General features: G+C 44.0%; 54 protein-coding genes (2 of these 54 running past the window's edge). 25 read left to right on the forward strand and 29 right to left on the reverse strand.

The annotated features are described in order from the left end of the window. Window positions 1-436, forward strand: partial view of an outer membrane beta-barrel protein gene (locus tag HYN49_RS03250; RefSeq protein ID WP_108902782.1) — the 3' portion only. It extends 1,361 nt beyond the left edge of the window; 436 of the gene's 1,797 nt are visible here — the last part of the coding sequence; its start codon lies beyond the left edge, outside the window; its stop codon occupies window positions 434-436. A 91-nt stretch (window positions 437-527) separates the two neighbouring features. Here HYN49_RS03250 and HYN49_RS03255 read toward each other — a convergent pair whose 3' ends face one another. Then, window positions 528-1,268, reverse strand: a complete 741-nt coding sequence (locus tag HYN49_RS03255) for a lysophospholipid acyltransferase family protein (RefSeq protein WP_108904934.1) — start codon at window positions 1,266-1,268, stop codon at window positions 528-530. 68 nt (window positions 1,269-1,336) lie between these two features. Between HYN49_RS03255 and trpS the strand changes: the two genes are divergently transcribed. Then, the gene (gene trpS, locus HYN49_RS03260; RefSeq protein ID WP_108902783.1) at window positions 1,337-2,314 is read left to right on the forward strand and encodes a tryptophan--tRNA ligase; all 978 of its coding nucleotides are present in this window, start codon (window positions 1,337-1,339) and stop codon (window positions 2,312-2,314) included. Window positions 2,315-2,321: 7 nt separating this feature from the next. Here the strand turns inward: trpS and HYN49_RS03265 are convergent, their stop codons facing one another. Together HYN49_RS03265 and dprA are read right to left on the reverse strand one after the other, a co-directional pair. Beyond that, the gene (locus HYN49_RS03265; RefSeq protein ID WP_108902784.1) at window positions 2,322-3,770 is read right to left on the reverse strand and encodes a hypothetical protein; all 1,449 of its coding nucleotides are present in this window, start codon (window positions 3,768-3,770) and stop codon (window positions 2,322-2,324) included. Between the two features lie 67 nt (window positions 3,771-3,837). Then, window positions 3,838-4,938 (reverse strand): DNA-processing protein DprA, encoded by a 1,101-nt coding sequence (gene dprA, locus HYN49_RS03270; protein ID WP_108902785.1) that lies wholly within the window; start codon window positions 4,936-4,938, stop codon window positions 3,838-3,840. A 100-nt stretch (window positions 4,939-5,038) separates the two neighbouring features. Between dprA and HYN49_RS03275 the strand changes: the two genes are divergently transcribed. Both HYN49_RS03275 and HYN49_RS03280 read left to right on the forward strand, forming a co-directional pair. Further along, window positions 5,039-5,971, forward strand: coding sequence for an HU domain-containing protein (locus HYN49_RS03275; RefSeq protein ID WP_108902786.1), 933 nt, complete (start codon window positions 5,039-5,041; stop codon window positions 5,969-5,971). A 65-nt stretch (window positions 5,972-6,036) separates the two neighbouring features. Next, on the forward strand, window positions 6,037-6,546 hold the full coding sequence (locus tag HYN49_RS03280; RefSeq protein WP_108902787.1) for an acyl-CoA thioesterase: 510 nt from the start codon (window positions 6,037-6,039) through the stop codon (window positions 6,544-6,546). Window positions 6,547-6,555: 9 nt separating this feature from the next. On the opposite strand, the gene HYN49_RS03285 is transcribed toward HYN49_RS03280, so the two are convergent. From HYN49_RS03285 to HYN49_RS03310, 6 genes are read right to left on the reverse strand one after another with little or no spacing between them, the layout of a single operon-like run. Beyond that, complete coding sequence (locus HYN49_RS03285) at window positions 6,556-8,226, reverse strand: hypothetical protein (RefSeq protein ID WP_108902788.1); 1,671 nt, start codon at window positions 8,224-8,226, stop codon at window positions 6,556-6,558. A 13-nt stretch (window positions 8,227-8,239) separates the two neighbouring features. After that, window positions 8,240-9,019, reverse strand: coding sequence for an enoyl-CoA hydratase/isomerase family protein (locus tag HYN49_RS03290; RefSeq protein ID WP_108902789.1), 780 nt, complete (start codon window positions 9,017-9,019; stop codon window positions 8,240-8,242). A gap of 54 nt (window positions 9,020-9,073) precedes the next feature. Further along, window positions 9,074-9,619, reverse strand: coding sequence for a CopD family protein (locus HYN49_RS03295; RefSeq protein WP_108902790.1), 546 nt, complete (start codon window positions 9,617-9,619; stop codon window positions 9,074-9,076). A gap of 2 nt (window positions 9,620-9,621) precedes the next feature. Next, window positions 9,622-10,956: an MATE family efflux transporter gene (locus HYN49_RS03300; protein ID WP_108902791.1), complete on the reverse strand. Its 1,335-nt coding sequence runs from the start codon at window positions 10,954-10,956 to the stop codon at window positions 9,622-9,624. 7 nt (window positions 10,957-10,963) lie between these two features. Then, window positions 10,964-11,980, reverse strand: a complete 1,017-nt coding sequence (gene hemH / locus HYN49_RS03305) for a ferrochelatase (RefSeq protein ID WP_108902792.1) — start codon at window positions 11,978-11,980, stop codon at window positions 10,964-10,966. Window positions 11,981-12,020: 40 nt separating this feature from the next. Then, on the reverse strand, window positions 12,021-12,893 hold the full coding sequence (locus tag HYN49_RS03310; protein ID WP_108902793.1) for an AraC family transcriptional regulator: 873 nt from the start codon (window positions 12,891-12,893) through the stop codon (window positions 12,021-12,023). Between the two features lie 228 nt (window positions 12,894-13,121). Between HYN49_RS03310 and hemA the strand changes: the two genes are divergently transcribed. The 12 genes from hemA (at window position 13,122) to HYN49_RS03370 (ending at window position 22,852) form a co-directional block, all read left to right on the forward strand. After that, on the forward strand, window positions 13,122-14,378 hold the full coding sequence (gene hemA / locus HYN49_RS03315; RefSeq protein ID WP_108902794.1) for a glutamyl-tRNA reductase: 1,257 nt from the start codon (window positions 13,122-13,124) through the stop codon (window positions 14,376-14,378). Next, window positions 14,375-15,292: a hydroxymethylbilane synthase gene (hemC, locus tag HYN49_RS03320; RefSeq protein WP_108902795.1), complete on the forward strand. Its 918-nt coding sequence runs from the start codon at window positions 14,375-14,377 to the stop codon at window positions 15,290-15,292. The genes hemA and hemC overlap by 4 nt, the downstream gene beginning before the upstream one ends. Continuing rightward, the gene (locus HYN49_RS03325) at window positions 15,289-15,945 is read left to right on the forward strand and encodes a uroporphyrinogen-III synthase (RefSeq protein ID WP_108902796.1); all 657 of its coding nucleotides are present in this window, start codon (window positions 15,289-15,291) and stop codon (window positions 15,943-15,945) included. The genes hemC and HYN49_RS03325 overlap by 4 nt, the downstream gene beginning before the upstream one ends. A 6-nt stretch (window positions 15,946-15,951) precedes the next feature. Beyond that, the gene (hemE, locus tag HYN49_RS03330; protein ID WP_181368999.1) at window positions 15,952-16,983 is read left to right on the forward strand and encodes a uroporphyrinogen decarboxylase; all 1,032 of its coding nucleotides are present in this window, start codon (window positions 15,952-15,954) and stop codon (window positions 16,981-16,983) included. A 1-nt stretch (window position 16,984) separates the two neighbouring features. After that, window positions 16,985-17,521: a GNAT family N-acetyltransferase gene (locus HYN49_RS03335; RefSeq protein ID WP_108902797.1), complete on the forward strand. Its 537-nt coding sequence runs from the start codon at window positions 16,985-16,987 to the stop codon at window positions 17,519-17,521. Beyond that, window positions 17,518-17,934: a hypothetical protein gene (locus tag HYN49_RS03340; RefSeq protein ID WP_108902798.1), complete on the forward strand. Its 417-nt coding sequence runs from the start codon at window positions 17,518-17,520 to the stop codon at window positions 17,932-17,934. The genes HYN49_RS03335 and HYN49_RS03340 overlap by 4 nt, the downstream gene beginning before the upstream one ends. 2 nt (window positions 17,935-17,936) lie before the next feature. Continuing rightward, complete coding sequence (gene hemF / locus HYN49_RS03345) at window positions 17,937-18,839, forward strand: oxygen-dependent coproporphyrinogen oxidase (RefSeq protein WP_108902799.1); 903 nt, start codon at window positions 17,937-17,939, stop codon at window positions 18,837-18,839. 25 nt (window positions 18,840-18,864) lie between these two features. Then, window positions 18,865-19,857, forward strand: a complete 993-nt coding sequence (gene hemB, locus HYN49_RS03350) for a porphobilinogen synthase (protein WP_108902800.1) — start codon at window positions 18,865-18,867, stop codon at window positions 19,855-19,857. A 100-nt stretch (window positions 19,858-19,957) separates the two neighbouring features. Then, entirely contained in the window at window positions 19,958-20,332 is a 375-nt protein-coding gene (locus HYN49_RS03355) for a c-type cytochrome (RefSeq protein ID WP_108902801.1), read from the forward strand. Between the two features lie 106 nt (window positions 20,333-20,438). Continuing rightward, entirely contained in the window at window positions 20,439-20,912 is a 474-nt protein-coding gene (locus HYN49_RS03360) for a methylated-DNA--[protein]-cysteine S-methyltransferase (RefSeq protein ID WP_108902802.1), read from the forward strand. A 44-nt stretch (window positions 20,913-20,956) separates the two neighbouring features. After that, the gene (locus HYN49_RS03365; RefSeq protein WP_108902803.1) at window positions 20,957-22,111 is read left to right on the forward strand and encodes a serine hydrolase domain-containing protein; all 1,155 of its coding nucleotides are present in this window, start codon (window positions 20,957-20,959) and stop codon (window positions 22,109-22,111) included. A gap of 27 nt (window positions 22,112-22,138) precedes the next feature. Then, window positions 22,139-22,852 (forward strand): 3'-5' exonuclease, encoded by a 714-nt coding sequence (locus HYN49_RS03370; RefSeq protein WP_108902804.1) that lies wholly within the window; start codon window positions 22,139-22,141, stop codon window positions 22,850-22,852. Window positions 22,853-22,915: 63 nt separating this feature from the next. Here the strand turns inward: HYN49_RS03370 and HYN49_RS03375 are convergent, their stop codons facing one another. Next, complete coding sequence (locus HYN49_RS03375; RefSeq protein WP_146185043.1) at window positions 22,916-25,831, reverse strand: S8 family serine peptidase; 2,916 nt, start codon at window positions 25,829-25,831, stop codon at window positions 22,916-22,918. 93 nt (window positions 25,832-25,924) lie between these two features. Here HYN49_RS03375 and HYN49_RS03380 point away from each other — a divergent pair, with 93 nt between their 5' ends. Together HYN49_RS03380 and HYN49_RS03385 are read left to right on the forward strand one after the other, a co-directional pair. Continuing rightward, on the forward strand, window positions 25,925-27,661 hold the full coding sequence (locus HYN49_RS03380; RefSeq protein ID WP_394336400.1) for an ABC transporter ATP-binding protein: 1,737 nt from the start codon (window positions 25,925-25,927) through the stop codon (window positions 27,659-27,661). An 11-nt stretch (window positions 27,662-27,672) separates the two neighbouring features. After that, window positions 27,673-28,122 (forward strand): DUF1569 domain-containing protein, encoded by a 450-nt coding sequence (locus HYN49_RS03385; protein ID WP_108902806.1) that lies wholly within the window; start codon window positions 27,673-27,675, stop codon window positions 28,120-28,122. Window positions 28,123-28,137: 15 nt separating this feature from the next. Here the strand turns inward: HYN49_RS03385 and HYN49_RS03390 are convergent, their stop codons facing one another. The 8 genes from HYN49_RS03390 to HYN49_RS03425 form a co-directional block, all read right to left on the reverse strand. Continuing rightward, entirely contained in the window at window positions 28,138-28,797 is a 660-nt protein-coding gene (locus HYN49_RS03390; protein WP_108902807.1) for a 3-oxoacid CoA-transferase subunit B, read from the reverse strand. 24 nt (window positions 28,798-28,821) lie between these two features. Beyond that, a complete protein-coding gene (locus tag HYN49_RS03395) occupies window positions 28,822-29,520 on the reverse strand; it encodes a CoA transferase subunit A (RefSeq protein ID WP_108902808.1) in 699 nt (232 codons plus the stop codon). A 105-nt stretch (window positions 29,521-29,625) separates the two neighbouring features. Beyond that, window positions 29,626-31,947, reverse strand: coding sequence for a transglycosylase domain-containing protein (locus HYN49_RS03400; RefSeq protein ID WP_108902809.1), 2,322 nt, complete (start codon window positions 31,945-31,947; stop codon window positions 29,626-29,628). 3 nt (window positions 31,948-31,950) lie between these two features. Beyond that, window positions 31,951-32,436 (reverse strand): gliding motility lipoprotein GldH, encoded by a 486-nt coding sequence (locus tag HYN49_RS03405; RefSeq protein ID WP_108902810.1) that lies wholly within the window; start codon window positions 32,434-32,436, stop codon window positions 31,951-31,953. Next, window positions 32,420-33,826, reverse strand: a complete 1,407-nt coding sequence (locus HYN49_RS03410) for a PSP1 domain-containing protein (protein WP_108902811.1) — start codon at window positions 33,824-33,826, stop codon at window positions 32,420-32,422. Before HYN49_RS03410 ends, HYN49_RS03405 begins: the two co-directional genes overlap by 17 nt. A gap of 103 nt (window positions 33,827-33,929) precedes the next feature. After that, on the reverse strand, window positions 33,930-34,739 hold the full coding sequence (locus HYN49_RS03415; RefSeq protein ID WP_108902812.1) for a class I SAM-dependent methyltransferase: 810 nt from the start codon (window positions 34,737-34,739) through the stop codon (window positions 33,930-33,932). A 4-nt stretch (window positions 34,740-34,743) separates the two neighbouring features. Further along, window positions 34,744-36,120 (reverse strand): oxygen-dependent tRNA uridine(34) hydroxylase TrhO, encoded by a 1,377-nt coding sequence (trhO, locus tag HYN49_RS03420; protein WP_108902813.1) that lies wholly within the window; start codon window positions 36,118-36,120, stop codon window positions 34,744-34,746. Between the two features lie 268 nt (window positions 36,121-36,388). After that, window positions 36,389-36,799, reverse strand: coding sequence for a BrxA/BrxB family bacilliredoxin (locus HYN49_RS03425; protein ID WP_108902814.1), 411 nt, complete (start codon window positions 36,797-36,799; stop codon window positions 36,389-36,391). 115 nt (window positions 36,800-36,914) lie between these two features. Between HYN49_RS03425 and HYN49_RS03430 the strand changes: the two genes are divergently transcribed. Next, on the forward strand, window positions 36,915-37,292 hold the full coding sequence (locus HYN49_RS03430; RefSeq protein WP_146185044.1) for a hypothetical protein: 378 nt from the start codon (window positions 36,915-36,917) through the stop codon (window positions 37,290-37,292). Here the strand turns inward: HYN49_RS03430 and HYN49_RS03435 are convergent. Next, entirely contained in the window at window positions 37,272-38,411 is a 1,140-nt protein-coding gene (locus tag HYN49_RS03435) for a lycopene cyclase family protein (protein ID WP_108902816.1), read from the reverse strand. The two genes, HYN49_RS03430 and HYN49_RS03435, sit on opposite strands and share 21 nt — an antisense overlap. 36 nt (window positions 38,412-38,447) lie before the next feature. Then, the gene (locus HYN49_RS03440; protein WP_108902817.1) at window positions 38,448-39,188 is read right to left on the reverse strand and encodes a transporter; all 741 of its coding nucleotides are present in this window, start codon (window positions 39,186-39,188) and stop codon (window positions 38,448-38,450) included. Window positions 39,189-39,271: 83 nt separating this feature from the next. Between HYN49_RS03440 and HYN49_RS03445 the strand changes: the two genes are divergently transcribed. Together HYN49_RS03445 and HYN49_RS03450 are read left to right on the forward strand one after the other, a co-directional pair. Further along, window positions 39,272-41,146 (forward strand): Nramp family divalent metal transporter, encoded by a 1,875-nt coding sequence (locus HYN49_RS03445; RefSeq protein WP_108902818.1) that lies wholly within the window; start codon window positions 39,272-39,274, stop codon window positions 41,144-41,146. A 31-nt stretch (window positions 41,147-41,177) separates the two neighbouring features. Continuing rightward, complete coding sequence (locus HYN49_RS03450) at window positions 41,178-41,831, forward strand: metal-dependent transcriptional regulator (protein ID WP_108902819.1); 654 nt, start codon at window positions 41,178-41,180, stop codon at window positions 41,829-41,831. 151 nt (window positions 41,832-41,982) lie between these two features. Here the strand turns inward: HYN49_RS03450 and HYN49_RS15150 are convergent, their stop codons facing one another. The 4 genes from HYN49_RS15150 to HYN49_RS03470 form a co-directional block, all read right to left on the reverse strand. Beyond that, window positions 41,983-42,144: a hypothetical protein gene (locus HYN49_RS15150; protein WP_181369000.1), complete on the reverse strand. Its 162-nt coding sequence runs from the start codon at window positions 42,142-42,144 to the stop codon at window positions 41,983-41,985. 11 nt (window positions 42,145-42,155) lie between these two features. After that, window positions 42,156-44,264, reverse strand: a complete 2,109-nt coding sequence (feoB, locus tag HYN49_RS03460; RefSeq protein ID WP_108902821.1) for a ferrous iron transport protein B — start codon at window positions 44,262-44,264, stop codon at window positions 42,156-42,158. Then, the gene (locus HYN49_RS03465) at window positions 44,264-44,503 is read right to left on the reverse strand and encodes a FeoA family protein (protein WP_108902822.1); all 240 of its coding nucleotides are present in this window, start codon (window positions 44,501-44,503) and stop codon (window positions 44,264-44,266) included. The genes feoB and HYN49_RS03465 overlap by 1 nt, the downstream gene beginning before the upstream one ends. Before the next feature lie 146 nt (window positions 44,504-44,649). Beyond that, a complete protein-coding gene (locus HYN49_RS03470) occupies window positions 44,650-45,318 on the reverse strand; it encodes an SCO family protein (RefSeq protein ID WP_108904937.1) in 669 nt (222 codons plus the stop codon). Between the two features lie 117 nt (window positions 45,319-45,435). On the opposite strand from HYN49_RS03470, the gene HYN49_RS03475 reads away from it, so the two are divergent. After that, entirely contained in the window at window positions 45,436-47,481 is a 2,046-nt protein-coding gene (locus HYN49_RS03475) for a M13 family metallopeptidase (RefSeq protein ID WP_108902823.1), read from the forward strand. Window positions 47,482-47,510: 29 nt separating this feature from the next. Here HYN49_RS03475 and HYN49_RS03480 read toward each other — a convergent pair whose 3' ends face one another. From HYN49_RS03480 to arsC, 3 genes are all read right to left on the reverse strand, one after another. After that, on the reverse strand, window positions 47,511-48,383 hold the full coding sequence (locus tag HYN49_RS03480) for a cation diffusion facilitator family transporter (RefSeq protein ID WP_108902824.1): 873 nt from the start codon (window positions 48,381-48,383) through the stop codon (window positions 47,511-47,513). A 75-nt stretch (window positions 48,384-48,458) separates the two neighbouring features. Then, complete coding sequence (locus HYN49_RS03485) at window positions 48,459-50,990, reverse strand: TonB-dependent receptor domain-containing protein (RefSeq protein ID WP_108902825.1); 2,532 nt, start codon at window positions 50,988-50,990, stop codon at window positions 48,459-48,461. Between the two features lie 90 nt (window positions 50,991-51,080). Beyond that, window positions 51,081-51,425, reverse strand: a complete 345-nt coding sequence (gene arsC, locus HYN49_RS03490) for an arsenate reductase (glutaredoxin) (RefSeq protein WP_108902826.1) — start codon at window positions 51,423-51,425, stop codon at window positions 51,081-51,083. Between the two features lie 87 nt (window positions 51,426-51,512). Between arsC and HYN49_RS03495 the strand changes: the two genes are divergently transcribed. Together HYN49_RS03495 and HYN49_RS03500 are read left to right on the forward strand one after the other, a co-directional pair. Continuing rightward, entirely contained in the window at window positions 51,513-52,421 is a 909-nt protein-coding gene (locus tag HYN49_RS03495) for a CPBP family intramembrane glutamic endopeptidase (RefSeq protein WP_108902827.1), read from the forward strand. Between the two features lie 3 nt (window positions 52,422-52,424). Continuing rightward, window positions 52,425-53,468 carry an AMP-binding protein gene (locus HYN49_RS03500; RefSeq protein ID WP_108902828.1) on the forward strand — a complete coding sequence of 348 codons (1,044 nt, stop codon included), beginning with the start codon at window positions 52,425-52,427 and terminating at the stop codon, window positions 53,466-53,468. 109 nt (window positions 53,469-53,577) lie between these two features. On the opposite strand, the gene HYN49_RS03505 is transcribed toward HYN49_RS03500, so the two are convergent. After that, window positions 53,578-54,867, reverse strand: coding sequence for an OmpA family protein (locus HYN49_RS03505; protein ID WP_108904938.1), 1,290 nt, complete (start codon window positions 54,865-54,867; stop codon window positions 53,578-53,580). A 324-nt stretch (window positions 54,868-55,191) separates the two neighbouring features. Next, on the reverse strand, window positions 55,192-57,000 hold the full coding sequence (locus HYN49_RS03510) for a GNAT family N-acyltransferase (RefSeq protein ID WP_108902829.1): 1,809 nt from the start codon (window positions 56,998-57,000) through the stop codon (window positions 55,192-55,194). A 212-nt stretch (window positions 57,001-57,212) separates the two neighbouring features. Here HYN49_RS03510 and HYN49_RS03515 point away from each other — a divergent pair, with 212 nt between their 5' ends. Next, a protein-coding gene (locus tag HYN49_RS03515; RefSeq protein WP_108902830.1) for an exodeoxyribonuclease III crosses the window boundary here: on the forward strand, window positions 57,213-57,671 show its 5' portion. 303 nt of this gene lie beyond the right edge of the window; 459 of the gene's 762 nt are visible here — the first part of the coding sequence; the start codon lies at window positions 57,213-57,215; its stop codon lies off the right edge, out of view.

Here is a 57,671-nt window from a genome sequence, read left to right on the forward strand (position 1 = left end):
CGCTTTTATCGAGGTGATGAACCAGGAAAAATTTGACGGATTACTGCCTTTTGAGACCAGCCTCCAGGATTTGAACTACGGCTCGATCAGCCAGCGTATGGGCTATATTGAAGTGCCGGTAGAGATGTCGTATAAACTGGTTGACAATCAATTTGGCGTGACGCTGATTGGCGGGATGAGTACGCTATTCCTCGATGAGAACAAAATACGTGTGGCTTCAAAAACAATGAACGCCAATCTTGGCAAAGCCAATAACCTGAACGATGTGCACTTCAGCTCTAATATTGGGGTAGGTTTCAAATACAGTTTCCTGAAAGCTTTTGAATTTAATTTTGAGCCGATGTTCAAATACCAGCTCAATACCTTCAGTAAAGATTCCGGAAACTTCAAGCCTTACTTTATCGGATTGTATTCCGGGGTAAGCTTCAAATTTTAGATTTAGGTTTTAATTTTTTTGTTATGTTTATTTGGTTTTTATTACTTCGGGAGTAATAAATGAAAGGGAGTTCGCGGTGGCGGACTCTTTTTTATTTGCTGAAACGCAACAATTGGCTGTAAATCACTTCGCGCGTTTGATCACGAAGCGTTTTCTTATCCTCAAGCGACAAGCCTTCGGTTGGGATAAAATGATGGATTTTGGCACGCATCCTTCCGGGACTGCCGCTCATAAAAGTGTACGAAAAGCGCTTCTTATTATCAGCAAAAGTAATAGGGACAATCGGTATCTGATGCTCAATCGCCAGTCGGAAAGCACCATCCTTAAATTCATCGAGCAACACCGACTCATCATCCGGAACGCCACCTTCGGGGAAAATACAAATGCTGAGACCCTGGCTGAGCCTTTTTTGGGCACGGTTGAAAACTTCCATACGACTTTTGGAACTTTTCCGATCGACCAGAATACAGGTCCTTTTGTAGAAAAAACCAAACAACGGAATCTTCGCCAGTTCCTTTTTCCCGACAAAAACAAACGGATTGCTTACAACGGACAGCATCAGCATGATATCGGTCATCGAAGTGTGGTTTGCGACAAACATATAGCTTTTGCCGGATTCAGGATGTTGTTCGATTTCCACTTTAGGTGAAAAACCCATCCCAAGCAGGATAATCCTTGCCCAGATCCTTGCCATCACAAAAAAATACGGATACCATTGCTCACGCAATATCGAAATGAAAAGCAGTGGAAACATCACGATAATCGGAATGGCCATCAGGATATAAAACCAGATCCGCCAAAGAATCCAAAAAACTGTTTTCAGTAATTTCATGAAATCAAAAGTAAGAATTTGATTCCGTTTTTTGCCAAAACATTTACCTTTGCGGAAATACCTATGAAATGGCAAAAATACTAACCGGTATACAAAGCACCGGCACGCCGCACCTTGGAAATTTATTGGGCGCGATTATCCCGGCAATCGAATTATCTCAGAAACCTGAAAATACTTCGTTCCTTTTTATTGCAGATTTACATTCGGTGACCCAGATCAAAAACGGCGACACACTGAAGCAAAATACTTATAGCACCGCTGCGGTTTGGCTTGCCTGCGGGCTGGACATCAATCGTGTGACTTTTTACCGCCAGTCGGATGTTGTGGAAACTACAGAATTATCATGGTATTTAAGCTGTTTCTTTCCATTCCAGCGTTTGACACTCGCGCATTCTTTTAAGGATAAGTCTGACCGTCTTGAAGATGTCAATGCAGGCCTTTTCACCTACCCGATGCTTATGGCTTCTGACATTCTTTTATATGACGCGGAATTTGTGCCTGTCGGGAAAGACCAGTTGCAGCATATCGAAATCACGCGCGACGTGGCTTCGCGTTTCAACCATCAGATGGGCGAAACTTTTGTGCTTCCGGAGCCTTTTACACACGAAGAGACCAAACTCGTTCCGGGGACAAATGGCGGCAAGATGAGCAAATCTGCGAACAACATCATCAATATCTTCCTTGACGACAAAGCTTTGCGCAAACAGGTCATGTCCATCGAAACCGACAGCACCCCTCTCGAAGAGCCGAAAAATCCTGATACCTGCAAGATATTTGCGATCTATCAGCTTTTGGCGAATGAAAGCCAGGTGGCCGCTATGCGTGAAAACTATAAGAATATTAACCGCGATTTCGGTTACGGGCATGCCAAACAGGCTTTGTTTGAGTTGATTGTTGAAAAATTCCGTACAGAGCGTACCAGGTATAATTTTTATATGGCCAATCTTGCAGAAGTGGACAAGTTGCTGGAGCTTGGAGCCGAAAAAGCAAGGGTTATTGCGCGCGAAGTATTGTCGCGCGTGAGGCAGCGTTTGGGTTTTCTTTAAACTTCGATTATTTTTCGAAAACGAATTTCCCGTCGCTTACTTTCCGTATTCCGGTGACGCATTGCAATCCATCAGATTCGATGGTGATTTGTTTCCCGATTTGCTTCAGCTTCACATCTTTTTCAAAATGGAACAGATGGTCGAGCATGAACCTGCAGTTTTGCGGAAGTACTGAAAAGCGGTATTCCTGCACTTTATACGTATTTTCGGCATTTCGCCTTTGATAAGTACTGTTCATTTCCCCGAATGAGCCTAATTTATTACCGAAATAAAACCTGAAATTACGGTCTCCTACATTCACCGCAGCCTTTTTCCCAGCCTTGACATATATGGATGAATGCCCTCCATCAGTGCTCTCAACCAGCAATATCAGGTCATAGTCCGTATTATTGGACAGTTCGGCCGGGGATTTGCCGGAACTTGGAATCATGCCGTCATACATCCCATGGAAGGGAATCCCCTCATTATCAATCTCAATGGGTTTAAAATCGATCTGTACTTCCGCTTTATTGTAGTTTGTCAGGTAATTGAAGAAATACGTCGGGTCTACTTCAGCGGTTTTATAATCTTTTTGCTGGAAATGGTATGATTGTGGCGCCTCGTCTACAGTAACTGTATCTGGGGGCGAAGGTTTTATGATCCAGATCAACAACCTGATGACCGCAATGGCAATAAGCAACAACCGCCACCAGGGAAACGAAGCACCGGAAGACCTTTGGGTGTCCACCGACACTTTGGTCATGACTTCCTTATTGCGTTTAATGACATCGGCGATCTGAACATCCATCGGGATATATTCGGACATCGCCATCATAATGCCGCGGGTAAGCGCCTTGTCTTTTGCCGCGTGATGTGCCTTTGCAACATCATTGATGAGTATCTTGATTTTTGCATCCGTTTCAGCATCATGGAAGCAATTCAGCAACCCATAAAATTCGCGGTTGGTAAGGATATTTTCAAAACTCCCGGAAACCGTGCCATGCTGCATTCCGGCTGTAGCTGCTTCCAGTTTTCGAAGCAATGTCTCATGAATCAGGTGCCACACTTTTTCAGGAATATATGCTTTGCGGGAACAAACCCCCATCAGGTTAAAGAAATTATTTTCAGCCAAATCCCTTTCGGCAATCCGTAGCAGGGCTTCAGAGAGAAATCGCTCAAAAAAATCCCTGATACGTTCCGGGGCCACTTCCAACACCTGAAATTTAAAGACATTTCGCGAATGATTCGTATCTGCCAGAAAATTGTAAAAAGTCCTTTGGCCCACTATAAAAGCAAATTCAGACGGATAATTGCGCAATGCATCCAAAAGATCTCCTGCTGTTCCGGAATCGATTACTGCTCCCATCATTGTTTCGCGCACAATCCTTTCTTCAATGTGGTTTACCGCTTCCGCAGAAAGGGAGGCGACGGAAGTCTTGTCAAGCTGTAGTTTTTCAAAAAGCGCAATGATGTTCATACAATCACAATTGGGATAGCAAAAATAGGTGTTAATTCATATGATGTTTAATCCACAGTGAAAAAACCTAAATCACCTCGAAAAGTTTACCCGGCAAAGGCCTGATCACCCCTTTCAATTCCATATTCAACAATATCCCGGACAGCCTGAACACCGGCACGGAGCATTCCAGTGCAATAATATCCAGCAATTCCTTACCATGGCTGTTCAGAAAATCGTAAACCTTTTGTTCGTCAGGTTCCAATGTAATAAAAAGCTGTTTTTGTACTGGTTTTATAGGTTGCTGTAAATCCCAGTTGAGCATATAGACCAGGTCGGCGGCCGAAGTAAGCATATTCGCTTTTTGCGTTTTGATCAGGTTGTTGCAGCCCTGGCTGTATTTATCGGAAATCCGGCCGGGAACCGCAAAGACATCACGGTTGTAATCATTGGCCATGGAAGCCGTGACCAGTGAACCCCCTTTCTCCGCGGACTCGATGACAATCGTCGCTTCAGAAATTCCGGCCACAATGCGGTTTCGTTGCAGAAATTGTTCTCGGATTGGATTGCTCGAGCTCCAGAATTCCGTCATAAAACCACCGTTTTCCATCACCTGGGACATGTATTTTTTATGCATTTTGGGATAAATCTGGTTTAAACCATGTGCCAAAATTGCGACAGTCTGCAAATTATTTTCTATTGCCGCCAGATGTGCCGTAATGTCGACACCATAAGCAAATCCGCTGACGATGACAGGGTCAAGCGGTGCCAGCGTCGCAATCAGGTCTTTACAGAAATCCCTTCCATAAGCCGTAATTTCACGCGTCCCAACAATGCTGATGATGCGGCGGTTAGTTAAATCGATATTTCCATTTGAAAATAAGACGATGGGCGAATCCGGGCAATGGCGTAACTTTTCAGGGTAATCTTTATCCGTAAAAGCGATGGCCCTGATGTGGGCTTTTTCAATAAAGCGCAATTCTGCCTCCGCTTTTTCGAACACGGATTTATCTTTGAGCCTTTCTACTGTTAATGATCCGATGCGGTCAATTTTTTTAAGCTTATGGGATTTTTCAGCGAAAATCGCTTCGGCAGTCCCGAAGTGCGAAAGGAGTTTTTTGGCATTAATTTCTCCTACGCCTTCCACTTTCTGGAGGGCTAAAAGGTAAAACAGGTCTGTATGGCGCATAGTAAATATTTGAGGCTCAAGATACTATTTTTGCTTAAATTGTTAATAAAATTTGTTGATAAAATTTTGATGCCGCAAGGTTATATTTAACTTTGTTGACATGAAGATTGAATACTATTTATCGCAGCTCCTGTACCGTTATCAATGTGTAACGATTCCGGGATTTGGTGCGTTCCTGACTCAAATCCAGTCGGCTGCGGTGCATGAAACAAATGATAATTTTTACCCGCCTAAAAAAGTCATTTCCTTTAATGCTTATTTAAAAAACAACGACGGCCTTCTGGCACACCATATTTCCCAATCGGAAAGGATTTCATATGAATCTGCGGTAGATCTGATCCAAAAGGAGATCTCGCTTTGGCGCGGCGCACTTCACAATAAACAATCGGTTTCTTTAACCAATGTTGGTACGATTTCTTTAAATTATGAAGGTGGTTTGGTTTTTGAAGCCAGCAACCAGACGAATTATTTTACCGCCGCATTCGGTTTGTCGTCATTCATTTCACCAGCTATCATCCGCGAAAGCTTGGGTCAAACCGCAATTGTTGAAGAAACTCCGGTGATAGATTTCATTCCGCAAAAGCAAAAAAGCAATGGTTACCTGAAATACGCTGCAATATTCGTAGTGGGATTGGGTGCAGCGGGTTTCTTTTTCAATAGTTATTACCAGAATGATATTGCACAGCAAACACAGATCGTTCAGGCTGCCGTGCAAAAAGAAGTGCAGGGGAAAATACAGGAAGCTACTTTCCTGATTAATAATCCGTTACCTAATGTAACACTTACGGTAAAACAACCGAAAATGCCATACCACATCGTAGCCGGCGCTTTCAGGAGTGAAGAAAATGCACAGAAAAGATATGATGAATTGATTGGTCTGGGATATCATGCAAGGCGTATGGAAAAAAACCGCCACGGCTTGTTCCCGGTGCTTTTCGGAAGTTATATGACTTATACCGAAGCACAAACGGCGCTGAAGGAAATACACCACGCAGAAAATCCTGAAGCCTGGCTGATGGTCAGGAAATTCTAAAAAAATATAATCCCGTTAATCCGGGATTTTTTTATGGCTGTAATTTATCTTTGCAAAAAAAAACAATGCAACCGAAACATCCCGCCGACTCCCTTACAATATTGACCGACCTTGTTTTGCCAAGCGAGACTAATCCGCTGAACAACCTTTTCGGAGGGGAATTGCTCGCGCGCATGGACCGCGCCGCAAGCATCGCCGCACGCAGGCATTCGCGCCGCATTACGGTAACGGCTTCTGTAAACCACGTGGCCTTCAACCGCAGCATCCCGTTGGGAAGCGTTGTGACGATTGAAGCCAAGATATCACGCAGCTTTAAAAGTTCTATGGAGATTTTCCTTGATGTGTGGATTGAGGATCGCGAATCGGGCACGAAAACGAAAGCCAATGAAGCGATTTACACTTTCGTTGCCGTTGATGAAACCGGGCGCCCGGTAGAAGTACCGCCGGTGATTCCCGAAACGGAACTGGAACAGGAACGTTTTGACGCGGCATTACGCAGGAAACAACTGAGCCTCGTGCTTGCCGGAAAAATGAAACCGGCAGAGGCAACGGAATTGAGGGCGTTGTTTATATAATCAGCATTTTTACAAAGTCACCTTCAGAAGTTGTTTGTCTTTTCCGCGACGTCCCAGGAAGAAGCAGTTTCCTCCTGAAAACTTTCCTTTGGAAACCATGAACGGCACTTCATTTTGTTCATCATCGAGGATTTCCTGGAAATCGAAGTCACCATTTTTATCAATGCGTATAATATTCAGGTTGGAACGGTTTTTTCCGACCTGCCTGAACTGAATCCTGTTGTTACTTATTTTCCGGACTTTTTCAGCCGCGTTGATGAAAAAATAAACTTCATCATTATAAATCGCTGAGGAATAGGACAGGAAATAATTTACCTCTGTCGTAGACTGGCTTTTATTAATATTCCGCGCCCAAAGCAAGTCGCCCTGGGTATTTAATTTCACGCTTACGATATCATCAAAATTAAAATATGTTGTATTGCCGCCGGTCATGGCATCGTGTGTCTGAGTGATGTAAGCTTCTTCTGCATTAAGGATAATATTCTTATCCGCCGTTAACCTGAAATCCTTGAATGTGAGGTATTTTAGCTCCTTGTCTGTCGCATTACCATATTTGTCCGTGATGAATTGGTCTGTGAACGGGCTGAATTTCGACTTTACAAGCTTCATCGTGGCAGGGTCAAATTCGAAATACGCCACCCCTTTATACCGATTGTCCTTCAGGTCAGAATAAAATCCGATTGCGAACAATTTTTCATCAAACGTAATGGTCTTAAGGCAGGACACGAAATGTTCTTCCACATCTGCGGTTTCCATCGATTCTGAATCACCGCTTATTTTAGTAAGCTCAAACACATATTTTCCGCCTGATGCTTTCTGTTTCAATTCTTCCGCATAATATTTGCTCAGCACATAAACCGCTTTCCCATCATCGGACACATTTACGTTCTGGAAAAAGTATTTCCTTTTATTGTTTTCTTTGGTTAGGATTCGTGTAAATTTTTGATTCAACCCTGCATCGAAGAGAAAAATTTTTGCCGCTTCTTCCTTTTTGCCTTTCAGGTCAATAACGATAGTGAAAGCGCTTTTGGTGTTATTCACCACCACGGAGAGCCCGGAACCCGCGTTGCTTCCAAACAATTCTGTACCGACACGCCTGGTGAAATCAAAGAATCCTGCTTCAGTCTGCCCGATTTCCGCAACAAAAAAACCATCATTGTTAAGCAGGTAATCCCTGGTATTGCCCAATGAGAACAATTCATTAAGCGAAAAAGACCCGGCCTGTTTGATTTCTTCGCGTGACAATTCGAACAGCGTTTTTTTTGAAACTTTTAAATCAATATTGTCAACTGAATTTGCAACGCATTTGTACAATTTTGCATTCAGGTCGTAATACATTTCGATGATATGGAAACTATTATTCATCATGAACACCCCGAAAACAGTAGCGTCCTTTTCTGAAACCGGGTGTTTGATTTGCAGTTCACCGTCTTTGAGCAATTTCATGTCCTTGTCATAATGCTCGAAATAATATCCCTGCGCGCCGCTGAATATTCCGCCAACATAGTTTCGGACAATCCAAAAACCGCCAAGTCCATCTTCTTCCGTTAATGCAATTTGGGAAGTTTTGTATTCATCCTGAAAAATACCGCTTTTAGTAAGCTGGAACTGGATTTTCTGTGCTGGTGCTGCTAAAGTCGATAAAACCGTAGCGGTCAGGAAGAGAAGTTTCTGCATCATGGGCGGTTACTATTTATTTCCCCGTAAAAGCAGCTTTCCTTTTCTCAAGGAATGCCGTCGTGCCTTCTTTAAAATCTTCTGTGCCAAAGCATTTCCCGAACGCCTTGATTTCCGTTTTGAAACCGTCCAGGCCTTCCTTGTAGCTTGCATTTACAGCTTTAATTGCCTGGCCGATGGCGGTTGGGGAATTTTTAATGATTTTTTGCGCGATGCCATGAGTGAATTCCAGAAGCTCTCCTTGCGGAACAACATAATTTACCAAACCACAGGATTTTGCTTCTTCGGCGGTAATCATTCCCGCGGTCATGATCATTTCCATGGCCTTTCCTTTACCGATCAATTGCGGAAGGCGCTGCGTACCGCCATACCCGGGAATCACGCCAAGTGACACTTCCGGGAGCCCCATTTTGGCATTTTCCGAAGCGATCCTGAAATGACAGGCCATGGCCAGTTCCAATCCGCCGCCAAGCGCAAAACCATTTACCGCTGCAATCACCGGCGTGCGCAGGTTTTCCACAAAATCAAAAAGGATTTCCTGCCCGTGTGCGGCAAGCTGCGCGCCTTCCTCTACTGAAAAAGAAGCAAATTCTGAAATATCTGCTCCGGCAACGAAAGCTTTTTCGCCTGATCCAGTAAGGATTATCACTTTAATATCAGGATTGTTTTCTGCAGTTTCAAAAGCATCGTGCAGTTCCTGTATGGTCTGCCTGTTCAGCGCGTTGAGTTTTTCAGGCCTGTTGATGGTGATTTGCGCAATCGTTCCGTTGGCAACCAGTATGTTTTCGTATGTCATTGTGCTTCTTTTTTGTGAATCAAATGTAACCAAATTTATTGTCTCCGACAGGAATCAACTGCCGTTCCGCTGCCTGATTTTTTTATAAAACCGGAATCCGAGCATAATCAGTATTGAAAATAAAAGGATTCCGATGACACCGTAAATCCAATTGATGGCATCTTTTACGATAATTAAAAACACGACGGCAAACAAAATAATCGTAGCGCCTTCATTCCATAACCGCATAAAATTTGACGTATATCTTATCTCGTCGCGCTGCAATTCCAGGTAAATCTGATGGCATTTGGCATGATATAAAAACAGCAGGAACACAAATCCGAATTTGACCTGCATAAAATCCAATTGCATCAAACCCGGATTCAGGTACAACATCGTCAAACCAAAAATCGTCGCCAAAACTCCGGACGGCCAGGTGATGATGTACCAAAGCCGATAGGTCATAATTTTGTATTGGTTCTGCAGGATTTCTTTTTCAGGGGAAGGTTTTACGGCAGCTTCAATCTGGTATACGAATAGCCTGACGATGTAAAACAATCCCGCAAACCAGGTGATCACGAAAATGAGGTGCAGGGATTTGATATAGTTGTAATATGCCATAATTATTTAAGTCCGGTATTGATTTCTTTTTTCAGGAAAATTGCGGTCAGCGTGGTGGACAGCACATCGGCAATCGGAAATGAGAACCATACGCCAAAAATACCAAAAAATTCAGGTAAAATCAGGATGAGCGGAATCAGGAAAAATCCCTGTTTACTCAATGTCAGCAATAATGCTTTCAAGGCTTTACCGGCAGCCTGGAAATAGGCCGCTCCGATAAGTTGGACAGCGATCACCGGTGAAGCCGCAAAAATCCACCGCAGCGCATTTGGCGCATCGGCTATGACGGTGTTGTCGGTTGTAAATAATGAAACTATGGGTGATGCGAATATCAAAATCCCGGTATAAATGATCAGAGCGACCCCACAGGCATATTTTATTGAAACAGCAATGGCATCTTTAACCCGCGAAAATTTCTTGGCTCCGTAATTATACCCTGCAATGGGGAGAAACCCTTCCACGATTCCATTTACCGGAAACAGCGCAAACATCAGCATCTTGCTGACGATTCCATATACTGTCACAGCGTGGTCCCCGCCATGTTCAAAAAGCGTGTGATTCAGCAATACCGATAGTATACTGATGATACCCTGTCGGGCAAATGTAGATCCGCTCAGCGAAGTAATTTCGCCTATCATTTTCCACTTTGGAGCAAAGTCTGTCCAACGCAATCTCAGCTTTCCTTCGGCAATGAAACACCAGAGCATATAAATGAACGCCATTGCAAACGAAATGGCCGTCGCCAGTGCCGCCCCAAAAATCTCCCAGTTTAACAGCTTGATGAAAATGATGTCGAGCAATATATTTGCTATGGACGCAATGATCATTGTGGTCATTGCCCTGCCGGCTTTATCTTCGGCGCGCATTACCGAATTGCCCATGGTCAGGAACGCCTGTAAAGGTGCGGCAAGTAAGATTGGGTACAAGAAGATTTTGGCGGGTTCTAAAATGTTCCCTTTGGCACCAAAAAGCCTGAGCATGTCTTCGCTAAAAATAAGCCCGCAAGCCACTAATGCTGTTGAGAGCAGCAAAGTCAACATGATTTGATGTGCAAAAGCCCTTCGTGCGGTTTTTTCGTCGTCGGCACCAAAAGCCCTGGATATAACGGAAGTTCCGCCAACACCAATTGCCAATCCAAGCGACGAAATTAAAAATGCGATCGGGGTGACGACGGTCAGGGCCGCTATGGCGAGGGATCCAAGCCACCTTCCTACAAAAATGGTGTCGATCAGCAGGTTTACTGTCATAAACAAAATCCCGACAGATGCAGGCACAGCCTGTCCCAAGATCAGTTTCCTGACGCTTTGTGTCCCGAGATCGTGTTTGCTGACGGTCATTAAAACATCAGGATTTTGCCCATTGATTTACCCAGTCAGCAACCGTTGCACACCAATTTTCATCATCATTCAAACACGGAATCGCAAGGAATTCCTCGCCGCCATGTTCCTTAAACTGGTGGTTGGCTTCCATGGCAATTTCTTCGAGTGTTTCCAGGCAATCGGCTACGAAAGCAGGCGTTACGACGGCCAATTTCTTAATCCCTTTTTCAGGCATTTTGTCGATTTCAATATCGGTATAAGGTTCAAGCCATTTGTCGCCGGCAAGCCTGGACTGGAACGTCTGGCTGTATTTTCCTTCCGGAATGCCAAGGTATTCCACAACCTGCCTCGTGGTTTCGTAACATTGATGGCGGTAACAGAATTCATGCGCGGGTGATGGCGTGATACAGCATTGATTGTCAATCTTACAATGCGATTTGGTCACATCGGTCTTGCGTACATGCCTTTCGGGGATACCATGATAGGAAAATAATAAATGGTCATATTCGAAATTCCCGAGGTGTTTTTTCATCGATTCCCCCAGGTTTTTAATGTAATCCGGCTTGTTGTAAAATGCAGGAACAGTGGTGAATTTCATGTCTGGGAAATGCTTCTTACGCAGTTCTTCTGCCAGAACCAGAATTGTTACCGTCGATGCCATCGCGTGCTGCGGATATAATGGAAAAAGCATCACTTCTGTCACGCCTTTGTCATGCAGTTGCTGTAACCCTGATAAGATATCGGGTTTTCCGTAACGCATCGCAAGTGACATCGGGATCTGTACCTGTTTTTCCACTTTGGCAAACATCCTTTTTGATAAAACAATCAATGGGGAACCTTCTTCCCACCAGATTTTTTTATACGCCGCTGCAGATTTTTCCGGCCTTTTCCTTAAAATGATGCCACGGACTAAAAACGCACGCAATAAAAATGGCACGTCAATCACGTATTTGTCCATTAAGAACTGGTCGAGGTATGGTTTTACGTCTTTGGCGTCAGGGCTTTCTGGCGAGCCGAGGTTTACTAATAATGCTCCTTTCAATGTATGTTGAGTTTTAAATTTTAAATGTATACGATATGTATTATGTGTTGGGATTCATGGACATCAGGTATTTCTTCGGTGTCGTGGCAAATTTCTTTTTAAAAGCCGAAATAAAATGGCTGCCGGTGCTGTAGCCAATCTTCAGTCCGACTTCGTTCACATTATATGAACCGCTGTCCAGCAGTTTGCGTGCATAATCCATTTTGTAATCGAACAAGAAGCCATAAACCGTGTCACCATAAATCTGCTTGAAGCCGGTTTTCAGCTTCTTAAGGTTTAAGCCCACCTGATCCGCGAGTTCCTGTAAACCGGGCGGTTCAGCCATATTTGCAATCACGATTTCTTTGGCCTTACGGATTTTCATCACATTATCTTCATCAATCAAAAACGGGCATTGCTCTGCATCGGGGTCTTCGCTTCGGTTAAAATAAAGACTCAGCAGTTCATAACCTTTTCCTTTATAATACAGGTTTTTAATCGACGGATTCAGGTTGAAATGAAACAACTGGCTCAACACAATCGCCATAGACGGACTGATATTGCTTTCATTATAATATTTCTTATCCTGATTATCCTGGCTTAAGAATGGAATATAATCCGCTTCCGCAGAAAAAAGCGAGTGGAATTTCTTGATTGAAATAATGACCGAAATGACCCACGAATGCGGTGCCAGTTCCAAATTCAATGGCAATTCCTTCTGCGGATTGTACAATAAAAGTGCTTTTTCTTCATTCAGGTCCAAGCCGTAATTCCCCTGATTGAAAATAAATTTTGCCCTTCCTTTTATCCCGAAATGAAACTGTATCAATCCCTGATGTATCTGTCTTTCAGCGCGAAAAACATCATTGCCGTCGTTCTGTAATCTTAGCATTACAAAATCTTCCTCAATTTTTATCTCATCCAATGAACCCATAGCGATGTTTTTTCGTATATCTTTTTGAAACCAGCCAAAACATTTATTTAGAATAATTCTACATAAGCTGTTTCCGAAGGCTTGATTTCATTACAAATTTACAAAGATTTACGTTGTTTAGTGACTTTTGGTTTAAAATATCCCGAAGCGATACAAAAAGTCCTTCCAGCGTTATTTTTATAAAAGGCATAATAATAATTTTGTTTAACTTTCAGAAGAAGTGGTTTTATGGCTAATAGTTACATTTCGAAATCCCAATATTTTTACGCCGTCGGTGTGAGCTATAAAAAAGCGGATGCCGTTGCACGCGGGAAATTCAGTTTGGATGAAACGGCCAAAACCAACCTGCTTGAACAAGCCAAATCGGAAGGGATCGAAAGCCTGCTGGTTACTTCAACCTGCAACCGTACCGAGATTTATGGCTTCGCTGAACATCCATACCAATTGATTAAATTGATTTGCGACCATAGCAAAGGTACGGCCGAAGAATTTCAAAAATCCGGTTTTGTTTACAAAAACCAGGAAGCTATCAATCACATTTTTCGTGTAGGGACAGGCCTTGACAGCCAGATTTTAGGTGATTTCGAAATCATCAGCCAGTTGAAAACAGGTTTTACAGAATCACGCAAGTTTGGATTGATCAACACTTTCATGGACCGTCTGACGAATGCCGTTATCCAGGCCAGCAAAAAAATCAAGAATGAAACCGAAATCAGTTCAGGTGCCACGTCGGTTGCCTTTGCTTCGGTTCAATATATCATCCGAAATGTGGAAGACATCAGCAACAAGAATATCCTGTTGTTCGGTGCCGGAAAAATCGGAAGGAACACCTGTGAGAATTTGGTAAAACACACCAAAAACGAGCACATCACCCTCATCAACCGCACCAAAGATAAAGCTGAAAAACTGGCTGGAAAACTCAATCTGATTGTCCGCGATTTTTCAGAACTCCATCTGGAACTTCAAAAAGCAGACGTGGTCGTTGTGGCTACCGGCGCGCAAAACCCGACGGTTGACAAAGCTATTCTAAATCTGAAGAAACCATTGCTGATCCTTGACCTTTCGATTCCGAAAAATGTAAACGAAAACGTGCAGGAACTCGAAGGCGTGACTTTAATCCATATGGATCATCTGGCACAAATGACAGACGATACTTTGGAAAACAGGAAAAAACACATTCCGGCCGCCGAGGCGATTATCGAAGAAATCAAGGAAGAATTCGTGAGTTGGACAAAAGCACGCAAATTCGCGCCAACGATCAACGCGTTGAAAGAAAAGCTGAACGCGATAAAAGATTCTGAATTGGATTTCCAAAGCAAGAAAATCGCCGGTTTCAACGAAGAACAGGCCGAAATCATAAGCGCACGCATCATCCAGAAAATTACGACGCATTTCGCAAATCACCTCAAGGACGACAATACCTTGGTCGATGAAAGCATTGAGTGGATTGAAAAAGTGTTCCAGATTGAAGCATCCGCAAAATGAATAAAACTATCCGGATCGGGACACGCGACAGCGAACTGGCTTTATGGCAGGCGCATACGGTTGAAAAAAAACTCAACGATTTAGGTTATACAACTGAAATAATTGCCGTAAAATCTGCCGGTGATATCATCCTCGACAAACCGCTTTACGAATTAGGAATTACCGGAATTTTTACCAAAACACTCGACATTGCCATGATTAATGGCCAGGTTGATATTGCAGTACATTCCATGAAAGATGTCCCGACGGCTTTGCCAAAAGGCATTGTACAGGCTGCGGTTCTGGAACGGGCGAATGAAAAAGACATCCTGGTTTACAAAGGTTCCGATGATTTTTATCACGAAAACGCCACTATTGCTACCGGAAGCCTGCGCCGACAGGCATTGTGGCTGAATCGTTTCCCGCATCATACAACGGTTGATTTACGCGGAAATGTAAATACGCGACTTCAGAAATTACAGGACAACAATTGGAACGGTGCCATTTTTGCTGCGGCAGGCCTGGAACGCCTGAACCTGAAGCCTGAAAACCATATTGATTTGGACTGGATGATTCCGGCTCCGGCACAGGGCGCGATGGTGGTCGTAAGCATGCAAAATGACGATTATTGTACTCAAGCCGTTGCAAAACTGAATCATTTCCATACTGAAATCTGCACCAAGATTGAGCGCGATTTCCTGAAGAAACTCGAAGGCGGCTGTACGGCTCCCATCGGGGCTTTGGCAGAAATCATCGTGAATGACATCCGTTTTACGGGTGTTTTATGTTCGCTTGACGGAAAGGAAAAAATCAATATTGAAAAGACAATTGCAATAGATCATTATCACGATTTTGGAAGCGAATGTGCTGTCGAAATCCTGGAAAATGGAGGCGAGAAAGTGATGGACAAAATCCGGAAAGATTTAAACAAATGACCCGTGTCCTTTCCACAAAAAAGCTTTTGCCGAACCAGAGGCAGTTTTTGCTGAATGCAGGAATATCAGTAATCGAAGCCGATTTTATTTTGGTTCAGGAAAAGGAATTTACGTTCACTGAAATTTTTGATAACCTGATTTTTACCAGTGCGAACGCCGTAAAAGTAGTGGCATCACATCCGGATGTACAGGAAATCCGCCGGAAGCCATGCTTTTGCGTAGGTGAAAAAACAGCAGCATTACTAGATGAAGTTGGGTTTACGGTGATGGAAATTGTCGACAATGCTTCCGCTTTGGCAGAAATGATTAAAAAGAATTACGCCAAAGAAACATTTACTTTCTTCTGCGGAAGCCTTCGGATGGAAACCCTGCCGGTGAACCTGAAAATTTCGGGAATCAGTTTTAATGAAATTGAGGTATACGAAACGGTTTTGGCACCGAAAAAAATAAATGCTGAAGTCGATGGATTGCTGTTTTTCAGTCCGTCAGCCGTCGAAAGTTATTTAGCTGAAAATCAAATTGACAATCAAATCTGCTTCTGCATCGGCGCAACGACCGCAAAAGCTTTGGAACAAAAAACAAAAAATATTGTGATGGCAAATAAGCCAAGCGTGGAAAACGTCATCATACAAACCATACAACATTTTAAATAAATACCTGTGTCAACAATAAAAAACGACTTATTCCTGAAAGCCCTCAGAGGCGAAACCGTAGAAAGACCACCTGTTTGGATGATGCGCCAGGCCGGAAGATATTTGCCTGAGTTCATTGCGCTACGTGATAAATATGATTTCTTCACGCGTTGCCAAACCCCGGAACTTGCTGCTGAAATTACCGTACAGCCGATTCGCAGGATTGCACCGGATGCCGCAATTTTATTTTCAGACATTCTTGTCGTTCCGCAGGCGATGGGCATTGAAGTTTTGATGAAAGAAAGTGTTGGCCCATTTTTACCAAATCCAATCCGTACACCACAGGATGTCGAAAAAGTAATTGTTCCGAACATCGACGAAACTTTAGGCTACGTCATGGATGCCATCAAACTGACCAAGGAAATGCTGAATGACGAAGTGCCGCTGATCGGTTTTGCAGGCTCGCCATGGACAATTTTTTGTTATGCCGTGGAAGGAAAAGGCTCGAAAAGTTTTGATACTGCTAAAGGGTTTTGCTTTACGCATCCTGAAGCTGCACATGTCCTGTTGCAGAAAATCACTGATACGACCATTGCTTATTTAAAAGAAAAAGTCAAAGCCGGCGTCAATGCCGTTCAGGTTTTTGACAGCTGGGGCGGGATGCTTTCGCCTGTGGATTATCAGGAATTTTCATGGAAATACATCAACCAGATTGTGGAAGCTTTGGCACCCGAGACACACGTAATCGTTTTTGGAAAAGGCTGTTGGTTTGCGCTTGGCGAAATGGGCAAAAGTAAAGCCTCTGCGCTTGGTGTGGACTGGACATGCTCTGCAAGGAATGCACGTTATCTTTCAGGCGGGAATATTACGCTTCAGGGGAATTTCGACCCGTCGCGTTTATTATCACCAATTCCTACGATTAAGAAAATGGTCCACCAGATGATTGATGAGTTCGGAAAAGACAAATACATCGTAAACCTTGGTCATGGTATTTTACCAAATATTCCGGTTGATCATGCGAAAGCGTTTGTGGATGCGGTGAAGGAATATAATCGCTGAAATGAATATTGATTGGGAAATATCGCCAATTGACGACATCACCGCTGAAGCATTCTTCGCGTTGATTAATAAAAACCGGGAACACATACGGAAAACATTTCCCGGAACACTTTCCGGCTGTGATTCTTTTGAAAAAACGCAGGAATTTATTGCTGCAGCCAATGAAAAACAGGCAAAAAGAGAAGGGCATTATTTTTACATACATCACAAGGAAATGGAGACGCTTATAGGATACATTTGCGTGAAAAATATCGATCCGCGAATCTTAAGATGTGAACTGGCTTATTTCATCGATGAGGATTTTGAAGGACAGGGCATTATTACCAAAGCGGTTTCGAATACCATCGCTTATTGCTTCAACGAGTTGCTGATGAATAAAATCATCATCTGCACTTCAAAAGAAAACACCGCAAGCCAGCGCATCGCCACAAAACATGGATTTGTTAAGGAAGGTCTTTTAAGGAAAGAGTTCCGCAGTGGCGAAGGAAGCCTGGAGGATATATGCTATTTCGGACTGTTAAAATCGGATTATAAATGAAAAAAACAATTGTAGCGTTGATGGCCGGCGTGATTTTTGGTTGTACATCAAATGAGCAATCTTTAATCGGGAAATGGAAAAAAACAGAACAGCATGTTGGAGGCAATGCAGGAGAAAAAGCCATTGTGGAAAAAATTTCTGCGGGTAAAACATACACTTTTGGAAAAGACAATAAACTTTCAGTGTTAGCTGACGGAATACATGATAGCGGCGTTTATGAGGTAATAAAAGAAAAAAAATATCACATCCTTCATGTGATTTCATTGAACCGCACTGAAACTTTTGACCAATATTTCCGCATTCACTTTGTCGATAGCACGAAAATGGATAAAATGGCATTCGTTCCCATACACCCTGATAATGAAATCATGTATAGCGCCGGTCGTACAGATATTTACGAAAAATTGGAATAGTGATGAAGAATCAATTTTACAAATACATCCAAAAACTACAGGATACTATCTGCGCCGCACTTGAAAAATCGGACGGCTCAGCCAAATTCCGCGAGGATATCTGGCAACGTCCCGAAGGCGGTGGAGGAAGAACGCGCGTGATTGAAAATGGCGCGGTCATTGAAAAAGGCGGTGTCAATATTTCTGCTGTTCACGGTAAACTGCCTGACACGATGCAGAAAATGTTCAATGTAGGTGAAGCCGATTTCTTTGCCTGCGGATTAAGTCTTGTTATCCATCCAAAAAACCCTATGGCACCTACCGTTCATGCGAATTGGCGTTACTTCGAGATGTATGATGCCGACGGGAATATCATCGATCAATGGTTCGGTGGCGGTCAGGATTTAACACCTTATTACCTGTTTGAGGAAGATGCGAAACACTTTCATCAAACCTGTAAAACCGCCTGCGATAAGCATTCGGACGCGTTTTACCCGAAATACAAAGTGCAATGCGATGCTTATTTCTGGAATGCGCACCGCCATGAAGCCCGGGGTATCGGAGGATTGTTTTTCGATTACTGCAAAACGAACGATGGCATGACGATGGAAAACTGGTACGATTTTGTAACCGAAGTCGGAAACAGTTTTACAGCAGCATACATTCCAATTCTTGACAGGAGAAAAAATCTGCCTTACACAGATGACAACCGCAACTGGCAGGAAATCCGGCGCGGGCGTTATGTAGAATTCAATTTGGTACACGATAAAGGCACGCTTTTCGGACTGAAAACCAACGGCCGCATTGAAAGCATTTTGATGAGTTTGCCACCAAGGGTACAATGGGTTTACGATCATCATGCTGAGCCTGGAAGCGAGGAAGAAAGATTAATTAAAGTATTGGAAAGCCCAATCAATTGGGTTTGATTATTATAAATTTTGAATTTTTAAAATGAGTCAGTTTAATAGAAATCGTCGCCTCCGGGTAAATGAATCCATAAGAAGTATTGTTCGTGAAACTTCACTTTCACCACAGGATTTCATGTTACCAATGTTCGTCGCAGAAGGAAAAGATATTAAATCTCCCATTCCATCCATGCCAGGGATTTACCGCCATTCACTCGACAACACGATTAAAGAAGTCAAAGAAGCCTGGGATTTAGGCATCCGCGCCGTCAATATTTATGTAAAGGTTTCCGAAAACCTGAAGGACAATACCGGAAAGGAAGCCTGGAACAAGGACGGGCTGATGCAGCAAACCATCCGTGCCATCAAAGACGCTGTTCCTGAAATGATTGTCATGCCCGATGTCGCACTCGATCCATATTCCATTTACGGCCATGATGGCATCATCGAAAAAGGCTATGTGGTCAACGATCCCACCATCGATGCGCTCACACGTATGAGTTTGTCCCACGCTGAGGCCGGTGCCGATTTCGTTGCGCCTTCCGACATGATGGACGGACGTGTTTTTGCCATCCGTAAGGCTTTAGAGGAACACGGCCACCACAACGTAGGCATCATGAGTTACAGCGCCAAGTATGCGTCCGCATTTTACGGCCCGTTCCGCGACGCCCTGGATTCTGCCCCCGTCGATGCGCAAAACATCCCGAAAGACAAGAAAACGTACCAGATGGATTATGCGAACCGAATCGAAGCCATTAAAGAGGCGCTCGACGACGTGGCTGAAGGCGCAGACATCGTGATGGTGAAACCCGGCATTGCGTACCTTGACATCGTTCGCGAGGTCAAGAATGCTGTTAACGTACCGGTTTCCGTTTACCATGTCTCTGGTGAATATGCAATGATCAAAGCCGCTGCCGAGCGTGGCTGGCTGGACCATGACCGCATTATGATTGAGCAATTGTATTGCATCAAGCGTGCCGGGGCAAGCCTGATTTCGACGTATTTTGCTAAGGAAGCCTCAGTGCTTTTGAATAAATAATTTTTTAAGGAGCTGGTTCCCGCTCTCCGCTGTATCTTTTTTTAGCCTTCGTACCTCGGCAAAAAAGGATGCCGCTGCGATCGGGGCTAGGCAATCGACCATGAAAACAACATTTATACTATTATTGACAACGGCACTCTTCGTCAGCTGCAAAAAAGAAGAACCAAAATCCGAATTGTATCCCGAAGCTGCGGAAACACAAACACCTATGGATTTAGGAAAGGAGATTTTCAACGGCAAAGGAAACTGTTTTGCCTGCCATCGCGAAGACCAAAAAGTCATCGGGCCAAGTATTCAGGAAATTGCCAAAACCTATAAAGCCAAAAAAGGAAACCTCGTCCAATTCCTGAAAGAAAATGCCGATCCATTAGTTGACCCGTCACAATATGACGCGATGAAAGTCAACCTGCAACTGACGAAGACTTTTTCGGAGGAAGAATTAAAAGGATTGGAGGCTTATATTTATTCTTTTTAGTTGCTGAGTTGCTGAGTGCAAAAATAGTTTTACTTTAAACTTTGTGCAATTCGCAAAAAAACTTTGCCACTTTGTAACTCTGCCTCTTTGTAACTACTTTTATAACATGGAAACCACCTACATCAAAACGCCTCTCGGGATCGCCAAAATCAGCGGTGATGAGAACGGTATATCCATCATCTCCATCCTGGATTCCGAAAAAGAAAGTTCTGAAAATATACCGCAGGTCCTTGAAGAGGCTGTGCTGCAGCTTCAGGATTATTTTGCCGGAAAAAGGAATGATTTCACCTTTAAACTCAACCCTTCCGGAACCGATTTCCAGAAAAGCGTGTGGCAGGAATTGCTGACTATCCCATTCGGGAAAACAGTGACTTATATGGACATTACCAAAAAACTTGGTGATGTAAAAGCCATCCGCGCAGTAGCTTCCGCTAATGGCAAGAATCCGTTATGGATTGTCGTGCCGTGCCATAGGGTAATCGGAAGCGACGGGTCATTGACCGGATACGCGGGCGGACTCTGGCGCAAGAAATGGCTGTTGGAGCATGAAACGCCATCGGCACAGCAAAGCCTTTTCTGACAAACCATAATTTTTGCTACATTCGTAAGGCAAATACTGTCTTTATGAAATTCCTTAAAAAATTCCTGCTGTGGTTCTTCGGCATTCTCCTTGTACTGATTGCTGTTTTATATATCACCGGTTACGGCTACCTCATCACAGCGGTCAGGACGATATATTTCCACGGCCACGTTACGGCTTTCCTCGACGATTATCAATATTTCGACAACCGTACGATTCAAAAAGGCAATCCACAACCCTGGGCAGAAGCTAAGGATTACAACAAAATAGCTGCAACACATGTCCTGGATTCGATCAATAAAAAAACCGGCACGGTCGCTTTCCTGATCATTAAGAATGACAGCGTGTGGTATGAAACCTATTACGACGGTTACGAAAAAGACTCGAAATCCAACTCCTTTTCGATGGCTAAAAGCGTCGTTTCGGCGGCGTTGGGCAAAGCCATTACCGATCGAAAAATCAAAAGCCTGGACCAGAAGGTTTCCGATTTCTTTCCCGAATTCAAAGACGGGAAATCGGCTGCAATGACGGTAGGCGATCTGTCATCGATGGCTTCGGGACTGAATTGGGATGAATCGTATTACAGTCCGTTCTCGATTACGACACAGGCGTATTTTGATGGCGATCTGAATTCAGTAATCCTTGGGCTGAAAGGTGTTTCAGAGCCTGGAAAATCATATATTTATTTAAGCGGAAACACGCAATTGCTGGCGATGTGCATCGAGAAAGCAACCGGAAAAAGCCTCGCCGATTACGTTTCTGATAGTTTCTGGAAACCGATGGGTGCCGAAAACGAAGCGCTTTGGCAAACGGATCATGAAAATGGCATGGTTAAAGCATATTGCTGTATTGCTTCGAATGCGCGTGATTTTGCCCGTTTCGGGAAATTGTACAAACAGTATGGGAAATGGAATGGGAAGCAGATCATCGACAGCGCTTTTGTGGCCAAATCCATCAAACCCAGATTCGAAGATTCTCCGCAATATGGCTACGGCTGGTGGCTTTTTGACCACGATGGCAAGAAAGGATATTGCATGCGCGGGCATCTGGGGCAGTATGTTATTGTCATTCCGGACCAGGATGCCATTATCGTGCGGCTTGGGAAAAACACCATTAAAACGACGACCGACAGTCCGTTTGGTGATGATTTTTATGTATATTTGGAAGAAGCCACTAAGATGCTGACCAACAAGAAATAATGTACGCCACAATTTTAAATACACGCCATGATAGAAAAAATCCAACTTCAGAACATCCTGTTCCTAGACATTGAAACGGTTCCGTGCGAGGAAAATTACCAAAATCTTGACCCCGACTGGAAAGTGCTTTGGGAACAGAAAACCCAATACCAGCGCCGTGATGAATACACGCCTGAGGCATTCTATGACCGTGCCGGCATCTGGGCCGAATTCGGGAAAATCATCTGCATTTCTGCAGGATATTTTACATTAAAAGGTGATATCCGGCATTTTCGGGTGACTTCATTTTTTGGAGATGAAGTGAGTTTGCTAAAGGATTTCAATAACCTTCTGAACAATCATTTTGATCAGCCGCAACATGTGTTGTGTGGGCACAATGCAAAGGAATTCGACATTCCCTTTCTGGCAAGAAGAATGATTATCAATGGAATACCGATTCCTCAGAAACTGAATCTTTTCGGAAAAAAGCCATGGGAAATTCCACATTTAGACACTCTGGAATTGTGGAAATTCGGAGACTATAAACATTTCACTTCCCTGAAATTACTGACCAAAGTCCTCGGCATTCCTTCCCCAAAAGGTGATATCGACGGCAGCCAGGTAGGCCACGTCTATTATATTGAAAAAGACATCGACCGGATCATCACCTATTGTGAAAAGGATGTGATTGCCGTAGCGCAGGTTTTCTTGAAGCTCCGTCGCGAGGAATTGCTGATTGCGGAGGAGATCATCCATGTGTAGTACAATAAAAAAGCCAATAGGTTACTGAAAACTATTGGCTTTTGGCTTTTTTGTTTATGGCTGTTACCTGCTTAACACCACTTTCTTCGAAACCTTATACTTTTCATTTGATATTGAAAGCACGTACATTCCGTCCTGAAGCGTTTCAATGTTCATGGTATCAGAGGCAGCATTGGTTTGCTTTGAAAAGATGCTCCTGCCCCTCATATCACATAGAGTGAGCGTGGTAGTTGATGCAGGATCAGGAAGTTTTACGTTCAGCAAGCCTTTTGTCGGGTTTGGGTATACCGCAACATTGGCTTCAAATTGTTGGTATTCGGTATTCAGGTTTGCCGAAACGACATTACAGAAATTCAGGCTGAAATTATTGATTACGCCACCATCCCCATTGAAGGCATCGACTACATATAAAGTCCACACCCCATCAGCAGGCATGTTATTAAAGTCGCTCAACGGATCAACCGGCTGCACAATTCCTGAAATACCTGGATTGGTACCGCAAACATAAGGTGTCCCCGCATCGCTTACCGTAGCAACGATATCATCATTATCGCCGCATGGCTGTTCAAACAGGCGTATGAACGGATTGCCCAATGCATTGGGGCCTTCAAGATAAACTGTAAAATCTTCGATATAAGTATGGGAGATATTAACACTGACCGCAAGGCTGCCCACTGTCATTCCGCCTGAAACGGTTATAGGCACAGACCCCACAGAATTTTCCGTGTCGCCGATAAGAGCGTTGGAATAATCTGTAGCGGCATACACGATATCGCAGGTTTGTGACCCGGTATCAAATCGGTTCACGGTATTGGATGTGGCTTGTCCGCAAACATTTATCGGAAGCACCCTCCAGTAATATCTTGTAGCCGCGCTTAATCCCGAAAGGATATAATCTGTCTCGGTGGTAACTATGTCCGTCACCAAAGTATTGAAATCCGGCGTGGTAGAAACCTGCAGTCGATAACTTTGCACATTATTGCCCGGTTCCCAGTCAAGACCCAACGTTGTTGCCAGGCCTTGTTGCATATTTGCCGGGGTTGTTAAAAGCAGGTTCTCATAAGTACTGCTGTAAATTTTCAGGTTTACGTTTTTTATCTCTTCTTCGGTGCTGTTTTGTCCTTTGAAGCCTATAACATAATCGCCCGCGGCAAGCCCCTGAAGGTTTGAAAGCGTCATCGTAACCGGGCCAGGAATCGCTAACGAGGACTGACTGAAAGTTGCCACAACTCCTGGAGGCAAGCCTAAGGCCGAAAAAGTAGTCGCTTCAGAAGTAGTCGCATTATAATTAAAACTATATGCAGCTGTGCCCGAACTGCAAACCACCTGGTCCGGTGAAGACGCCGTTAATGCAAATTGCGATTCGATTCCGGTGACAACCAGTGAAAATTTCTGCGAACCACCCACCAGTGTCCCTTTGTGGGTTACGGTAATCGTAAAAGTTCCAAAAGCGTTCGGGATATCGACACGTTCCACATTGTCCACATTATTATCTGAAATATTGGTTGCGGTCTGGTTTGCATTTGCACGCAATTTCCACGGATAATAGGTTGCCGCATTTTGGGTGATCCTGATATCAAGGTCATTTACAAGCGCAGGAGTCGTATCATTGAGGTTCCCATTACCAACCTCGCCCGGTACATCTGTCCATACGATAGTGGCTTTCATCGGAACATCACCGCTTGCGTTTACAGTAATAGTATAGGTCTGGCCCTGGTTCAGGGTTTCTTCACTAATCACAGATCCAATACCATTATTACTGATGGCTTCGGCTGCTTTTTTTCCATTCAATAATCCCCATCCGAAAACAGCATCAGGTCCCGCCAACCCTGCATCATCAGCAGTATGGCAGGCCAATGCTTTTAATGTAGCGGATTTCATGAATTGCTGGTTCACATTTTTATAATGTTGCTGAAGCAAAAGCAACGTTCCCATTACGTTTGGCGAGGCCATTGATGTTCCGGAAATGCTTCCGTAATCAGTATCGCTGCTTTCAAAAGTCGAATATAGATTGGTCCCGTTCCCTGTAATATCCGGCTTGATGCGCAAATCATCGGCCGGTCCCTGGCTGCTGCTGCTGTTAATGGAAACTGATGTAAGATTTCCGGATTGGGTAATAACCGCATCCTGGCAATTCGCTACTACCAGGTTATTTTTAGAAACCTTATTTCCTGTAAGCTTGTCAAATCCCGCAGTGGAACCCTGATTATTGGCATCGTTTCCATTGTTTCCGGCCGAAGCTACCATCAGGTAATAGGGCGAATTGTATGCGATTTCATCCCAAGTGCGCGCATCATCATCATAAGACCCGATATACCATCCCGGTACTGAAGTGGATGGGACACCATAAGAATGGTTTGAAAGCAACATACCCGCCTGCACTTCCGAAAGTACCTCGCCGGTATCATTGGTCCAGTTGAAAGTCCTCGCATTGGCCATAGGCGCCATGCCTTTCGCAGCAGGATCTACCCCTGCGGCGACTACTGTCCCGGTAACATGTGTCGAATGGAAATTATTACCGTCTGGTCCCGCAGTGGCATCCACCACGGCAACACGCCCGCCAAATTCCTGATGCGAGGCACGTACTTTTCCGCCGTCCCATATCCTTGCAGTCATACCCTGCCCTTTCAGGTTATATACAGATTGCAGGATATTTGCCCTGGTCGAAATGGCTGCATTCACATTTGAGGTGGAATAATAAATCGGGAAACCCTGTGGAGAGACTTTCATCAATTCTTCATAAGAGCCGTCCCTACCCATCCTGAATTCCGGCCAGCCATTTATTTTGGCGGCCTCGATTGCTTTCTTTTTTTCTATTTCTGATTTGCGGGTATACTTTTGTTCCAGTGATTTCAGCTTGACAAGATCATAATCCCGGATGATGTCACCCACCTCTTTAGCGTTTTGGGAAAAAGCAAATGATGTTAAAAGCATTGCTGCAAAAACAAAAAGAGTCGTTTTTTTAAATGTGGTTTTCAAAGTAGTTGTGGTTTTTTTGGAAATGTGGCCAAATATATGCGCATTTAATGAGTATAAGGTGCGATTCCCTGTTAAATTTTAAGATTTAAAACCATGGACACCCCGCCTGATGCCGATTGTTTTTATTATTTTTATCCGATGAATCCAAAACCTTTGCTGGCTGTACAGGACCTCAGCATTTCTTTTAGGGGCGCAGCCGGATGGCAGGCAGTCGTACACCATATTTCATATAACCTTTATGCCAATGAAATCCTTGGCATCGTTGGCGAATCCGGTTCAGGAAAATCGGTTTCCTCATTGGCCGTCATGGGGTTGCTCCCTAAAGAGATATCAAAGATTACATCCGGTTGCGTGATTTTTGACGGTAATGATCTTTCTAAATCCGATTCAAAAGCCATGCAGCAACTGCGCGGCAACGACATCGGGATGATTTTCCAGGAACCGATGAGCTCACTTAATCCTTCGCTTTCCTGCGGTTATCAGGTACTTGAAGTGTTGCTAAGGCATACGCCAATGTCTGGAAAACAAGCCAAGGCCGAAGTGATTTCGTTATTTGAAAAGGTAAAATTACCCGACCCGCAAAAATTATACGACCGTTACCCGCATGAAATTTCAGGCGGACAAAAGCAACGCGTTATGATTGCCATGGCGATTGCATGCAAACCGAAACTGCTGATTGCGGACGAACCCACCACCGCACTCGATGTTACCGTACAGAACGAAATCATCCTGCTGCTCAAGGAAATCCAGAAGGAAACAGGGATGAGCATCATTTTCATCTCGCACGATTTGTCATTGGTTTCGGAAATTGCCGACCGTGTTTTGGTGATGTACAAAGGGGAAATCGTCGAACAGGGAAACGCCCTTAGTGTTTTTCACCATCCGGCGCATCTGTATACGAAAGCTTTGATCAGTTCACGTCCGTCGCTCGATGTGCGGTTGAAACGCCTTCCGACCATTCATGACTACCTCAACAATGTGGTTCCTGACGAAGTGGTTTCTGCGGAAGCGCGAAAACAAAGGCAAGCCATATTATATCAAAACGCACCGCTGCTTGAAGTATGCAATGTCGAAAAAGAATATTTCTCGGCCGCCGGATTATGGGGAAAAAAGCATGGTTTTAAAGCCGTGAACAACGTCAGTTTTCAATTGTATGAAGGAGAAACCCTCGGATTGGTAGGGGAATCCGGCTGTGGAAAATCCACTTTGGGAAATGTTATCCTGCAGCTTGACAAAGCGACAGCGGGGCAGGTTTTATACCGCGGAAAGGACATTACCAAACTCAATGCTGCCGATATTAAGGCATTGCGCCGCGAAATCCAGATTATCTTCCAGGATCCTTATTCCTCTTTAAATCCAAGGATTCCCGTCGGGAAAGCGATTATGGAACCGATGCAGGTGCATGGGCTTTATAAAAATGACAGGGAACGCAAAGCAAAAACCATCGAAATCCTGCAGCGTGTGGGTTTGGCAGAGGAACATTTTCATCGTTATCCGCATGAATTTTCAGGGGGACAAAGGCAGCGTATCGGGATTGCCCGTACGATTGCATTGCACCCGAAACTGATTGTTTGCGATGAATCGGTATCGGCATTGGACATTTCGGTACAGGCGCAGGTGCTGAATTTATTGAATGAACTGAAAGAGAATTTCGGGTTTACCTATATTTTCATTTCGCATGACCTTGCCGTGGTAAAATACATGAGCGACCAGGTTTTGGTCATGAACAAAGGAAAAATCGAGGAAATGGCCGATGCCGACGAGATTTATGCGCATCCGCAGAAAGAATACACTAAAAAGTTGATTAACGCGATTCCGAAAGGAAGTTAAATAAAATACCTATGGCCAATATTTTTATCACAGAAGATTACAAAAAACTCCTGACACGTCTGCACAAAATTTCACCTGAATCCCAGCCTTTATGGGGTAAGATGAATGTATCGCAAATGCTGCTGCATTGCCAGAAACCACTTGATGTGGCTACCGGAAAACTTGTGCTTAAGCATGGGCTGATTGGCTGGCTTTTCGGGAAAATGATTAAGAAAAGCTTCCTGAAAAAATTAGGCTTCGGTAAAAACTCCCCTACGGCACCCGAGTTTAAGATTGTCGACACACCTGATTTTGAAAAAGAAAAAGCAACCTTAATCGGTTTGGTAACGGAATTTGGAGAAAAAGGACCGGCCGTTATTGTCAATAAGAAGCACCCTTTCTTCGGATTAATGACCGACGAGGAATGGGGCATGCTGCAATACATTCATCTGGACCATCATTTGAAGCAGTTTGGGCAGTAAGGTTTAAATGAAAATTTACTTTAAATCACCCATTTCAGGAATATCCCCTTCAATGATCAATTCGGCTTCGGTCGAAGCGATGATGTGTGCTACAGTTACGTCAGGCGCACGTTCCAAAAGTTTAAATCCGTTTGGTGTGATTTCCAAAACGGCTAGTTCTGTAACGACTTTTTTCACACAGCCGACACCGGTTAATGGCAAAGTGCAACGCTTCAGTATTTTGGATTCACCTGCCTTATTGACGTGCATCATCGCTACGATGATATTTTCTGCGGAAGCGACCAGATCCATCGCACCGCCCATACCTTTTACCATTTTTCCAGGGATTTTCCAATTCGCGATATCGCCGTTTTCAGCAACTTCCATAGCACCTAAGATTGTCAGATCCACATGCTGGCTGCGTATCATCCCGAAACTGAACGCGGAATCGAAAAAACTTGCTCCCGGCAACGTAGTAATGGTTTGTTTTCCGGCGTTGATGACATCAGCGTCTTCTTCGCCTTCAAAAGGGAAAGGGCCCATGCCCAACACGCCGTTTTCACTCTGGAATTCCACTGCAATATCTGTGCGGACATAATTGGCAACCAAGGTTGGAATCCCGATGCCAAGGTTCACATAATAACCGTCTTTGACTTCCTTTGCGATGCGCTTTGCTATTTCTTCTTTACCTAACATAATTGAATTAGAAAATTGAGATAATTATTTTTTTCTCACGGTCCGTTGCTCAATGCGTTTCTCAAACTTTTCCCCTTTGAAAATCCGTTGCACCAAAATGCCCGGGATATGGATTTCATTTGGGTCAAGGCTGCCTACGGGCAGTAATTCCTCGACTTCGGCAATCGTAATTTTTCCGGCACCAGCCATAGGAGCGTTGAAATTGCGGGCGGTTCCTTTGAATATCAGGTTTCCGGCTTCGTCGCCTTTCCATGCTTTTACGATGGCAAAATCTGCTTTGTAAGCATGTTCCAGGATGTGCATTTTCCCATTGAACTCACGGGATTCTTTTCCTTCTGCAACTTCTGTACCGTAGCCTGCCGGTGTATAAAATGCCGGGATTCCGGCTTGTGCGGCACGGCATTTTTCGGCCAAAGTACCTTGTGGCGTGAGTTCGACTTCGAGTTCGCCGGAAAGCATCTGGCGCTCGAATTCGGCGTTCTCGCCTACGTATGAAGAAATCATTTTTCTGATCTGGCGCTTCTGCAAAAGCAACCCAAGCCCGAAATCGTCTACCCCTGCGTTATTGGAAATGCAGGTCAGGTCTTTGACATCTTTTCGCACGAGTTCGGCGATGCTGTTTTCAGGGATGCCGCAAAGGCCAAAACCGCCGAGCATGATGGTTTGGCCATCTTCAATCCCTGCGAGCGCTTCGCTGACGTTATTTACTTTCTTATTGATCATATCGTGGTTTTTAGCCCGGATGGAAGCGGCATCCTTTTTCCTGCTTCTTTAGCAGGGAAAAGATACAACGGACAGCCGGAACAGCTTCAAATAAAAATCATTGGCTTAACCGCCCAAATCCAATTCGTCCGTGTCCTGCTCCTGTCCGCCTTCAGTATCAGTGGTGTCTTTTACCGCTGCGGCATAACAATCGACTTTTATGGCAAGGTTAGGCGGGCGTTTGAATTGCTCCATCGAGACTTTAAGGGAGCTGTCACCGTAACATTTTTTCATAAACATCGCCCAGATCGGCAGGGCGGCAGTCGCGCCTTGCCCGTAAGTGATGCCTTTAAAGTGCGCCGAGCGGTCTTCATTACCAACCCATACCCCGGCGGCCAGATCCGGAACCATGCCTACAAACCAGCCGTCGGATTGATTTTGGGTAGTACCGGTTTTTCCTGCGATCGGGTTTTTGAAAACGTATGGATACCCCGTAACACGGTTGTAGCCATTGCCACCGCCCTGCGTCCTTAAACGTGCTCCGGAACCGGATTCGGTAACGCCTTCGAGCAGTTTGAGCACGGCATACGCGATGTCTTTGTTGAGTACGTCGTGTGATTCGGTTACTGGTTTGTAAAGTTCAACACCGTTCTTATCCTCAATTTTGATGATTACCTGTGGTTTGACATAAATGCCTTCATTGGCAAACGTGCTGTAGGCTGCCACCATATCCTCAACGGTAATTTCAACAGCACCCAACGCGATGGAAGGCTGTGCCGGGATGTCCGATTTTACGCCGAGTTTATGCGTGAGGTCTATCACCGCTTCAGGACCTACCTTATCGATAAGTTTCGCCGAAACCGTGTTGATGGAAAGTGCCAGTGCCTTTTTCAGTGTTACCATGCCGCGGTATTCCCCATTGGAGTTGTTTGGGGTCCAGTTTTCGGTGACGTGGTGGCGGCCTTTCGGGATAGTAAAGGGAGAATCGAGAATGGAATCGCAAGGTGACATTCCGGCTTGCTCAATCGCCGTAGCATACACGAATGGCTTGAATGTAGAACCTACCTGGCGCGCGCCCTGTGCCACGTGGTCGTATTGGAAATGCTTGTAATTGATGCCGCCAACCCAGACTTTTACATTACCAGTCTTTGGCTCCATGGCCATCATCCCGGTTTGAAGGAAATGCTTGTAATAACGGATAGAATCGTTCGGGCTCATGACGGTATCCTTTTCACCTTTCCAGCTAAAGACTTTCATTTTGGTCTTGACGTTGAATGATTTCAGGATGTCTTCTTCTGATTTGTCTTCGGCTTTCATAAGGCTCCAGCGCTCGGAATTTTTGCGGGCACGCATCATCAATCTTTCGGTCTCTTCGTCGTTCAGGTTAACAAAAGGCGCGTTTTTATTGGTTTTCTGCTGGCTCCAGAATTCTTCCTGCAGGTTGGCCATATGGTCTGTAACGGCTTCCTCGGCATAAGTCTGCATACGGGAATCGATGGTGGTGTAAATCTTGAGGCCGTCTGTATAAATATCGTAATCGCTGCCGTCCGGCTTTTTGTTTTCCTTGACCCATTCCTTCATGAAATCACGCAGGTATTCTCGGAAATAAGTGGCAATCCCATCAGTATGGCTTTCGGGATGGAAATGCAATGTGATCGGTTTTTCTTTTAAAACGATGGCTTTTTCTTTATCCAAAACGCCGTTGCGTACCATTTGGTCCAGTACGATATTGCGGCGTGTCTTTACGCGTTCAGCGCGACGGACGGGATTAAAGTACGATGGATTGGTAAGCATTCCTACAAGCATGGCGCTTTCTTCAACATTTAAATCTTTTGGCTCTTTTCCGAAATATACTTTTGCTGCAGAACGGATTCCTACAGCAGTATTGACAAAATCGGCTTTATTGAAATACATCGCAATGATTTCGTTTTTGGTGTATTGCCTTTCGAGGCGTACGGCGATGATCCATTCTTTGGCTTTCTGGATCATCCTGAACGGAAGGAACCTGGAGCCTTCACCATGGAAAAGCATTTTGGCAAGCTGTTGCGTCAGGGTACTCGCACCACCATTGGTCCCCAGCCTCATCATAGCACCGACGGTACGTTTACCGTCAATTCCTGAATGCTCGTAAAAACGCTCATCTTCAGTAGCGACCAGCGCCTTGACAAGGTCTTGCGGCAAATCGGAATATTTTACCGAAGTTCGGTTTTCGTTATAGAACTTCCCAATGGTTACCCCATCTGCGGAAATAATTTCAGTAGCCAAATTCGAATTCGGGTTCTCCAATTCGTCAAAAGATGGCATATGCCCCAGGAGTCCCCACGAAGCCAAAAGGAAGAAAAGGAAAATCCCGCCCAGGGTATACAAAAATACCCGCCAGAATTTCTTCCTGTAGTATTCGATATCTTTTACGACATCGGGTTTATTGTTGTTTTTTTTGATTGCCATAATTTAGTCTGTTGATTCAATCCTGAAACCCACATCTGTGATTCCCGCCAGTTCCGCAACGCCCGGAATCTTTCCGGTCTGACGGACAGCATGGCTAATGCTCACTTTATACTCACCTTGTTTCGGGAACTTCATTTTCTCTTTATAAAACAGCTTGTTTTCCTTGATATCTGTGAAACCATCGCCTAACAATGACCCGTCGGGTGCTGTCATCTGGTATTGCAAAGTATCCACTTTCGTAAGTCCGCCCGGTTGTTCCAATGCCACTATCAAAAATAAATTGCTGAACTGGTAATCGTTATTATCACGCACATTTACAAACAAATCATACGCTTTAGTAGTATCCGGACTTTGGAATTTGAATGTCACCACACTGTCCTTTTTCCAAACAGCACCCACCGATTTGTACTCGTCAAATACGCGTTTCTTATCGCAGGAAACCAGCATCGACAGTGTTAAAAGTAATAATAGACTATTCTTTAGGCCCATTGTTGCCTTGGTTTTTATTGTCCGATGGTCTTCTATTGCGGTTGCGGTTGTTGTTGTTGCGTGGTTTGTCACCAGCCGGTCGGTTTTGTCCTTGTGGCTTAGTTTCACCTGCGGCTTTATTCTCAGCTGGATTCCTGTTCTCGTTCCTTGGAGGACGGTTGTCATTTCGCGGCGGACGATTGTCATTGTTTTGACGGTTGTCATTTCGCTGGCGGTTTTCAGTATTCGGGCGAATCACTTCGCTTGCACCCACCTTTTCACCCGGCTTACGGTTTTTATTATTTGGCCTTTTCTTTTTCTTAGGTTGGTCAAAACGTGTTAAACTTTCCTGGCCCATCGCGTTGTTGAAATCCTTTTCCGGAGCCGGAGCGGCTTCAACAGCATAATCTTCGAGTGAAGACACTTTGTTTTTTTCCTTGTTTTCAGCAATGATTTCCTTGACCTGCTCAATTTTCAGCATGTGCCAGTTTGCGAAATTATCGGTGTAGGCAAACCACATCAATCCTTTGAAAATATCCTGTTTCTGGCAAATTGCCAAACCTTTTTCGGTCATCAATTTGGTATCGAAATCAGGAAAACCTTGTAAAGCATCCATGTAGGTATCTAACTCGTAGTTCAGGCAGCACTTCAGTTTTCCGCATTGTCCGGCTAATTTCTGCGGATTCAATGACAATTGCTGGTAGCGCGCTGCAGAAGTATTCACGCTGCGGAAATCCGTCAGCCATGTAGAACAGCACAATTCCCTTCCACACGATCCAATCCCGCCCAAACGTGATGCTTCCTGGCGGAAACCGACCTGCTTCATCTCGATACGCGTGGTAAATTCACGTGCAAAATCCTTGATCAGCATCCTGAAATCCACACGGTCTTCAGCGGTATAATAAAACGTCGCTTTCGAACCATCGCCCTGGAATTCAATATCAGAAATCTTCATCTGCAATTTTTGCGCGATAGCCAATTCCCGTGCGCGAACCTTCATCGGCTCTTCCTTATCACGCGCTGCAGACCAGATATCGATGTCCTTTTGGGACGCTTTCCGGTAAATTTTCGGAATCTCGGCGTTGTCTTTGACGCCTTTTTTCTTCATCTGGATCCGCACCAATTCGCCTGTAAGGGTTACAATCCCGATGTCATGTCCCGGAGAAGCCTCCGTCGCTACGATATCGCCGATACTCAGGGTCAGTTTTTCCGTATTGCGGTAAAATTCCTTACGCCCGTTCTTGAAACGGACTTCTATACAGTCAAACGGCGCTTCGCCGGTTGGTAAATTCATATTCGAAAGCCAGTCGAAAACCGTCAGCTTATTACAGCTGTCCGTTCCGCAGGTTCCATTGTTCTTACAACCCTTCGGCGCTCCGCCGTCAGCAGTTGAGCAACTTGTACATGCCATGTTTATATGTAGTGCCGCGTCTTGAGCAGCTTAAGTTCGTAAAACGTTCAGTTTGTAAAGATAGTATATTCGCCTTAGCTTACAAAGCCGAAAAACAAATCCGTCACGCTTTCGCAGATTTAAGCAAAAGCCATTCATCCTGTGGAATCCAGTCCGGCTGGGGATCGGTTACTATATGTTCCAGAATTGTATTGTCGTTGAAGAGTTTTCTCATGAATGCCTTCGGCTGAAATGCGGAAAACATGCGATGCCCTTCCGTTACACTTCCCCGGACGACGAGTTCACCTTTGTCAAAGCGCTGCAATTCCTGCGGTGTCAATTTTAGCCTGAAATTATCGCCTTGCGTAGTCAGGTACATCACACCGTTTACCTTCAGCACCCGTGACAACTCCCGATACCAGTCGTCATGCATTTTTTCGGACAGGTGCGTAAAGATTGAAATGCCATAAATCACATCGAAGAATTCATCCGGATAAGGCAGGCTGGCTTCGATGGTATTGTGGTTAAAATCAATTCCGGGCAAATTTTCTTTACACCATGCAATCGTTTTTCCATTGTAGTCCGTTCCATAAAAACGGCAGCCTGGCCCAACGATGTCCGGCAGTTGCCGGATGACCCTACCCGGACCGCAACCCCAGTCCAGTATATTGACATTGCTGAGCTCGATATGCCTTCCGATACAGTTTGCTACGTTTTGGGCACTTTTGATGCTCCCGGTATAGTATTTTTCATAATTCATCTGGAAAGATTCATATATGAGGTAATCCGGCGGCAGTCTGACATTTGGGTTTCGCTTTCTGAAATCCGCATTGTGCCGGTACTTTTTGAGCCACATCAGCGAGAAACGCAGGCGATCCATAAGCATGATAAGCCCTGTTTTGCGCAATAGGCCTGAAAATTGTGCTTTTGTCATCTGCTTATATATTAGGCGTTTCGGTGTCGATTTTGTATAATTTATCAGATAACCTTATGCGGAACGGTAGTTTAAATGAAACCACATTTCCTTTCACGGCTTTTGCTGCGGGAGCATCGCTTACGAACATTTCATTTAAAACCAATTGCTGCTCGCCTGTTGTAGGGCCTTTAATTAAAATCGTATCGCCAACATTGATTTCCCCGGATTCCATATAAAACTGTCCGATGGATGCCTTTGGAAAATAATGAAGGCCTTTACCCACAAGGTTTTTCCTGATTTTTGGCGCAGGGTGCAGGGTACGGGGTGCCGCGTGTACCGCCACTGTCTTAACCGGATTTTCAGAAGCATTTTTAAACATCAGTTTATCCGATTTCCCTTTTTTGAAAATCATATTGCCATTTTTGATTCCGCGACGGATTTCCTTTTGCTCTTCTTCGGGCAAATGGATTACGGAAACGCAATCCGTAGAGCAGCAGTTTTCCATCGCTGCCTTGCAGTCATCACATTGGATAAATAATAAATGACAGCCTTCATTGGCGCAATTTGTATGGTTGTCACACGGCTTCCCGCATTGATGGCATTGGGAAACGATATCATCGGTGATCCTTTCGCCCAGGCGGTGATCGAATACGAAGTTCTTCCCGATGAATTTGCTTTCCAGACCTTCAGCCTTAACCTGGCGTGTGTATTCAATGATACCGCCTTCGAGCTGGTACACGTTTTCAAAACCTTTGTGCTTGAAATACGCACTGGCTTTTTCACAACGGATGCCACCCGTGCAATACATCAATAGTTTTTTATCGGATTTATGCTCAGATAGTTGTTCCTCGATAATCGGTAACGATTCCCGGAAGGTGTCCACATCTGGTTTAATGGCGTTGGTAAAATGCCCGATTTCGCTTTCATAATGGTTCCGCATATCCACAACAATGGTATCCGGATCTTCAAGCAATGCATTGAATTCCTTTGCTTTTAAATGCACGCCGATGTCCATGGGGTTGAAGGTCGGATCGCCTTCGAGCCCGTCGGCGACAATCTTGTTGCGGACTTTTATCGTCAGTTTCAAAAACGAATGATCATCATGCTCTACAGCGACATTGAGCCGGATGCCTTTCATGAAATCATATTTTTCAATCGTGTCCTTGAATTCGTAAAACTGATCGGCCGGCAGCGACAATTGCGCATTAATACCTTCTTCGGCTACATAGATCCTTCCCAACACCTCGAGCGGGTTCCAGGCCAGGAACAATTCATTACGGAATTGTGTGGGGTTTTCGATCTGCGCATAAGCATAGAAAGACAACGTGAGGCGTTGCTTTCCGGCGTCGTCAATAAGGACGGCCCTTTCTTCTGCGCTTAAAGTGTTATACAGTTGCATGCTATAAACAGTTTTAAGTTATAAAGTGGGGCAAAAGTAATAAAAAGTGCCTGAGTTACAAAGTACCTGAGTGCCTGAGGTTTTTAAGGTAACGATAAAACCCTGGGCCCGATTCCTTCGGCAGTCGCTCCGCTCGTGTGAGCCGATATCCTTTGTGAGGCACGAACAATAATAAAGGCGAAAGCGGAAAATAGCTCCAAATAAAAAAGCAACCCGAAAGTTGCCTTTTTATTTGTCCTGTGCCTTGCACCCTGAACCCTGTACCTAATTAACAGTACTCGTTATAAGCATCCTGTAAATTCTCGGCGATCAGCTCGGCAGGGCGGCCTTCGATGTGGTGGCGTTCAAGCATGTGCACCAACTCACCGTCTTTGAACAAAGCCATACTTGGCGATGAGGGAGGGAAAGGGAACATGTGCTGGCGGGCGGCGTTTACGGCATCGGTATCGACACCCGCGAAAACCGTTACGAGGTGGTCTGGTTTTTTTGCATTGTTGAGGCTCATTTTTGCGCCTGGTCGCGCATTTCTTGCAGCACATCCGCAAACTGAATTCACCACTACAAGCGTTGTGCCTGATTTTGCGACAGCGTTTTCAACGGCATCGGCACTGTATAATCCTTCAAAGCCGGCGTCTGTCAATTCAGCGCGCATCGGGCTTACCATTTCTTCTGGATACATATTTTTTACTTTTAAAGTTTAACATTTGAAGTTGCAAAGTTAGGCAGAATTGTGGTTACCTATCACTGCATCATCATAAAGATTTGTTATGTTTGGTTTTCTAAAATCAATGGTTATGGAAATAGAAGATTTTAAGGATTTGCTTTTGCCTTTTGGCCTGCTTATCGTTTTTATTATTGGAAGCATCATTATCAAAAGACAAAACTCGGTGAAAAAATCCCTGCAATTCCGTTTGGTTTTCTACGGAGTGGTGATGATTATCTTATGGTTTTCACTGCCTATGACGCCGTCATTATCAACTTTCGGTTATCCTGAAGATATTGCGGATATTGAATCAAAAGAAAAATTGCTCAAATATTTACAGCGCTACAATGTGGCCATTGTAAAAACTACTGAAGTGGTGCATTGGATGATTTTCATTACTGTTTTCTGGCTGTTGTCTATTGTAAGCACCTTAATCAAACATGTGAAATTAGAAGATTCGGCGAAGTAAGGCTTTAATAAACAATCCTTTCGGGCATTGCCATATCACTTTCAGATCTTCCCAAAAAGTCGTCTCGCCGTCCAGGAATCTTAAAATCAGTGCAGGTTTTGATTTTTTAAACATGGCGCTGAAAATCTTCGACCCCAGTTCATTTTTTCCTGCCAGGATATCCAGCAAAAGCAAATCATAAAACCAAAATCGGCTTTTCTGGTGGAATCCCCTGAAGTTATTTTTTTCCTGTAAAAATGTTACCAGCTGCTTTGACAGTTTACCTGCATTTTTAAACGTAAATCCCGTACTGGCTTTTGTCCAGCCGCCTGCTGAACCGATGTGGATGATATTTTTGGTGTTGTTTTCCCAGAACTTATACGATGTCATCGGAATGGCGCCGCGTTCTTTCTCCAGGATTTTATAGTCTGCAATGCCTAGGCCGGAGAGGTAATTGCTGATGGCTTCCCCGTATTCAGCTTCGGGCAATAAATCTTTTGAAAACAACGTATATTCTACAATCGCTTCGGTATTCGAAACTGGTAAAACATACATAAACCGCGTGTTTCCTTTCTGCGGAACCGAGAAATCCATGAAAGTCGCCACATTCGGATCAAAGACCGGAATTTCGGTTTTTATTGTCCAGCCGATGAAATGCTGTTGCAGCAACGGATATTTTTTTTGCTCCAAAACCTGGATTTGATCATAAATGCTGTTGAAGAGCTTTTGGCACGAATAATTTGCGGAATCCGTTTTAACGACAACCTTTCCGGCAGATTTATTATAACCGATGACTTTTTGGTTTAAAAAAGTGATGTTGGGTTGCAGTGAAATGCTTTTCAGGATTTTTTCGTAAAAATCGATACCACGGACCATCTTGTATTCGTATGGTTCCAGATCAAGTTTCCTGCTGAAAGTTTCATTTCGGAACAGGACATATTTCCATTTTTGGGTCAGGATCTTATCCCAGCTTCCTTTACCATTTTCCCAAAAACACCAGGTCCGGTCGTTGGTTTGCTTGGCATTTTCATCCAATAACAATATGCTTTTGCCGGCAAATTTTCCGGACTTAATGATCTGGTCAACGGTCATCAATGCCGCCAGGCCAACGCCTGTGAAAATATAATCGTAATGCTTCATCGAAAACTTTAAAGCATAAAGGTAAATTTTTGAAGCTTACAAACGAAATGAAAATCCAAGGGCCGCATAATAATCCGGTGCATTTTCAGTAATAGCTGTGCCGCCCGAAACATCGACCATCATGTCATTTGAAAGCAGGTAAGTGAATCCTGCGTCCCAGCGGTGGTCGGCTTTGTCTTTTTGTGGTGCGAAACCATATAATTCGACATAACAGCCTGCTTTTTGCGAAAGCGAAATTCCTGTTGTCAGCGTATAAATGAACGTTGGTTCCGGGGTTTCACCATCCCACTCTGCACCAAGATTGTAGCCAAGCGAAACCTTATCGGTTAACGTATGCTGCATCGTAAAACGGAATTCCGGCGCATAATAGGTGGTTTTAAAATCCTTCGAAGCCAGATCCGGGATCGATAAATGCGCGATGAAGGATGTTTCGGGAATGATGCCTTTTTCTTCGGCGAGCCTTGATTTGAAACCCACCAGGACAGGATTGAGTCCCGAATTTTTTTGACCAGATTCCTTTACGGAAACAAACTCCAGGATCAATCGCAATTCAAAGTGGTCGTTAACACCGAATTTGATTAATGATGAAGGTGTAACAACCGCTTCGGAATCCTCATTTATTTTTTCATATGAAAACCCGTTTTCCATCTGGAACATGCCTTTGGGAACAATCGCCGGGGTTTCAGTCTGGTCCGGCCTGTCGGTTTCAATGTGCTGGGTTTCCTGTGCAAATATAAAAACAGGAAACAGCAACAATATAAAAGTAAGTTTTGCCATAATTAATTTTTAGACAAATCTAAAAATATTATTCTGTAAATAAAAATTATATCTATATTTGCTCTGAAAAAAATCTTTTTATTATGAAAGGCAAGTCTTTAGAGGAAGTAAACCAATCGATTTCAACACAAAATAAAACTTCTTTGTTCCGGAAAATCCTCGCATTTTTCGGGCCTGCATATTTAATCAGTGTAGGCTACATGGATCCGGGAAACTGGGCTACTGACATTGCAGGGGGAAGCCAGTTCGGGTATGCCTTGCTTTGGGTTTTGCTGATGAGCAACATCATGGCGCTGCTTTTGCAAAGCCTGAGTGCGCGATTGGGAATTGTAACCCAGCTGGATTTAGCGCAGGCCTCACGGGAGACCTACTCCCCTTTTGTAAACTACATCCTTTACTTTTTAGCGGAAATCGCGATTGCCGCCTGCGACCTTGCCGAGGTTTTGGGAATGGCCATCGGTATTAATTTACTTTTTGATATTGATTTGATCCCTGCGGTCATGATTACGGTTTTAGACACATTCCTGTTATTGTTCCTGATTAATAAGGGCATGCGCAAAATGGAGGCTTTTATCATCGCACTGGTGGCGATCATCGGGGTATCATTTATTTTTGAAATGATTTTCGCGCAGCCGGAATTGCCGAAGGTTTTTGCCGGACTGATTCCCTCGATTCCAAATGAAACTGCATTGTATATCGCCATTGGGATTATCGGGGCCACAGTGATGCCGCACAATTTATACCTGCACTCCTCTTTGGTGCAAACCAGGAAATTCGACAGGAGCAGGACCGGGATAAAACAGGCTTTGAAATATAATTTCATCGATTCTGCCATAGCGCTGAACCTGGCCTTTTTTGTAAATGCCGCCATTTTAATTCTGGCTGCAGCCACCTTTTATAAAAACGGGATGTTTGAAGTGGCAGAAATACAGGATGCACACAAATTCCTGCAGCCTTACCTTGGTACCGAATGGGCTCCAATCTTATTCGCCGTCGCCTTGATTGCCGCAGGACAAAGCTCTACCGTTACCGGCACTTTAGCGGGGCAGATCATTATGGAAGGCTACCTGAATCTCCGGATTCAGCCTTGGGTAAGGCGAATACTGACACGCCTTATCGCGATTGTTCCCGCGGTGATCGTGATTTCTATATTTGGTGAAAGCGTCACCGGGAAATTGCTGATCTTCAGTCAGGTCATTTTAAGTTTACAACTTGGTTTTGCGATTATCCCGCTGATTCATTTCGTCAGCGACAAGAAAAAAATGAAGGGTTTTGCAATCGGGATACCTACCCGGATTGCGGCCTGGATCATTGCCACAATCATCGTTTCGCTGAATGCCAAATTGGTTTTTGACGAATTGAAAGGCTGGCTGGAATCTTCTGAAAACCCAGCCATACTTTGGCTGACTGTCGTTCCGTTGGCCATCGGATTCCTGCTTTTGCTGTTGTATATTGTGTTCAACCCGTTTTTCAGAAAGCCTGTGAGTCGGATTGAAAACCATTCGCCGCACAACCTGGCATTGAAATTTTCAAGATTGCCGGCTTACGATAAGAAAAAAATTGCCGTTTCAGTTGATTTTTCCTCAGCTGATGAAGCGGCCATCAATAACGCTTTTGAAATGGGCGGCATTGAGGCACATTACACGCTCATCCATATCGTGGAAACCGTCGGGGCAATGTATTATGGCGGCAGCATTGAAGACCACGAAACCAGTATTGACGAAAAATTGCTGACGGAATACGAAGAAATGCTGACCCTGAAAGGATACAAGGTACAAACCAAACTCGGCTTCGGCAAACCCAATAAGGTGATACCGGAAATCGTGAATTCCGGCTCATTCGACGTATTGGTCATGGGTGCGCACGGGCACACGGGATTCAAGGATCTGCTCTTCGGGACGACCGTGAATAAAGTGCGCCATAAAATCAGCATCCCACTTTTTATCGTAAAGAAATAAGCTTCATTATTTTTGCCAAAAACAAACGAAAATGACCTTTTCAGAAGAGAACTACCTGAAGACGATTTACCACCTCACCAATCTGACCGACGGCGAAGTGAGCACCAATGCCATTGCTGACAGGATGGAAACCAAAGCGTCTTCCGTAACCGATATGCTCAAAAAACTGGCCGAAAAGGATTTGGTCAACTATAAGAAATACCAAGGCGTTTCATTGACGGATAACGGCCGGCTGGCTGCGAAAATGATTGTGCGGAAACACCGGCTCTGGGAAGTGTTCCTCGTTGAAAAACTCGATTTCGCGTGGGATGAAGTGCATGATATCGCGGAACAGCTGGAGCACATCAAATCCGAAAAACTCATCAACAAACTCGATGATTTCCTTGGAAATCCGACTGAAGATCCGCACGGCGACCCGATTCCAGATGCCCATGGGCGCATCATCAAAATCGAAAAGCAACTGTTGTCGGAGTTGGCAGAAAACCAATCAGGGATTTGCGTAGGCGTAAAAGACACCTCATCTGAGTTTCTGCAATATCTTGACAAACAAGCCATCGCCTTGGGTTCTAAAATTACGGTTTTGTCTAAAGAAAGTTTTGACCAGTCGCTCAGGATTGTCGTTGAAGGAAGGGAGCATGCGATTTCGAGCAAGATTGCGGCGAACCTTTTTGTGAAGCAGATTTAGCAGCCACAACTGTCACTGCCGCAGTTTTTTGCAGATTTTTTCTTTTTGAAAAAGAATTTCCTGACTAAAAATGCCAACGCCAAGGCTAATGTTGAAAAGGCTAATATTTCCTGGATGTAGCTCATTTAAAAATAAATTCCTGTTCCTAAAGTTACGAAATTATATCGGCGCCACGCGATTCTTCTTTCTGGTAGCGGCTTTCAATTTCAAATGCATTTATTGGTTCTTTATTGATTTCGCTTTTTTTTGTTCTGGGCTGCTCCGGTATAAAAAAGAACAGCATTATCAATGAAGCGGGCAGGATTTTCTTCATGCGCTGCCAAACTATTTCAGGGATTGAAAAGCGACCAACGCGACGACATAGGCAAGTGCGCTCATAAAAACCAACTGTGCCATCGGCCATTTCCAGGTATTGGTTTCCTTTTTCGTAATGGCGAGCGTACTGGCGCATTGCATCGCAAACGCATAAAACAGCAGTAATGACATTCCGGAAGCGAAATTGAAGATTTTGTTACCGGTTTCCTGATTGACTTCTGCCTGCATTTTATCTTTGATCGTCGTTTCATTGTCGCTGTCGCCGACGCTGTAAATCGTTGCCAAAGTACCCACGAAAACCTCCCTTGCCGCAAAAGAACTCAAAATCGCAATCCCGATTTTCCAGTCATAGCCCAGCGGCCTGATGACCGGTTCGATGGTTTTCCCCATAATTCCAATATAGGAATTTTCGAGCTTATACGAAGCAATCCTTTCATCAATGTAGACTTTATCAAAGTCTCCCTGCTCTTGTTTTATCTCGTCAAGCACGATATTTTCGGCATTTTTGAAATTTTTCCCGGGGCCAAAAGATGCCAGGAACCAAAGTACTATAGAAATCGCCAGGATGATTTTCCCGGCACCCAGTACAAAAGCCTTCGTTTTTTCAATAACATTCAAACCGACGTTTTTAAACAACGGCAATTTGTAGTTGGGCATTTCAACGACGAAGAACGTTTTTCCTTTTATTTTCAACACCCTATTTAAAATATAAGCCGATAAGACTGCGGTGGCAAATCCTAAAAGATAAAGCCCCATCAACGTCAATCCCTGTGTGTTGAAAATGCCTAAAACCCTAGTTTTCGGGATAATCAGTGAAATGATGATGGAATATACAGGCAATCTTGCGGAACAGGTAGTAAATGGCGTGACCAAAATGGTGATCAGCCGTTCCTTCCAGTTTTCAATATTCCTGGTCGCCATAATCGCCGGAATCGCACAGGCGGTCCCTGAAATCAATGGCACGACGCTTTTGCCGCTAAGCCCGAACCTGCGCATGATTTTATCCATCAGGAATACCACGCGGCTCATGTATCCGGTTTCTTCCAGTATCGAAATGAACAGGAAAAGGAACGCGATTTGCGGGATAAAGATGACGATGCCGCCAATTCCGGGAATGATTCCCTGCGAAATCAAATCGGTGAAAATGCCTTTCGGAAGTGTTTCTGCCGCAAAAGCACTCAGCCATGTAAAACCGTTGTCAATCCAATCCATCGGATAGCTTGACCAGTCAAAAATTGATTGGAAAATGAGCAGCAGTATGAACGAGAAAATCACGTAACCCCAGACTTTATGAGTCAGCACACGATCTAAACGGCTTCGGAAATCGCGTGCATTGGCAGTGTCGATCGTACGGCCTTCTTTGAGGACATCATTGATGAATTGGTATCTTTTTATCGTTTCCTTTTGCTGCAACCGTTTCAATTCTGAATTCGGTTTGGCAAAATTGTGCGTATCAATGGTATTCTTATTCAGGTTTGAGAAATTCACATCCTGCGTAATCACCAGCCAGAGTTTGTACAATGACTGTTTTGGGAATGCTTTCCGTAGGCCGTTGAAATACTCGGTATCGATATTGGAAGCATTCAGGCAAGGCTCCGTGGAAATGGAATTGTAATCTACGATGAGCTTCTTCAATTCCTCGATTCCGGTTTTTTTCCTTGAACTGACCAGTGCAATTTTCGTTTTCAGGTGGCTTTCCAAATAAGGAATGTCCAATGTAATGCCTTTCAGATCCATCCGATCGGCCATGTTGATGACCAAAATCGTCGGAAGTTCAAGATCTTTGATCTGGGTGAAAAGCAGCAGATTCCGTTTCAGGTTTTCTACATCGGTAACTAAAACGACCACATCCGGATAATCCTTATCGTTCTTATTGAGCAGCAATTCGATGACCACATTTTCATCGATAGAACTCGCATTGAGGCTGTACGTTCCCGGCAGGTCCAGGATGATTCCTTTGAATCCCAACGGAAGGCTGCAAAACCCCTGCTTCCTTTCCACGGTGATTCCGGGATAATTCCCGACCTGTTGGTTTAAACCTGTAAGTTGGTTGAACACCGAAGTCTTTCCGGTATTCGGGTTTCCGATGAGCGCAACTTTGATATTGTGGTCGGCCATCAGGAAGGATTTTTGAGGATTTCAATCTCAATCACAGAAGCCGTTTCGAGCCTGATGGCCAGGTGGCTGTCATTAATGTTGAGGAATAATGGATCCCCGAATGGGGCAATCTGCAGCAGTTCGACGGTATTTCCCGGTAAACAGCCCATTTCAATCAACTTCAACGGCACCGCGTTGATGTCAAAATCAGTGATGATGGCTTTTTCGCCTATTTCAAGTTGGGCAATGGTGGTCTGCAAATCTTATTTAGATTGAATAAGGCAAAAGTATTAAAAATTAATGAGATCAGGAGTGATTACATTCCCAATTTTCAAAAGTTAAAATTCCGGATTCCAATGCCTTTGAAGCCGGAATTCGGAATTTGAAATTTGAAATTTTTCCGATATTATTCTTCCGCAGATAATATCGCAATATCACTAATCAAGCGTTGGATTTCCTCTTGTTTTGTGCCGTCATAAAACCCGCGGATGCGCCTTTGTGTATCGACCAGGACGAAATTTTCAGTATGCACCATATCATACAGTTCCGAAGCATTGGCGGTTTTTACAGCCAGGTATGATTTGCGCGCGATGTAATAAATATCCTTTTTGTTTCCGGTAACGAGGTTCCATTTGCTGTCGATGACGCCTTTATCCAAAGCATATTTCTTCAGCACCGGTACGCTGTCCTGGTCCGGTAAAACCGAGTGCGACAACAGCATGACCTTTGGATTGTTCCTGATTGCCTTTTGCACCTCGACCATATTATCGGTCATGATCGGGCAGATGGTCTGGCAGGTCGTGAAGAAAAAATCGGCTACGTAAATCTTTCCTTCATAATCTTTTTGCGTAATGGTTTTCCCGTTTTGGTTTACAAATGAAAAATCAGCAATCGTATGGTTCTTACTGACGTATTGAATTGCCGTATCCACCATTTCGGGGTTCACATCGGAAGGATTAAAAACAGGCAATTGTTTTTTCGGGCTCAGCAATTTATAAGAAACCGAAAGGAAAACCACCGTCAATATGCCCATGGAGATGATAAAAATCCGGTATTTTTTTAGGAAGGCAAGCATCAGCATCATTTTGGCGCAAAAATACGAAAGACTGCATGATCTGCCCACGCATTAACTTTTAAATTAACGCGGTTTCAAAGTTTAATCGGTATTTTTGTTCGACAAACATCTCTTCCAATGAAAATAAATATTAAAAAAGGGCTTGTATTGCCGCTGATTTTATTCGGGATTGCAGAAGCCAATGCGCAGAACGAGCCTGGAATCAATACGGCCAATATGGATAAAACCGTAAAACCTAACGATAATTTTTTCCGTTTCGTAAACGGTGCCTGGCTCGACAAGACTGAAATCCCTGCCGACAAGACACGTTGGGGAAATTTTGATGATTTAAGAAAAAAAGCCGACAAGGATATTTTAGACATTTTAAAAGAAGCTGCTGCAAATCCTGTGTACAAATCCGATACCGATCAGGGAAAAGCCATCAGCCTTTACAATTCGGCGATGGACACCGTGTACCGGAACAAGCAGGGGATCGCCCCGCTCAAAACGTATCTTTCGAAAATCGATGCGGTCAATGACTCCAAAAGCCTGCAGAAATTACTGGCAGAAATGCAATATTACGGCGGCATCGGTTTTTTTGGGGTAAGGATCGATGCGGATGACAAGAACAGCAACCGCAATGTCGTATCACTTTCTCCCGGAAGCCTCGGGTTGCCTGACCGTGATTATTATGTTTCAGACGATGCCGATTCAAAAGAGAAACGTGAAAAATACACCGCACATGTAGCCCGGATGTTACAATATCTCGGACAAAAGCCGGAACAGGCAAAAGCGGATGCCGATAAAATCCTGTCCATCGAAATCGCGATGTCACAACCAAGGTTTGACCGCGTGCAGCGAAGGGATGGCAGGCTCTCATACAACCCGATGTCCGTCGCCGGGCTACAGCAATTAATGCCTTCCGTAAACTGGAAACAATATTTAACGGGCGTGGGACTGCCTGAAATCGATTCGCTGATTGTCACCCAGCCGAAATATTTTACCGCTTTAAACCAAATCCTGAATGAGAAGAAAACGGATTCGTGGAAAGCGTACCTCAAATGGACTTTGCTAAGGAATGCTTCAGGAAGGCTCTCTACGGATATCGAAAAAGCAAACTGGGATTTTTATGCAAAAGCTTTAACCGGAGCACTGAAACAGATTCCGCGCGAAGAACGGGCTTTGCAACCAGTTAATGCTGCGCTCGGGGAAGCCGTCGGCAAATTATATGTTGCCAAGAAATTCCCTGCTGAAGCGAAAGCCAAGGCCGAAAAGATGATCCGCAACATCATGCGCGCTTATGAAATCCGGATCAATAATTTAGCCTGGATGGGGACTGAAACCAAAAAGAAAGCCGTTGAAAAACTCCATAAACTTACAATCAAGATCGGGTACCCTGATCAATGGAAAGATTACTCGGCGCTGGAAATCGTTCCTCCGGCTAAAGGCGGCTCCTTTTTTACGAATGGCCTGAATATTGCAAAATGGCAGTATGAAGAAGACCTTAAAAAACTCCACAAGCCTGTCGATAAAACCGAATGGGGCATGTCACCGCAAACCGTCAATGCCTATTACAACTCCTCTTACAATGAGATCGTATTCCCGGCCGCAATCCTGCAGCCACCTTTTTACAATTATCAGGCTGACGAAGCTGTAAATTATGGCGGTATCGGCGGCGTTATCGGTCATGAGATCTCGCACGGTTTTGACGATTCAGGGGCGCGTTACAACGCTGACGGAAACCTTGTCGATTGGTGGACAGCCGATGATCTGAAACAATTCGGGGATCTGACCGGTGCTCTGGCCGCACAATACAGCGCTTTAGAGCCGCTTAAAGGGACCTTTGTGGATGGGAAATTTACATTGGGCGAAAACATCGGCGACCTTGGCGGTGTCAATGCTGCTTATGACGGGTTGAAATTGTACCTGAAAGAAAACGGCAATCCCGGATTGATCGACGGTTTCACGCCGGAACAGCGTTTCTTCATTTCATGGGCAACGATCTGGCGCGGGAAAATCCGTGATGAAGCGATCAAAAACCAGGTAAAAACCGATCCCCATTCCCCGGCCATGTACCGTGCGTATGTGCCTTTACAGAACGTGGATGCCTTTTACGAAGCTTTCGGCATCAAACCTGGTGACGGCATGTTTGTCCCGTCTGAAAAAAGGGTCAGGATCTGGTAAAAATAAAAAATCCCCTTGATGGGGATTTTTTATGGGTTGGGTTCAATGTGGATCAGTACGTCGGCTACTTCAGGAATGTGATGCTGGATGGCATCTTTCAGGCGGTGGGCGATTTCATGTCCTTTAGTGACCGTAATTTCCCCGTCTACCGTGAGATGCAAGTCAACCAGATAAGTCATTCCTGTTTTCCTTACGAAGCATTTTTCAGTATCGATAACACCTTCAACGGTTTTGGCAATACCGCGGATCTGCAGGATGACATCTTCGTATAAATGTTCGTCGAGGATTTCGCCCAAAGCCGGCCTGAAAATCATGTACGCGTTATAAATGATGAAGAAGGATGCCAGCAAAGCAGCCCAATCATCGGCTGTTTCATAACCCGGGCCGAAAATAATCGCAATCGAAATCCCTATAAATGCCATCGCCGAAGTGATCGCATCGCTGCGGTGGTGCCAGGCATCGGCCTTTAGGGAACTGCTGTTGACATCGTCGCTTTTTTTTGAAACGATGCGGTAAAAGATTTCTTTGATAATGACAATGGCTCCGAGTACAATCAATGTAAATTTCTCAGGCGTTTTGTGCGGCGTGACGATGTTGTGGATGCTTTCGTAAGCAATGATTGTGGCCGAAACCAAGAGGAATCCGACTACTGCAAACGTCACCAAAGCTTCAGCCCGGCCGTGCCCGTATGGATGGTTTTCATCGGCAGGCTTGCTCGAATACCTTATGCCGAAAAGCACCAATACCGATGAAAAAACATCAGTTGCCGATTCAATCGCATCGGCAATCAGCGCATACGAATTCCCGAAATAACCCGCAATGCCTTTGGCGAAAGCCAGTGCCATATTCCCGAAAATGCTCAGGTAAGCGGTGCGGACGGCTTTTTGTTTGTTGTCGTTCATAGCAAATCATCGGATGGTAAAGATAACACCAATTCCTTAAATCGAAAAAGGATTGCCGAAACAATCCTCTGAAATTTATCCCTGGAAATCACCGCCGTCATCACCGCTGTCGCGTTTAGGCTGGCGTTCCTTTTCATTTTTCTTTTTGTTGAAACGATACGTGAACGACAGGTTAATCTGCCTTACGCGCCACTGCATTTCGCTGTGGGAATTCAATAAAGGCAGGTTGGTGTCGCTGATCCTTTTCCTTGAATTGAACACATCCTGTACATTCAGGGCGACTGTCGCTTTATCCTTAAATAAATCCTTGCTGAAGCCAAGATTCGCGCTGAAAACTCCCAAACTCCTGCCTTGTGCATTGTTCTGCGGACCGTTGTAAGTCAGGTTTGTCTGCCAGTCGATTTTATACGGCAGCGTTACTTTGGATGTCAGTCTCGTAAACCACGAATAAGCCGTATTGTCGAAATTCTGCGAAATGCTGTTGCCTTTGAAATCCACATAAGTATAATCGCCATCAGTCTGGTTGCGGAAGAAATTAAAGTTGGAATTCAGTTTCCACCATTTATATGGTGAATAATTCAGTGTAAATTCAAATCCGAAGCGGTATTCTGTAGCCAGGTTTATTGGTGTCGATAAGATTACCGGGATGTCATAATCCTCGCCGTCAACGATTGTGACGCTGCCGTCATTGTTTACGATGTCTTTTCCGCCGGAAACCACGGGCACAAAATCGCCGCTTTCTTTCCTGATAAACTGAAAGGAATCAGTCGTTTTATTGAGGTACATCGAGGTGCTCAGCGTCAGTTTGTCCCAGCGTTTTAAATAACCCAGATCCAATGCATCTGTAAAAGCCGCATTCAGGTCAGGATTTCCCTGGAAGATGTTGATGTTACTCGAATAATTGGAAAACGGGTTGATCTGCCTTCCCCTTGGGCGCGAAATGCGTCGGCTGTAGCTCAGCGACAGGCTGGATTGATCTGACACTTCGTAAGTCAGGAAAGCACTTGGAAAAAAGTTACTGTATCTTTTATTGTTAAAATCGGAAGTCGTCAACTGGTTAATCGTGATGTTTGAATCTTCCCATCGCATCCCAAGCAATATTGAAAATTTCTTAATCTTAGTCCCGAATTGCGTATACAGCGCATTGATTTTCTCGTTGTACTGCAGCTCATTGGTATAGCGTGGATTGGGCAGGTAGCGGTTGATTAGGGTATTTAGCGTATCGACTTCATAATCGGTAAGGAGCTTGTTGAATTCGCCTTTGTAACCGGCTTCGAACTGGCTGTTTTTCCCGATTGGCAATACATAATCTGACTGGATCATGTTCCTGGTTTGGCTCTGGTCATTGCTGGTTTTTTCGAATTTCAATACGTCTGAATTGTTTTCGATCTGTGAATTGTCATGGTCGTCATTGGTCGAGAAAGAAGCGTCGATGGTAAATTTATGGCCTTGTTTTTTAAAGTTTTTTGTGAAATTCGTCGAATATTCCACATTCTGGCTGTTGCTTTTCTGGTCGTTGAAACGAGAAGTGACGAACTGGTTCTCGTGATTGGCATCAAAATTATTGTAAGTCACCTCTTCCGGGTTGTTGCCGTTATTCTTCCGGTAGTTGAAGATATTGGTCCAGGTCGTCGATTTATCCAGGTACAAATCAATCCCGAAATTCGAATTCACGCCTTCACTGACGCGCTCATTGTATCTTTTCTCATTGATGAAGTTTCTCGTGGTCCCATCACTGTTTAAATATTCAGTATCGGTAAACGAATTACCGGGATTGTTACGGTAATTGTAACCCGTTGTGGTGAACAGGTTAAAGCCTTCCGACTTGAAATTCAAATTACCCGAAGCGCCATAATTCTCCGGATCTCCGGTTGAAAGGATCAATGTTCCGTTGAGGCCCAGGTTTTTTCCTTTTTTCAAAATAATGTTCAGCAATCCGCCGCCGCCTTCGGAATCGTAACGCGCGGAAGGGTTTGTAACCACTTCCACTTTGTCGATGGCATCGGCCGGGATTTGGCGTAAGGCTTCCGTAATATTAATGGCGTTTGACGGTTTCCCGTCGATCAGGATACGCACATTTTCATTCCCACGCAAGCTTACCACGCCATCGGCATCAACGGAAACTGAAGGAATATTGTCCAGCACATCGCTGACGGTGCCGCCTTTGACCATCAGGTCGTTCCCGACGTTGTAGACTTTCTTGTCAAGCTTGATTTCCACCGTGGTTTTATCGACGCGAATTTCAACTTCATTCAATAAGGTAGCGTCAGGCTCAAGTGAAATGGTCCCTAAATTGGTATTTTCAGTAATGGCTTTTTGCTTGATTTCAAAAGGCTTGAAGGAAATGAACTCAATTTTGATGTCATACGTTCCGGCACTGACTTCAAAATTAAATTCGCCTTTTTCATTGGTGATGCCACCGGTGACGATTTTCGGGTTTGCAGTATTCTGGAGCGTTATCGTCGTATATTCCATTGGAATGGTGGTCCCCTTTTCGACTATTTTTCCTGAAACTTTGACTTTTTCACCCTCAGTGCGTTGTTGTGCAACATTTATGAAGGGGATAAAAAACAGGAACAAAAGGACTGCAAATCTTGATAATTTCATCAGGCTTAATTTTATAGCGCTTTACGACTGCAAAAGTACGGGTTGGTTTAGGCGGCAAATCACAATGGTTTGTTAAAAAACAGTTTTTGCCTACCGGATAATGTCAAGGATGCGTTCCACTGGCCTGCCGATAATGGCTTTGTCGCCATTTATCACGATGGGGCGTTCCATTAATATCGGATGCTTCACCATGGCTTTTATGATTTGTGCATTGGTCATTTTCCGGGTTTCGAATTTTTCTTTCCATAGGGCTTCCTTCGTGCGGACGAGTTCGATGGGTTTGATGCCCAGTTTTTTGATCAGGGTTTTGAGTTCCTGCTCATCGGGCGTTTGATTAAGGTATTTCACCACCTCGTATTCCTGGGCGGAACCATCAAGGATGGCCAGGCATTCCCGGGATTTTGAGCATTGCGGGTTGTGGTAAACCTGTATCATGGTTTTATTTGCAAAGTAATCGATTTCAATTGTAAAAATTGGATTAAATTAGGCATTCCTAACCCTGATCCAAAATAAAGACTACTTATGTTTATCGAACAAGCGTATAAAAACAGGCGGAATTTAGTCGCCTACATTCCTTTCCCTTTAGTATTCCTTGGGTTGATGGTGGCGAATTTTATGGTTTCTGCAGAAGATACGAATACCATTATCCGCAATGAGATTGAACGATACGGGAAAAGCATGTTCTTTCTCTCAAACCTGATTCCTTTTGCATTCCTGCTGCTTTTACTGCTGTTTTGGGTGAAATACATGCACAAACAAAGCATTCTTTCCTTAACGACTTCAAGGCCTGAGGTCGACTGGAACAGGGTTTTTTTCTCATTTTTAATTTGGGGCGGTTTCAGTACGCTGCTGATTTTTATCAGTTACCAGTCAAATCCTGAAAGCTTTGTTTTTAACTTCAACCTGAGGCCTTTCCTGGCTTTGGCGTTGATAAGCTTAACGCTGATCCCGTTCCAGACGAGCTTTGAAGAATACCTGTTCCGTGGTTACCTGATGCAGGGAATCGGGTTGGTTTCAAAACGGAAATGGATTCCGCTGCTGCTGACTTCGATTGTATTTGGACTGCTTCATGGCGCGAATCCTGAGGTGGGAAAAATAGGCTACATCCTTTTGGTATATTATATCGGCACCGGTTTTTTACTGGGAATCATGACCCTGATGGATGAAGGCATGGAGTTGTCTTTGGGTTTCCATGCCGCCAATAATATTACCGGGGCGCTTTTGGTGACATCGGACTGGACGGTGTTCCAAACGGATTCCGTGTTGATCGACAAGTCTGAGCCTTCCGCAGGACTGGAAGTCATTTTCCCGGTACTCGTCGTTTTCCCGATACTTTTATTTATCTTTAGTAAGAAGTACAAATGGTCCGGATGGAAGGAAAAGCTTTTGGGCAAAATTGTGCTTCCTCCTGTTGAAAATCAAAACCTTTAAACAATGAATACCCCAACATACCTTAATGTACACAATCAGTTTAAACTGAATGGCTTTCACCTTGACCGTGACGATTTGTGCCGTGTTGCATACAGTTTTATAAAAGAAGGCGACGATTTCGAGAGGCCGGTCGGTCATTTTTTGCTCGACTGGTTCGATCATAACGATTATATCGAAATGAATACCAGCGGCAGTACGGGGATTCCCAAAGTAATCCGCGTGGAAAAACAGGCAATGGTGAATTCTGCCCTGGCGACAGGCAATTTCTTTGATCTTTCGCCCGGGGATAAAGTCCTGAACTGCCTTCCTGTGAAATATGTAGCGGGAAAAATGATGCTCGTGCGCGGTTTTATCCTTGGACTGGATATGGATTTTGTCGCCCCGACAGCCTATCCGTTGAAAAATAATGATGCTTCTTATGATTTTTCAGCGATGGTGCCCTTACAGGCGCAAAACTCCCTTGAGGAATTGCATCGGGTGAAGAAACTGATTGTAGGTGGTGCCAAGATCAATGCCTCACTTGAAAAGGAACTCAAAAAATTATCGGGACAGGCTTTCGAAACGTATGGCATGACTGAAACGGTGTCGCATATTGCCGCTAAAAAAGTGGGCGACCGCAGTTTTACCGTATTGCCGAATGTAACCATTGCAGTCGATGACCGGAATTGCCTGCTAATTACCGCTCCCGAAATTTCATCAGAAGTCATTATTACAAACGATTTGGTTGATTTGATTTCCGATACACAATTTATCTGGAAGGGACGTATCGATAATGTAATTAACAGCGGCGGCATCAAACTGAGCCCTGAGCAGATCGAGGAAAAGCTTTATAAGCGTATGGAACGCAGATTTTTTGTAGCCGGCATTGCGGATAAGGATTTGGGAGAAAAACTCATTCTTGTTGTTGAAGGCGAGCCATACACTTTACCTGAGGGCCTTTTCGACAAACTAGATAAATATGAAAAGCCTAAAGAGGTTGTTTTTGTGGATCATTTCAAAGAGACCGGAAATGGGAAAATCATCAGGAAAGATTCATTGGCACAATAATGCAGAAAGGATTTTAAGACATGCAATCCTATAATTTTCCAGTCTTAAATTCCCAAAAATAAAAAACCCTGAATTGCTTCAGGGTTTTTTTTATGAGGATATTGAAAGATTATTTCACTTTGAAAGTAACTCTTCTTACTAGCTTTCTTGCACCAGCAGACTCTTTATCTACAGAAGCATCTTCACCTGCAGGAACTACGTTCAGCCTTGAAGGATCGATTTTAGCTTTGATCAACGTGTTTTTCACATTGTTAGCCCTTGCCTGAGATAATTTATCGTTGTAAGGTGTTCTTCCGATTTCGTCAGCATGTCCGATGATGTCAACGGTCGCTGTCGGGTTGTTCCTCAAATAAGTAAGTATGAAATCGATACCTTCTGTAGAAACGTTTGTCGGAGTTGATTTGTTGAAATCGAAGTAAGTGGTAACATAACCATCGTTGATCAGCGCTTTCACCAAAGCATTGTTGTTTGGCGTGTTGTTGATGTTCGTATTGTTGTTCGTATTACCAGCGCCATATGTTTTATCCATGTAGCTTTCCAATTCATCAGGAATACCATTTCCGTTAGTATCCACTGTTCTTCCTTTAGAATCAACAGCAACACCTGTTAAAGAGTTTGGCTCAGCATCAAGGTAATCCGGCACACCATCCTTATCAGTATCATTCAGCATGGTTTCAAGATCGTCAACCCTTTTCTTAAGCGCATCCACTTCTTCATCTTTTACAGAAGATTCAACATACCAGTCTGCGTGCTCTTCATGGCTTCCTAGGTAAACAGTAAGACCGATAGTTCCTGAGAAGATCCCACCGGCAAATCCTCTGATCTGTCCTGTGCCTGACGTTCCGTCGAAAGTTTTATCCTGTGCAACGTTTGTAACAGAAGTAAAATCTCCTGTCAACACCACTCTTTTAGCAAGTTTATATTGGCCTGTAAGTCCAATGATGAAGTTTCCTCCACGGTCAGTGTAACTTAAATTATCACTCCTGAATTGCATGTAACCACCACCAATGTGTACTAAAGCACCTATTCTTTTGGTCCATGTTTCAAAGTTCATGATACGTCCAACGTTGGCTACCGCCTGTAAGTCAGCTCTATAGTATTTAGTGCTGAAATGAAGCGAACTCTCATTGTCCTGCAACTTGTAATATCCGAAATCTGCTTTCACACCAAACTTGTTGTTAAACATATATCTAACTCCAAAGTCAGCATTAAAAAAGCTTGGTGTAGCTGAGAAGTATCCAGGCGCAAATGGAGCTGAAGGCTTATTTACACCTCCGTTAAGTTCGAGAGACCATTTGTTGAAACCGTTGTCAGTGCTTTCTGAACTTGTCTCAGTATCCGTCTGGGCACTAAGGCTCAATGTACTAACGAAAGTTAATGTGAGTAAAAGTTTTTTCATCATTCTAAGTTTTAAATTTTTTACAAACATACAATTTTTTGCAATACGAATGAAATAAATTTAACGAGTAAAAGAGCGTATTTAAATCATAAAATAAGAATTTTTTATAATATCGCAGAAAATAATGCGGATTTTTTCAAATCAGCGGTAATTTTTAAAATTAATCATAATTTTATTAGTAAGTTAATAAATGATTAATTATCAATAAATTATAATTTTTTTTGTAAATTTTAGATTTGTTACGAATAAGGAAACTTATTTTACAAAATTACACACAGATGTCGTCCTAAAAAGAGATGAAATGGCCATTTCTTAGGAACTAAATTACAATGTTTCGCCCTTTTCGAGGAGTTTTCTTTCAAGTTCAGCCTGAAACTCCTCCATGACAGGTTTCATGGTGCTTTCAGGAATGTCTGCAATACGGATATACATCAATCCGTCGACAGCATTATTAAACATCGGATCTACGTTAAATGCCACTACCCGGGCATTCTGCTTGATGTATTTCTTGATCAGGACCGGCAAACGCAGGCTTCCCGGCTCTAGCTCATCGATAATCTTATCGAATTTATTCAAATCAGATTCGGCCTCATCAAAAATGAAATCCTTATCGGCATCCTTAAGCTTTACCTTAAATTCTTTCTTGGCATGTACATACTGCGCAATATACGGGTCATAATAATTCGATTTCATGAACTCGATCATCAGCGATTTCGAAAACTCCGAAAACTGGTTGCTGATGCTTACGCCGCCCAGCAGGAAATTATGCTCAGGATAACGTAACGTGGTATGAATAATTCCTTTCCACAATAAGAACAATGGCATTGGCTTCTGTTGGTATTCCTTAATGATAAAGGCCCTTCCCATTTCAATGGATTTGCTCATCATGTCATACAGTTCGGGTTCAAAACGGAACAATTCATGCAGGTAAAAGCCTTCAATCCCGCTCTTGGCAAAAATCTCAGAACCCAGTCCCATGCGGTAAGCACCTGCAATCTGGTTGGTATCCTCATCCCACAGAAACATGTGGTAGTAATAATTGTCATACCGGTCAAGATCTGTCGATTCGTTAGTGCCCTCGCCCACTTCACGGAAGGTAATCTCGCGCAGACGCCCTATTTCATGTAAGATATTCGGAATCTTATCCGCTTTGGTAAAAAACACTTCGTAATTCTTGCTTTGCAATAGCCTGCAGTCTTGTTTTCTGAGGTTTGCGACTTCCTGAATCATCATGTCATTACTTGCGGCGGTCGCAATCTGCTTCGGACTTTTCGGGATTTTCAGGTTCGGTGTGTTGATCAGTTTGTGTTCCTTTTCGAAAGGATTGGCGAGCATATACGTCTTCTTCCGAAGGAATTCCGAGTATTCCTCAATCGTCTTATGTTCATTCTGCTCATTCACCGATATCGGTTTTCCGATACGTACCTTAATGATGCGGTCTTTCTGTGAAAACAATTCCGATGGCAGTTTCGCCGTACGCAGCGTATCGCCAATCTTTGATAAAGTATAAAAGAAGCGGCTGTTCTTCGCATGGAAATAAATTGGCACCACGGGAACCTGCGCCTTTCTGATGACTTTAATTGCGCCTTCCTCCCATTCCTTGTCTACAACAAGTTTTCCGTCCTTATAGGTTGAAACTTCCCCGGCAGGGAACATCCCCAAAGGCTTGCCGTCGCTCAAATGACGCAACGTTTCCTTAATCCCGACCACGCTCGATTTCGCGTCTTTATGGTTTTCGAAAGGATTCACCGGCATAATGTAGGGCTTCAAAGGCTCAATGCGGTGCAGCAGGAAATTGGCGATAATCTTGAAATTCGGTTCGCGCTCCAGCATCAGTTTCAAAAGCAAAATGCCGTCGACACCACCAAGCGGGTGGTTTGAAATTGTAATATAAGCACCGTCTTTAGGCAGCCTTTTCAGGTCTTCTTCCGGAATTTCAAAACGGATTTCAAGTTGGTCCAAAATGGCCTTCAGGAAGGCTACATCACTGAGATGCTTGTTTTTATCATAAATGGCGTTCAGCCGCGAAATCTTCAGCACTTTCATCAGCATCCAACCCGCAAAAGTACCGAGAAACCCGTACTTGGTCGCATTGATTGCCTTAGCCACTTCCTTTGCGGTCACTAAACCCATTTGTTGTCTTGTTTTTTAGGTGAAAACAAAGATAGAAAAAAATGGCACTCACGGAATTAATTACGAATTTCAAATTAGGAATTGCGAAATCGTAATTTGTAATTCCCAATTCCTAATTGATTTTGTGCATATCTCTGTTGACAGTTTTTATATTTTCGTTTTTATCATGCCGCGTTTTCGAATATTTTTGGTGAACCTCATTTTAAATTACAATGAAAATAATCTCTTATAATGTTAACGGAATACGCGCCGCGATTTCCAAAGGATTCCTCATATGGCTCGAACAGGCCAATCCCGATGTGATCTGCCTTCAGGAAATCAAGGCCACGCCCGACCAGGTTCCGTTGCATGAATTCGAAAACCTGGGATACCATTACCATTATTGGTATCCCGCCCAGAAAAAAGGTTACAGCGGCGTGGCGATACTTTCAAAAATAAAACCCAATGATGTGGTGTACGGCACGGGAATTCCCCACATGGATTTCGAAGGGCGCAACATCCGCGCAGATTTTGACGATGTCTCAGTGATGAGCCTCTATTTGCCATCGGGAACCAACATCGACCGCCTGAGCCACAAGTTCATGTACATGGACGATTTCCATAACTACATTGCAGACCTTCGCCTGCGTATGCCCAACCTCATCATTTGCGGCGATTACAACATTTGCCAT

Source organism: Flavobacterium pallidum (genome assembly GCF_003097535.1).
GTDB classification, from domain to species: domain Bacteria; phylum Bacteroidota; class Bacteroidia; order Flavobacteriales; family Flavobacteriaceae; genus Flavobacterium; species Flavobacterium pallidum.

What these genes read in the sequence shown, in the direction of transcription:
- HYN49_RS03255 (WP_108904934.1), bottom strand. Translation starts at nt 1,268, where the DNA reads ATGAAATTACTGAAAACAGTTTTTTGGATTCTTTGGCGGATCTGGTTT.
- trpS (WP_108902783.1), top strand. Translation starts at nt 1,337, where the DNA reads ATGGCAAAAATACTAACCGGTATACAAAGCACCGGCACGCCGCACCTT.
- HYN49_RS03265 (WP_108902784.1), bottom strand. Translation starts at nt 3,770, where the DNA reads ATGAACATCATTGCGCTTTTTGAAAAACTACAGCTTGACAAGACTTCC.
- dprA (WP_108902785.1), bottom strand. Translation starts at nt 4,938, where the DNA reads ATGCGCCATACAGACCTGTTTTACCTTTTAGCCCTCCAGAAAGTGGAA.
- HYN49_RS03275 (WP_108902786.1), top strand. Translation starts at nt 5,039, where the DNA reads ATGAAGATTGAATACTATTTATCGCAGCTCCTGTACCGTTATCAATGT.
- HYN49_RS03280 (WP_108902787.1), top strand. Translation starts at nt 6,037, where the DNA reads ATGCAACCGAAACATCCCGCCGACTCCCTTACAATATTGACCGACCTT.
- HYN49_RS03285 (WP_108902788.1), bottom strand. Translation starts at nt 8,226, where the DNA reads ATGATGCAGAAACTTCTCTTCCTGACCGCTACGGTTTTATCGACTTTA.
- HYN49_RS03290 (WP_108902789.1), bottom strand. Translation starts at nt 9,019, where the DNA reads ATGACATACGAAAACATACTGGTTGCCAACGGAACGATTGCGCAAATC.
- HYN49_RS03295 (WP_108902790.1), bottom strand. Translation starts at nt 9,619, where the DNA reads ATGGCATATTACAACTATATCAAATCCCTGCACCTCATTTTCGTGATC.
- HYN49_RS03300 (WP_108902791.1), bottom strand. Translation starts at nt 10,956, where the DNA reads ATGACCGTCAGCAAACACGATCTCGGGACACAAAGCGTCAGGAAACTG.
- HYN49_RS03310 (WP_108902793.1), bottom strand. Translation starts at nt 12,893, where the DNA reads ATGGGTTCATTGGATGAGATAAAAATTGAGGAAGATTTTGTAATGCTA.
- hemA (WP_108902794.1), top strand. Translation starts at nt 13,122, where the DNA reads ATGGCTAATAGTTACATTTCGAAATCCCAATATTTTTACGCCGTCGGT.
- hemC (WP_108902795.1), top strand. Translation starts at nt 14,375, where the DNA reads ATGAATAAAACTATCCGGATCGGGACACGCGACAGCGAACTGGCTTTA.
- HYN49_RS03325 (WP_108902796.1), top strand. Translation starts at nt 15,289, where the DNA reads ATGACCCGTGTCCTTTCCACAAAAAAGCTTTTGCCGAACCAGAGGCAG.
- HYN49_RS03335 (WP_108902797.1), top strand. Translation starts at nt 16,985, where the DNA reads ATGAATATTGATTGGGAAATATCGCCAATTGACGACATCACCGCTGAA.
- HYN49_RS03340 (WP_108902798.1), top strand. Translation starts at nt 17,518, where the DNA reads ATGAAAAAAACAATTGTAGCGTTGATGGCCGGCGTGATTTTTGGTTGT.
- hemF (WP_108902799.1), top strand. Translation starts at nt 17,937, where the DNA reads ATGAAGAATCAATTTTACAAATACATCCAAAAACTACAGGATACTATC.
- hemB (WP_108902800.1), top strand. Translation starts at nt 18,865, where the DNA reads ATGAGTCAGTTTAATAGAAATCGTCGCCTCCGGGTAAATGAATCCATA.
- HYN49_RS03355 (WP_108902801.1), top strand. Translation starts at nt 19,958, where the DNA reads ATGAAAACAACATTTATACTATTATTGACAACGGCACTCTTCGTCAGC.
- HYN49_RS03360 (WP_108902802.1), top strand. Translation starts at nt 20,439, where the DNA reads ATGGAAACCACCTACATCAAAACGCCTCTCGGGATCGCCAAAATCAGC.
- HYN49_RS03365 (WP_108902803.1), top strand. Translation starts at nt 20,957, where the DNA reads ATGAAATTCCTTAAAAAATTCCTGCTGTGGTTCTTCGGCATTCTCCTT.
- HYN49_RS03370 (WP_108902804.1), top strand. Translation starts at nt 22,139, where the DNA reads ATGATAGAAAAAATCCAACTTCAGAACATCCTGTTCCTAGACATTGAA.
- HYN49_RS03380 (WP_394336400.1), top strand. Translation starts at nt 25,925, where the DNA reads ATGGACACCCCGCCTGATGCCGATTGTTTTTATTATTTTTATCCGATG.
- HYN49_RS03385 (WP_108902806.1), top strand. Translation starts at nt 27,673, where the DNA reads ATGGCCAATATTTTTATCACAGAAGATTACAAAAAACTCCTGACACGT.
- HYN49_RS03390 (WP_108902807.1), bottom strand. Translation starts at nt 28,797, where the DNA reads ATGTTAGGTAAAGAAGAAATAGCAAAGCGCATCGCAAAGGAAGTCAAA.
- HYN49_RS03395 (WP_108902808.1), bottom strand. Translation starts at nt 29,520, where the DNA reads ATGATCAATAAGAAAGTAAATAACGTCAGCGAAGCGCTCGCAGGGATT.
- HYN49_RS03400 (WP_108902809.1), bottom strand. Translation starts at nt 31,947, where the DNA reads ATGGCAATCAAAAAAAACAACAATAAACCCGATGTCGTAAAAGATATC.
- HYN49_RS03405 (WP_108902810.1), bottom strand. Translation starts at nt 32,436, where the DNA reads ATGGGCCTAAAGAATAGTCTATTATTACTTTTAACACTGTCGATGCTG.
- HYN49_RS03410 (WP_108902811.1), bottom strand. Translation starts at nt 33,826, where the DNA reads ATGGCATGTACAAGTTGCTCAACTGCTGACGGCGGAGCGCCGAAGGGT.
- HYN49_RS03415 (WP_108902812.1), bottom strand. Translation starts at nt 34,739, where the DNA reads ATGACAAAAGCACAATTTTCAGGCCTATTGCGCAAAACAGGGCTTATC.
- trhO (WP_108902813.1), bottom strand. Translation starts at nt 36,120, where the DNA reads ATGCAACTGTATAACACTTTAAGCGCAGAAGAAAGGGCCGTCCTTATT.
- HYN49_RS03425 (WP_108902814.1), bottom strand. Translation starts at nt 36,799, where the DNA reads ATGTATCCAGAAGAAATGGTAAGCCCGATGCGCGCTGAATTGACAGAC.
- HYN49_RS03430 (WP_146185044.1), top strand. Translation starts at nt 36,915, where the DNA reads ATGGAAATAGAAGATTTTAAGGATTTGCTTTTGCCTTTTGGCCTGCTT.
- HYN49_RS03435 (WP_108902816.1), bottom strand. Translation starts at nt 38,411, where the DNA reads ATGAAGCATTACGATTATATTTTCACAGGCGTTGGCCTGGCGGCATTG.
- HYN49_RS03440 (WP_108902817.1), bottom strand. Translation starts at nt 39,188, where the DNA reads ATGGCAAAACTTACTTTTATATTGTTGCTGTTTCCTGTTTTTATATTT.
- HYN49_RS03445 (WP_108902818.1), top strand. Translation starts at nt 39,272, where the DNA reads ATGAAAGGCAAGTCTTTAGAGGAAGTAAACCAATCGATTTCAACACAA.
- HYN49_RS03450 (WP_108902819.1), top strand. Translation starts at nt 41,178, where the DNA reads ATGACCTTTTCAGAAGAGAACTACCTGAAGACGATTTACCACCTCACC.
- HYN49_RS15150 (WP_181369000.1), bottom strand. Translation starts at nt 42,144, where the DNA reads ATGAAGAAAATCCTGCCCGCTTCATTGATAATGCTGTTCTTTTTTATA.
- feoB (WP_108902821.1), bottom strand. Translation starts at nt 44,264, where the DNA reads ATGGCCGACCACAATATCAAAGTTGCGCTCATCGGAAACCCGAATACC.
- HYN49_RS03470 (WP_108904937.1), bottom strand. Translation starts at nt 45,318, where the DNA reads ATGCTTGCCTTCCTAAAAAAATACCGGATTTTTATCATCTCCATGGGC.
- HYN49_RS03475 (WP_108902823.1), top strand. Translation starts at nt 45,436, where the DNA reads ATGAAAATAAATATTAAAAAAGGGCTTGTATTGCCGCTGATTTTATTC.
- HYN49_RS03480 (WP_108902824.1), bottom strand. Translation starts at nt 48,383, where the DNA reads ATGAACGACAACAAACAAAAAGCCGTCCGCACCGCTTACCTGAGCATT.
- HYN49_RS03485 (WP_108902825.1), bottom strand. Translation starts at nt 50,990, where the DNA reads ATGAAATTATCAAGATTTGCAGTCCTTTTGTTCCTGTTTTTTATCCCC.
- arsC (WP_108902826.1), bottom strand. Translation starts at nt 51,425, where the DNA reads ATGATACAGGTTTACCACAACCCGCAATGCTCAAAATCCCGGGAATGC.
- HYN49_RS03495 (WP_108902827.1), top strand. Translation starts at nt 51,513, where the DNA reads ATGTTTATCGAACAAGCGTATAAAAACAGGCGGAATTTAGTCGCCTAC.
- HYN49_RS03500 (WP_108902828.1), top strand. Translation starts at nt 52,425, where the DNA reads ATGAATACCCCAACATACCTTAATGTACACAATCAGTTTAAACTGAAT.
- HYN49_RS03505 (WP_108904938.1), bottom strand. Translation starts at nt 54,867, where the DNA reads ATGAAAAAACTTTTACTCACATTAACTTTCGTTAGTACATTGAGCCTT.
- HYN49_RS03510 (WP_108902829.1), bottom strand. Translation starts at nt 57,000, where the DNA reads ATGGGTTTAGTGACCGCAAAGGAAGTGGCTAAGGCAATCAATGCGACC.